Origin of the sequence: Leucobacter edaphi, assembly GCF_016522535.1 — a bacterium.
Classification (GTDB): Bacteria; Actinomycetota; Actinomycetes; order Actinomycetales; family Microbacteriaceae; genus Leucobacter; species Leucobacter edaphi.
Map to the genome: position 1 here is coordinate 173,015 of NZ_JAEHOI010000005.1, position 56,674 is coordinate 229,688.

At 68.4% G+C, this 56,674-nt stretch carries 50 protein-coding genes (1 of these 50 only partly in view); 22 read left to right on the forward strand and 28 right to left on the reverse strand.

What is annotated here, in order from left to right; translation table 11 throughout:
• Positions 1-20: 20 nt before the first annotated feature.
• Both JD292_RS06290 and JD292_RS06295 read right to left on the reverse strand, forming a co-directional pair.
• Positions 21-1,412 carry an aspartate aminotransferase family protein gene (locus tag JD292_RS06290; RefSeq protein ID WP_200131878.1) on the reverse strand — a complete coding sequence of 464 codons (1,392 nt, stop codon included), beginning with the start codon at positions 1,410-1,412 and terminating at the stop codon, positions 21-23.
• A gap of 126 nt (positions 1,413-1,538) precedes the next feature.
• On the reverse strand, positions 1,539-3,023 hold the full coding sequence (locus JD292_RS06295; protein ID WP_200131879.1) for a CoA-acylating methylmalonate-semialdehyde dehydrogenase: 1,485 nt from the start codon (positions 3,021-3,023) through the stop codon (positions 1,539-1,541).
• A gap of 181 nt (positions 3,024-3,204) precedes the next feature.
• Between JD292_RS06295 and JD292_RS06300 the strand changes: the two genes are divergently transcribed.
• The gene (locus tag JD292_RS06300) at positions 3,205-5,022 is read left to right on the forward strand and encodes a PucR family transcriptional regulator ligand-binding domain-containing protein (RefSeq protein WP_369411171.1); all 1,818 of its coding nucleotides are present in this window, start codon (positions 3,205-3,207) and stop codon (positions 5,020-5,022) included.
• Positions 5,023-5,042: 20 nt separating this feature from the next.
• On the opposite strand, the gene JD292_RS06305 is transcribed toward JD292_RS06300, so the two are convergent.
• Positions 5,043-5,687 carry a Maf family protein gene (locus tag JD292_RS06305; RefSeq protein ID WP_200131881.1) on the reverse strand — a complete coding sequence of 215 codons (645 nt, stop codon included), beginning with the start codon at positions 5,685-5,687 and terminating at the stop codon, positions 5,043-5,045.
• A gap of 106 nt (positions 5,688-5,793) precedes the next feature.
• Here JD292_RS06305 and JD292_RS06310 point away from each other — a divergent pair, with 106 nt between their 5' ends.
• The gene (locus JD292_RS06310; RefSeq protein WP_200131882.1) at positions 5,794-7,122 is read left to right on the forward strand and encodes a class I SAM-dependent RNA methyltransferase; all 1,329 of its coding nucleotides are present in this window, start codon (positions 5,794-5,796) and stop codon (positions 7,120-7,122) included.
• Between the two features lie 86 nt (positions 7,123-7,208).
• Entirely contained in the window at positions 7,209-7,925 is a 717-nt protein-coding gene (locus tag JD292_RS06315; protein WP_200131883.1) for a DUF4190 domain-containing protein, read from the forward strand.
• A gap of 77 nt (positions 7,926-8,002) precedes the next feature.
• Here the strand turns inward: JD292_RS06315 and JD292_RS06320 are convergent, their stop codons facing one another.
• The 4 genes from JD292_RS06320 to JD292_RS06335 form a co-directional block, all read right to left on the reverse strand.
• The gene (locus JD292_RS06320) at positions 8,003-8,347 is read right to left on the reverse strand and encodes a VOC family protein (RefSeq protein ID WP_200131884.1); all 345 of its coding nucleotides are present in this window, start codon (positions 8,345-8,347) and stop codon (positions 8,003-8,005) included.
• A gap of 58 nt (positions 8,348-8,405) precedes the next feature.
• On the reverse strand, positions 8,406-8,816 hold the full coding sequence (locus JD292_RS06325; protein ID WP_200131885.1) for a cupredoxin domain-containing protein: 411 nt from the start codon (positions 8,814-8,816) through the stop codon (positions 8,406-8,408).
• A gap of 75 nt (positions 8,817-8,891) precedes the next feature.
• Entirely contained in the window at positions 8,892-10,325 is a 1,434-nt protein-coding gene (locus JD292_RS06330) for an NAD(P)H-quinone dehydrogenase (RefSeq protein WP_200131886.1), read from the reverse strand.
• Positions 10,326-10,411: 86 nt separating this feature from the next.
• Complete coding sequence (locus JD292_RS06335; RefSeq protein WP_200131887.1) at positions 10,412-10,954, reverse strand: SIP domain-containing protein; 543 nt, start codon at positions 10,952-10,954, stop codon at positions 10,412-10,414.
• Positions 10,955-11,337: 383 nt separating this feature from the next.
• Between JD292_RS06335 and JD292_RS06340 the strand changes: the two genes are divergently transcribed.
• Genes JD292_RS06340 through JD292_RS06355 form a run of 4 tightly spaced genes read left to right on the forward strand, consistent with a single transcriptional unit; the run spans position 11,338 to position 16,457 of the window.
• The gene (locus JD292_RS06340) at positions 11,338-14,043 is read left to right on the forward strand and encodes an aminotransferase class I/II-fold pyridoxal phosphate-dependent enzyme (protein WP_233613736.1); all 2,706 of its coding nucleotides are present in this window, start codon (positions 11,338-11,340) and stop codon (positions 14,041-14,043) included.
• Entirely contained in the window at positions 14,040-14,867 is an 828-nt protein-coding gene (locus JD292_RS06345; protein ID WP_200131889.1) for a purine-nucleoside phosphorylase, read from the forward strand. Before JD292_RS06340 ends, JD292_RS06345 begins: the two co-directional genes overlap by 4 nt.
• A gap of 13 nt (positions 14,868-14,880) precedes the next feature.
• A complete protein-coding gene (locus JD292_RS06350) occupies positions 14,881-15,465 on the forward strand; it encodes a SixA phosphatase family protein (RefSeq protein WP_200131890.1) in 585 nt (194 codons plus the stop codon).
• Complete coding sequence (locus JD292_RS06355; protein ID WP_200131891.1) at positions 15,462-16,457, forward strand: DUF4031 domain-containing protein; 996 nt, start codon at positions 15,462-15,464, stop codon at positions 16,455-16,457. The genes JD292_RS06350 and JD292_RS06355 overlap by 4 nt, the downstream gene beginning before the upstream one ends.
• Positions 16,458-16,557: 100 nt before the next feature.
• On the opposite strand, the gene JD292_RS06360 is transcribed toward JD292_RS06355, so the two are convergent.
• The 4 genes from JD292_RS06360 to JD292_RS06375 all read right to left on the reverse strand — a co-directional run bounded on the left by JD292_RS06360 (position 16,558) and on the right by JD292_RS06375 (position 20,753).
• Positions 16,558-18,174 (reverse strand): amidohydrolase, encoded by a 1,617-nt coding sequence (locus JD292_RS06360; protein ID WP_200131892.1) that lies wholly within the window; start codon positions 18,172-18,174, stop codon positions 16,558-16,560.
• Positions 18,175-18,252: 78 nt separating this feature from the next.
• Positions 18,253-18,606, reverse strand: coding sequence for a cupin domain-containing protein (locus JD292_RS06365; RefSeq protein WP_200131893.1), 354 nt, complete (start codon positions 18,604-18,606; stop codon positions 18,253-18,255).
• 95 nt (positions 18,607-18,701) lie between these two features.
• On the reverse strand, positions 18,702-20,072 hold the full coding sequence (locus JD292_RS06370; RefSeq protein ID WP_200131894.1) for an NAD(P)/FAD-dependent oxidoreductase: 1,371 nt from the start codon (positions 20,070-20,072) through the stop codon (positions 18,702-18,704).
• A gap of 36 nt (positions 20,073-20,108) precedes the next feature.
• Positions 20,109-20,753 (reverse strand): helix-turn-helix domain-containing protein, encoded by a 645-nt coding sequence (locus JD292_RS06375; RefSeq protein ID WP_200131895.1) that lies wholly within the window; start codon positions 20,751-20,753, stop codon positions 20,109-20,111.
• Between the two features lie 248 nt (positions 20,754-21,001).
• Here JD292_RS06375 and JD292_RS06380 point away from each other — a divergent pair, with 248 nt between their 5' ends.
• A complete protein-coding gene (locus JD292_RS06380) occupies positions 21,002-22,363 on the forward strand; it encodes an MFS transporter (protein ID WP_200132024.1) in 1,362 nt (453 codons plus the stop codon).
• Between the two features lie 297 nt (positions 22,364-22,660).
• On the opposite strand, the gene JD292_RS06385 is transcribed toward JD292_RS06380, so the two are convergent.
• Genes JD292_RS06385 through JD292_RS06400 form a run of 4 tightly spaced genes read right to left on the reverse strand, consistent with a single transcriptional unit; the run spans position 22,661 to position 26,665 of the window.
• Entirely contained in the window at positions 22,661-23,851 is a 1,191-nt protein-coding gene (locus tag JD292_RS06385; protein WP_369411172.1) for an ABC transporter ATP-binding protein, read from the reverse strand.
• Complete coding sequence (locus JD292_RS06390) at positions 23,848-24,633, reverse strand: ABC transporter permease (RefSeq protein ID WP_200131896.1); 786 nt, start codon at positions 24,631-24,633, stop codon at positions 23,848-23,850. The genes JD292_RS06385 and JD292_RS06390 overlap by 4 nt, the downstream gene beginning before the upstream one ends.
• Positions 24,630-25,532: an ABC transporter permease gene (locus JD292_RS06395; protein WP_200131897.1), complete on the reverse strand. Its 903-nt coding sequence runs from the start codon at positions 25,530-25,532 to the stop codon at positions 24,630-24,632. The genes JD292_RS06390 and JD292_RS06395 overlap by 4 nt, the downstream gene beginning before the upstream one ends.
• Before the next feature lie 8 nt (positions 25,533-25,540).
• Positions 25,541-26,665 (reverse strand): extracellular solute-binding protein, encoded by a 1,125-nt coding sequence (locus tag JD292_RS06400; RefSeq protein ID WP_200131898.1) that lies wholly within the window; start codon positions 26,663-26,665, stop codon positions 25,541-25,543.
• Between the two features lie 311 nt (positions 26,666-26,976).
• Here JD292_RS06400 and JD292_RS06405 point away from each other — a divergent pair, with 311 nt between their 5' ends.
• From JD292_RS06405 to JD292_RS06425, 5 genes are all read left to right on the forward strand, one after another.
• Positions 26,977-28,212 carry a flavin monoamine oxidase family protein gene (locus tag JD292_RS06405; RefSeq protein WP_200131899.1) on the forward strand — a complete coding sequence of 412 codons (1,236 nt, stop codon included), beginning with the start codon at positions 26,977-26,979 and terminating at the stop codon, positions 28,210-28,212.
• A 5-nt stretch (positions 28,213-28,217) separates the two neighbouring features.
• Positions 28,218-29,735: a helix-turn-helix domain-containing protein gene (locus tag JD292_RS06410; protein ID WP_200131900.1), complete on the forward strand. Its 1,518-nt coding sequence runs from the start codon at positions 28,218-28,220 to the stop codon at positions 29,733-29,735.
• A gap of 109 nt (positions 29,736-29,844) precedes the next feature.
• The gene (locus tag JD292_RS06415; protein WP_200131901.1) at positions 29,845-31,299 is read left to right on the forward strand and encodes a flavin monoamine oxidase family protein; all 1,455 of its coding nucleotides are present in this window, start codon (positions 29,845-29,847) and stop codon (positions 31,297-31,299) included.
• Positions 31,300-31,565: 266 nt separating this feature from the next.
• Positions 31,566-33,359, forward strand: coding sequence for a phospho-sugar mutase (locus JD292_RS06420; protein ID WP_200131902.1), 1,794 nt, complete (start codon positions 31,566-31,568; stop codon positions 33,357-33,359).
• Between the two features lie 198 nt (positions 33,360-33,557).
• Positions 33,558-34,712 (forward strand): ADP-dependent NAD(P)H-hydrate dehydratase, encoded by a 1,155-nt coding sequence (locus JD292_RS06425; RefSeq protein ID WP_200131903.1) that lies wholly within the window; start codon positions 33,558-33,560, stop codon positions 34,710-34,712.
• Between the two features lie 320 nt (positions 34,713-35,032).
• Here the strand turns inward: JD292_RS06425 and JD292_RS06430 are convergent, their stop codons facing one another.
• From JD292_RS06430 to sdhC, 6 genes are all read right to left on the reverse strand, one after another.
• Positions 35,033-36,352, reverse strand: a complete 1,320-nt coding sequence (locus JD292_RS06430; RefSeq protein ID WP_200131904.1) for a thymidine phosphorylase — start codon at positions 36,350-36,352, stop codon at positions 35,033-35,035.
• 99 nt (positions 36,353-36,451) lie between these two features.
• Positions 36,452-37,429, reverse strand: coding sequence for a YihY/virulence factor BrkB family protein (locus JD292_RS06435; RefSeq protein ID WP_200131905.1), 978 nt, complete (start codon positions 37,427-37,429; stop codon positions 36,452-36,454).
• A 35-nt stretch (positions 37,430-37,464) separates the two neighbouring features.
• Positions 37,465-38,229 carry a succinate dehydrogenase iron-sulfur subunit gene (locus tag JD292_RS06440; RefSeq protein WP_200131906.1) on the reverse strand — a complete coding sequence of 255 codons (765 nt, stop codon included), beginning with the start codon at positions 38,227-38,229 and terminating at the stop codon, positions 37,465-37,467.
• A 3-nt stretch (positions 38,230-38,232) separates the two neighbouring features.
• Complete coding sequence (sdhA, locus tag JD292_RS06445) at positions 38,233-40,044, reverse strand: succinate dehydrogenase flavoprotein subunit (protein ID WP_200131907.1); 1,812 nt, start codon at positions 40,042-40,044, stop codon at positions 38,233-38,235.
• 46 nt (positions 40,045-40,090) lie between these two features.
• Entirely contained in the window at positions 40,091-40,522 is a 432-nt protein-coding gene (locus tag JD292_RS06450) for a succinate dehydrogenase hydrophobic membrane anchor subunit (RefSeq protein WP_233613756.1), read from the reverse strand.
• A 26-nt stretch (positions 40,523-40,548) separates the two neighbouring features.
• Entirely contained in the window at positions 40,549-40,965 is a 417-nt protein-coding gene (sdhC, locus tag JD292_RS06455) for a succinate dehydrogenase, cytochrome b556 subunit (RefSeq protein WP_200131909.1), read from the reverse strand.
• Between the two features lie 213 nt (positions 40,966-41,178).
• Here sdhC and JD292_RS06460 point away from each other — a divergent pair, with 213 nt between their 5' ends.
• A complete protein-coding gene (locus JD292_RS06460; protein ID WP_200131910.1) occupies positions 41,179-42,309 on the forward strand; it encodes a mannose-1-phosphate guanylyltransferase in 1,131 nt (376 codons plus the stop codon).
• Between the two features lie 41 nt (positions 42,310-42,350).
• Here JD292_RS06460 and JD292_RS06465 read toward each other — a convergent pair whose 3' ends face one another.
• On the reverse strand, positions 42,351-42,506 hold the full coding sequence (locus tag JD292_RS06465; protein ID WP_200131911.1) for a hypothetical protein: 156 nt from the start codon (positions 42,504-42,506) through the stop codon (positions 42,351-42,353).
• Between the two features lie 237 nt (positions 42,507-42,743).
• Between JD292_RS06465 and JD292_RS06470 the strand changes: the two genes are divergently transcribed.
• A complete protein-coding gene (locus tag JD292_RS06470; RefSeq protein WP_200131912.1) occupies positions 42,744-43,205 on the forward strand; it encodes a hypothetical protein in 462 nt (153 codons plus the stop codon).
• A gap of 349 nt (positions 43,206-43,554) precedes the next feature.
• Here the strand turns inward: JD292_RS06470 and JD292_RS06475 are convergent, their stop codons facing one another.
• Together JD292_RS06475 and JD292_RS12455 are read right to left on the reverse strand one after the other, a co-directional pair.
• Entirely contained in the window at positions 43,555-44,265 is a 711-nt protein-coding gene (locus JD292_RS06475) for a PDC sensor domain-containing protein (RefSeq protein ID WP_369411173.1), read from the reverse strand.
• Positions 44,216-45,097, reverse strand: a complete 882-nt coding sequence (locus JD292_RS12455) for a FadR/GntR family transcriptional regulator (protein ID WP_200131914.1) — start codon at positions 45,095-45,097, stop codon at positions 44,216-44,218. Before JD292_RS12455 ends, JD292_RS06475 begins: the two co-directional genes overlap by 50 nt.
• A 215-nt stretch (positions 45,098-45,312) precedes the next feature.
• Here JD292_RS12455 and JD292_RS06485 point away from each other — a divergent pair, with 215 nt between their 5' ends.
• The 4 genes from JD292_RS06485 to JD292_RS06500 all read left to right on the forward strand — a co-directional run bounded on the left by JD292_RS06485 (position 45,313) and on the right by JD292_RS06500 (position 49,563).
• Entirely contained in the window at positions 45,313-46,374 is a 1,062-nt protein-coding gene (locus JD292_RS06485) for an ABC transporter ATP-binding protein (protein WP_200131915.1), read from the forward strand.
• A gap of 64 nt (positions 46,375-46,438) precedes the next feature.
• Positions 46,439-47,623 carry an extracellular solute-binding protein gene (locus JD292_RS06490; protein ID WP_200131916.1) on the forward strand — a complete coding sequence of 395 codons (1,185 nt, stop codon included), beginning with the start codon at positions 46,439-46,441 and terminating at the stop codon, positions 47,621-47,623.
• Between the two features lie 180 nt (positions 47,624-47,803).
• Positions 47,804-48,748, forward strand: a complete 945-nt coding sequence (locus tag JD292_RS06495) for an ABC transporter permease (RefSeq protein WP_200131917.1) — start codon at positions 47,804-47,806, stop codon at positions 48,746-48,748.
• 8 nt (positions 48,749-48,756) lie between these two features.
• On the forward strand, positions 48,757-49,563 hold the full coding sequence (locus JD292_RS06500) for an ABC transporter permease (RefSeq protein WP_200131918.1): 807 nt from the start codon (positions 48,757-48,759) through the stop codon (positions 49,561-49,563).
• Positions 49,564-49,655: 92 nt separating this feature from the next.
• Here the strand turns inward: JD292_RS06500 and JD292_RS06505 are convergent, their stop codons facing one another.
• Genes JD292_RS06505 through JD292_RS06520 form a run of 4 tightly spaced genes read right to left on the reverse strand, consistent with a single transcriptional unit; the run spans position 49,656 to position 53,563 of the window.
• On the reverse strand, positions 49,656-50,861 hold the full coding sequence (locus tag JD292_RS06505; protein WP_200131919.1) for an alpha-hydroxy acid oxidase: 1,206 nt from the start codon (positions 50,859-50,861) through the stop codon (positions 49,656-49,658).
• Positions 50,862-50,917: 56 nt separating this feature from the next.
• Positions 50,918-51,685, reverse strand: coding sequence for an amino acid ABC transporter ATP-binding protein (locus JD292_RS06510; RefSeq protein WP_304599285.1), 768 nt, complete (start codon positions 51,683-51,685; stop codon positions 50,918-50,920).
• Positions 51,678-52,643, reverse strand: a complete 966-nt coding sequence (locus tag JD292_RS06515; RefSeq protein WP_200131921.1) for an amino acid ABC transporter permease — start codon at positions 52,641-52,643, stop codon at positions 51,678-51,680. The genes JD292_RS06510 and JD292_RS06515 overlap by 8 nt, the downstream gene beginning before the upstream one ends.
• Positions 52,644-52,651: 8 nt before the next feature.
• Positions 52,652-53,563, reverse strand: coding sequence for an ABC transporter substrate-binding protein (locus tag JD292_RS06520; protein WP_233613764.1), 912 nt, complete (start codon positions 53,561-53,563; stop codon positions 52,652-52,654).
• A 113-nt stretch (positions 53,564-53,676) separates the two neighbouring features.
• Here JD292_RS06520 and JD292_RS06525 point away from each other — a divergent pair, with 113 nt between their 5' ends.
• The 3 genes from JD292_RS06525 to JD292_RS06535 form a co-directional block, all read left to right on the forward strand.
• Positions 53,677-55,248, forward strand: coding sequence for a PucR family transcriptional regulator (locus JD292_RS06525; protein WP_200131923.1), 1,572 nt, complete (start codon positions 53,677-53,679; stop codon positions 55,246-55,248).
• A 450-nt stretch (positions 55,249-55,698) separates the two neighbouring features.
• Positions 55,699-56,250, forward strand: coding sequence for a hypothetical protein (locus JD292_RS06530; RefSeq protein WP_200131924.1), 552 nt, complete (start codon positions 55,699-55,701; stop codon positions 56,248-56,250).
• A gap of 177 nt (positions 56,251-56,427) precedes the next feature.
• Positions 56,428-56,674 carry the 5' end (the start) of a hypothetical protein gene (locus JD292_RS06535; protein ID WP_200131925.1) on the forward strand. Its footprint extends 452 nt past the window's final position, so only the first 247 of its 699 coding nucleotides appear in the window; its start codon is at positions 56,428-56,430; its stop codon lies beyond the right edge, outside the window.

Consider the following 56,674-nt stretch of genomic DNA (forward strand, 5'->3'; position numbering starts at 1 on the left):
GCCCGCCGACGGACGCGCCGCTACTTGCCCGTGTAATACGAGTCGGCGACCGTGAGCGCCTCGTCGATGATGTCGAGGCCCTTGATCAGGTCTTCCTCGCTGATGATCAGCGGCGGGGCGATCTGCAGGCGGTTGCCGGCCGCGAACGGCCACAGGCCGGCCTGCTTGCACGCGGCGACGACCGCGTTGAACGGGGCCGCGGCCTCGCCGCTCGCGTTGAACGGCACGAGCGGTTCGCGGGTCTCACGGTCGGTGACGAGCTCGAGCGCCCAGAAGAGACCCTTGCCGCGGTACTCACCAACGGAGGGGTGCTTCTCGAGGAACTCCTTCAGGCGGGGCTCGACGACGCGCGATCCGAGGTCGCGGACGCGCTCGATGATGCCCTCCTCCTCGAAGATGTCGAAGGTGGCGACACCGGCCGCGCAGGCGAGCGGGTGACCCGAGTAGGTGAGGCCGCCGGGGAACGAGCGATCCTCGAACGCGTTGTGGATCTTCTCGCTGATCACGACGCCGCCGAGCGGCACGTAGCCCGAGTTGACGCCCTTCGCGAAGGTCACGAGGTCGGGGGTGACGTCGAAGCCCTGGTAGGCGAACCACTCGCCGGTGCGGCCGAAGCCGACCATGACCTCGTCGCAGATCATGAGGATGCCGTGGCGGTCGCAGATGTCGCGGACGCCGGCGAGGTAGCCGGGCGGCGGGACGAGGACGCCGTTGGTGCCGGTGACGGACTCGAGCACGACGGCCGCGATCGTGGAGGCGCCCTCGAGGATGATCTGCTCCTCGAGGTGCTTGAGCGCGCGCTCGGTCTCCTGCTCGGGGGTCTCTGCCCAGAACGCGCTGCGGTAGGCGTAGGGGCCGAAGAAGTGGCAGACCTCGCCGTCGATGACGTCGTTGGCCCAGCGGCGGGGCTCACCCGTCATGGTGATCGCGGTGCCGGTGGAGCCGTGGTAGGAGCGGTAGCGGGTGAGGATCTTGCGCTTGCCGGTCGACTGGCGGGCGAGGCGCACAGCGTACTCGATCGCGTCGGCGCCACCGTTCGTGAAGAACACGGAACGGGCGCCCTCGAAGGAGTGCTCGACGATGCGCTTCGCGAGCTCGCCGCGGACGTCGTTCGCGAGTGCGGGCTGGATCGTGGCGAGGCGGCCGGCCTGCTCCTGGATCGCCTTCACGAGGCCCGGGTGCTGGTGCCCGAGGTTGAGGTTCACGAGCTGCGACGAGAAGTCGAGGTACTCGTTGCCGTCGTAGTCCCACATGCGCACGCCCTCGCCCTTGGCGATCGGCAGCGGGTTGATCTGGCCCTGCGCGGACCACGAGTGGAAGACGTACTGGCGGTCGTTCTCGCGCACCTCGCGCTGCGCCGCCGTGTCGCCGAACTCCTGCTCGGCGCCGTTGAGATCGATGTAATCGGCCATGATCTGCGATCCAATCCTTTTCTGAAGCGTTGAGTGTGAGATGCGAGGGGCCGCGCGACGGTGTGCGCCGCGCAGCCCCCTGCACCCGATCGCGACGGGAGCGTCCCCGCTCCCGCCGCTGCGTGATCAGCTGTTGCTGGGGAAGCCCAGGTCGACCTTCGACTGGTCCGGGTTCGGCCAGCGGGTGGTGACGACCTTCGAGCGCGTGTAGAAGTGCACCGACTCGGGGCCGTAGATGTGGGCGTCGCCGAACAGCGAGTCCTTCCAGCCGCCGAAGGAGAACGACCCGACCGGGACGGGGATCGGCACGTTGATGCCCACCATGCCCGCCTCGACCTCGAACTCGAACTGGCGGGCGAGGCCGCCGTCGCGGGTGAAGATCGCGGTGCCGTTGCCGAACTGGTGATCGTTGATGAGCTGCAGGCCCTCGTCGTAGGTGTCGACGCGGACGATCGCGAGCACCGGCCCGAAGATCTCCTCGCGGTAGACCTTGCTGTCGGTCTGGACGTTGTCGATGAGCGAGACCCCGGTGAAGAAGCCGTTGCCCTCGAACTCCGCCTCGCGGCCGTCGACGACGACCGTCGCACCCTCAGCCTCGGCGCCCGCGACGTAGGACTCGACGCGCTCCTTGGCCTCCTTGGTGATGAGCGGGCCCATCTCCGAGCTGGGGTCCGTGCCGTCGCCGATCTTGAGGTTCTTCATGCGATCGGCGATCTTCTGCACCAGCGCGTCGCCGACACCGCCGACGGCGACGACGACCGAGACGGCCATGCAGCGCTCGCCCGCCGAGCCGTAGGCCGCGGAGACGGCCGCGTCGGCCGACATGTCGAGATCGGCGTCGGGCATGACGATCATGTGATTCTTGGCGCCGCCGAGGGCCTGGACGCGCTTGCCGTTGGCCGCGGCGCGCTCGTAGATGTACTTCGCGATCGGGGTCGAGCCGACGAAGGAGATCGCCTTGACGTCCGGGCTGTCGAGCAGCGTGTCGACCGCGACCTTGTCGCCGTTGACGACGTTGAGGACGCCGTCGGGCAGGCCGGCCTCGCGGAAGAGGTCCGCGATGAAGAGGGAGGCGGAGGGATCGCGCTCGGAGGGCTTCAGCACGACCGTGTTGCCGCAGGCGATCGCGCTCGCGATCATCCACAGCGGCACCATGACCGGGAAGTTGAACGGGGTGATCGCCGCGACGACGCCGACGGGCTGCTTCACGGAGTGGACGTCGACGCCGGTCGAGACCTGCTCGTCGCGCTCACCCTTCAGGAGGTGCAGGAGCCCCGAGGCGAACTCGACGTTCTCGAGGCCGCGGGCGATCTCGCCTGCAGCGTCCGAGAGGACCTTGCCGTGCTCGCTCGTGACGATCGCAGAGAGCTCGGGCGTGCGCTGCTTGAGCAGCTGGCGCAGGTTGAAGAACACGTCGGCGCGCTTCGTGAGGCTCGTCTTCCGCCACTTGGGCAGGGCAGCCTTCGCCGCGGCGATGGCCTCCTCGACGGTCGCGGCCGAGGCGATCGCGACCTGGTGCTGCTCTTCGCCGGTGGCCGGGTTGAAGACCGGCTGGGTGCGCTCGGCGTCCGTGACGCGCTCGCCGCCGATGATGTGGGGGATGAGAGCCATGCGGTTCGTCCTCTTCTCCGTGGATTCGCTGTGTTTCGGTGGTCTCGCCCGCCGAAACGGGCAATGTGTTCGGGATCCGGAGATCCCGCTGTTTCCCAGTGTCTCATTCGGATCAGCGAGATCACACCGACAATCGATCCGATCTTCCGACATGTTCCACACAAACTGTACGATTGTGGTCGTGGACCTCTCGAGCACCCCCCTTCCCGCCGTCTCCGACGTGATCGCGTTCCCCGAGCTCATCGCGGCGGGGCCGGAGCTCGTCGCGGGCGGATCGGGCATGGATCGGCCGGTCCGGTGGGCGCACGTCGTCGCCGGCGGCGACGCCATCGGGCTGCTCGACGGCGGTGAGCTCGTGCTCACCACGGGCGCCGGCTGGCCGCGTGACGAGCGATCGCTCGGGCGGCTCGCCGAGGAGCTCGCGGCGAAGGACCCCGCCGCGGTGGTGTTCGAGGTCGGCACCCACTTCGACGCGGCGCCAGCCCCGCTCGTCGCGGCCTGCGAGCAGGGCGGGATCCCGCTGATCGCGCTCCACCGGGAGGTGCGCTTCGTGCAGCTCACGCAGCGCCTCCACCAGCGGGTGCTCGCGTCGCAGCACGAGGCGCTCGCGGCGCGGGCCGAGGTGCACGCGATGCTCACGGAGCTCGGCCTCAATCGCAGTCCCGTCGACTACGTGATCGAGCGGCTCGCCGACACGCTCGACGCTCCGGTCGTGCTCGCCGACTCGGCGGGGAACGTCGTGGCGTGGGCCGGGCGCGGGGCGGAACCGGAGGAGATCCTCGGGGCGTGGCAGGATCCGGCAGCGGGCGGGGTCGGCAGCGCGACCGGCAGCGGGAGCGGCAACGAGACCGTTCCGGTCGAGGCGCAGGGCAAGCGGTGGGGACACCTCACGGCGCTCCCTGGCCCGCAGCACGCCGCCGGGCGCCGCACGGTGCTCGAACTCGGGGCGTTCGCCCTGGCCCTCGGCCGGCTCGCGGACGCCGACGGCGAGCAGTGGCTCAGAGACAGCTCGAAGCGCATGTTCGATGCCCTGCTCACGGGCCGGTTTCGGCGGGACGCGGAGATCGCGGCGCAGCTCACGGCGACCGGGCTTCCCGTTGCCGGCCGAGTGCTCGCGGGCGCGACGCTCAGCAGTGTCGGGGCGTTCGGCGCGCACGGCGGACTCGAGCGCACCCTCCTCGAAACGGCGCTCCGGCGGGCCGTCGCGCCCGAGGGCAGGGTGCTCATCGCTCAGGATCCGCGCGCGGGCGGCGGATCCTCCGAGGTGTATCCCGCCGGCCGGCGGCCGGGCGACGACGACGACCGGGCCCCCGATCTCCTCGTGCTGCTCTCCTTTCCCGGAGGGGATCCGCGCCTCGATCCCGGCCGGGGCGCTGCGTCGGGCGGGGCCGATACCGCGGCGCCTGGCGGTCCTGGCTCCGATCCCGCTGCGGCGGTTCCGCCGCTCGCGGCGCGGTTGGCGCGGGAACTGGACATGCTCATCCCCACGACGACTCCCCCGGAGTGGCGCGCTCACCTGGGGCTCGGCGTCCCGGCGCGGAGTGTGCGCGGGCTCATCACCTCGCTCGAGCAGGTGCGCGCGGCCGGCCGCCTGTCGCCGACGGCGGCCGTGGGCCGCGTCACGGTCCAGGAAGCGGAGCGGCAGGCCCTCGCGTTCCTCGTGCGTGGCCTGTCCGCGAGCCCCGAGGTGAACGCGTTCGCGTCGGAGACCCTCGGGCCGCTGCTCGCGCACGACGCCGGGGCGGGCCCCGGTCACAGCGGCGATCTGGTGCGCGTGTTGCAGGCGTATCTGCGGCATCCGACGAACCGCTCGCTCGCCGCGCAGCGGGCCCGGCTGTCCCGGTCGGTGTTCTATCAGCGGCTCGCGCTGATCGAGGAGGTGCTGGGCGTGGATCTCGCCGACGGGCCGACGATCGCGACGCTCACGGTCGCGCTGCTCGCGCACGAGGCCGGCGGTCCGGCTCCGCGGCCCGATCAGGGACTTTCGCGCAGATCCTGATCAGCGCCGATTCGCCCCCCTTACAGCGCCTCCCGATTCCACAGCTTGGGGTACTCGTGCCCGAGCTCGACGACGAGGCGGCGGAGCGCCGGAAGCGAAAGCCCGATCACGCAGCTCGGCGCGCCCTCGATCCGCTCGATGAAGGCGCCGGCGAGCCCGTCGATTGCGAAACCGCCTGCGAGTTCGAGCGGCTCTCCCGTGGCGACGTACGCCTCGAGGTCCGCGTCGCTGAGGTCTGCGGCGAGCGTCACGAGCGCCGTGTCGACCGCGCCCGCCGCGCCGCGCACCTCCCCGCCCGTGCAGTCGATGAGCCAGTGGCCGGAGTGCAGCGATCCGGTGCGCCCCCGATGCTCCCGCGAGCGGGCGAGCGCCACCTCCGGAAGGTGCGGCTTGCCCAGGATCTCCCCGCCGAGCAGGAACATTGAGTCGCCGCCGAGCACGAGCCCGTCGATCTCGTGCCCGTGCCTGCGCACCACGTCCTCGGCTTTCAGACGACCGAGGTACTCCGTGAGCTCCGGCGCCGAGAGCGCGCGGCCCAGCTCGGCCTCGCGCGCCGCAACCGCCGCGTCCTCATCCACATCGGGGGAAAAGCAGACCGGCTCGATGCCGGCTCCGCGCAGCACGGAGAGACGGGCCGGGGAGGTAGAAGCGAGGTAGAGGCGCATGCGGCGAGTCTACGGCGCACCTCCGACACGGACGGACACGACGACCCGGATCCGGATCCCATCACCCTGCGCGCGCCACCTCTCCCCTGATGGGAGAATGGACGACATGTCAGTTTCGGATCATTCCGCCCGCACGCCGCTCGAGATCGGCGATGCCATTGAACTCGAGGTCACCGGGATCGCCCACGGCGGCGTCAGCGTCGCCCGCCACGACGGCCGCGTCGTGTTCGTGTCCGACGCGATCCCCGGCGAGCGCGTCCTCGCCCGCGTGACGGACGCGAAGAAGAAGTCGTTCGCGCGCGCCGCGACCGTCGAGGTGCTGTCCGCCTCGCCCGATCGCCGCGAGCACGTCTGGGCGGAGGCAGGCCTCGACCGGGATCCCGAGGATCGAGCGGGAGGCGCCGAGTTCGGGCACATCGATCTCGATCGCCAGCGCAGCCTCAAGGCCGAGGTGCTCACCGACGCGATGAGCCGTTTCGGCGGCGTGGAGCTGGCCGTCGAGGAGGGCGACGACCTCGCCGACGCCCTCGGTGACCTCGTCGAAGCCGCCCCCGGCGACGACGAGTCGAACGGCCTCGGGTACCGCACCCGCGTGCGCCTCCACGTCGACCCCGAAACGGGCGTCGTTGGCCCGTACGCCGCGCGCAGCCGGCGCGTGATCCCGGTCGAGTCGCTCCCCCTCGCGAACGACGGCATCAACATGATCGCGCCCCTCGGCGAGCCGATGCCGGGAGCAGCGACCGTTGACCTCGTTGCCCCCGCAGCCGACGATCCCCGAATGCTCGTTGGCATGCCGGGCGAGAAGACGCCCGCCGGGGCCGGTGACTCGGTCCAGGAACTCGTCGATGATCGGGGATTCCTCCTGCGCGCCGGGGGGTTCTGGCAGGTGCACCGCGAGGCGCCGGCCGTGCTGTTCGACGCGGTGCGGGACGCCGTTTCCGGGCTCATCGAGGACGGGCGTTTCGACCCCGCCGCCGGCAATCTCGATCTCTACGGCGGTGCGGGCCTCCTCGCGGCCGCGATGGCGGAGGCTGCGGGCCCCGGGCTGAAGGTGAGCACCGTCGAGGCGGACGCCGGCGCGACCGACGACGCCGCGGAGAACCTGTCCGAGCTCGTTGGGGCACTCGCCCTGACCGCGCGTGTCGATCGGCACCTGGCCGAACTCCTCAAGGCGTCCGCCCCGGTTCGGGATCGGCTGCGCCGCGGGACCGTCGTGCTCGATCCCCCGCGCTCCGGCGCCGGCGGCGGCGTCACCGCCCAGCTCGCCGAGCTCGCCCCCGCGAATATCGTCTACGTGGCCTGCGATCCCGTGGCGCTGGCGCGGGACACGAAGAGCCTCCGCGAGTCGGGATACGAGCTCACCGAGCTCCGCGCGTTCGACATCTTCCCGCACACGCACCACTTCGAGACGCTCGCGGTGTTCACGCGCGAGTAGGAGAGGGCGCCCGCGCTCCTCGCGCGGCGGCTCACCGGCGCGTCTTCGCCGCTCCGGATGTCAGTGGCTTCGGTTATCTTTAAGGCATGAGCGAGAACAGCGACCCGCGTCCCGAGCCGGCGGCGCCCCAGGCGCCCCGGCCGAGCGAGGCGGAGACCGTCCCGCTCGAACCCCTCGGGTCGCCGGGCGCTGGCGTGCAGCCTGAGCAGCAGGTGCAGGCCTACGCGCAGCCGGCGCAGCCCTACGCGCAGCCGGCCCAGGCCCAGCCGGCGCAGGCCCACGCCCAGCCGGCGCAGCCCTACGCGCAGCCGCTGCATCCCCCGGGCCAGCCGTTCGTCCAGCCGCAGCCCGCCGCGCAGCCGCAGCCCCACTCCCACGGCCAGCAGCCATTCCAGGCCCCGCAGGGCCAGCTTTTCCCGGCACCGCAGGGCCAGCCGTTCGCCCAGCAGCAGCCGCTCCCCCCGGCCTATACTCACGCGCCGGTCCAGCCCTACGCTCAGCCGTACCCGCAGTCCCCGTTCGGTCCGCCCGCCTACCTGCAGATGGCCGCGCAGCCGAAGAACAGCCCGGCAACCGCGGCCCTCACGCTCGGAATCATCGCGTCCGCGCTCCTCATCACGATCGTCGGCTTCATGTTCGTCCCGATCCTGAGCATCCTCTCCACCATTTTCGGCTGCATCGGCATCTCAACCGCCAACAAGATGAACGGGCTCGGAAAGGGAAAAGCAATCACCGGGCTCGTGCTCGGCGCCGTTCCGCTCGCGATCCTGGTGCTCGTGTTCTGGGGCAGCACGCTGCAGTAGGCGTCAGCGGCAGACCACCCCGCCACGAACGTGTGCCCCGGCCCAGAGCCGTTTCAGAGCCGTTCCGGGGCCGAGCCTCAGTGCGCCGCAGCGACCCACGCGGAGAGCTCGTTGCCCCCTGGCTCGCGGAACTGGAATCGGCGCCCGCCGGGGAAGTCGAACTGCTCGACCGTGATCGCCCCGCCAGCGGCGACCACAGCGGCCTGCGTCGCGTCGAGATCATCGACCTGGAAGATCGCGAGCGGCGGGCGGACCTCCTGATCCGCGACGGTTTCGAAGGCAACAGTGAAGCCGTCATTCGCGTGCACGTCGACGTAGGCGTCCCCGTAGAAAGTATTGCCGTAGTCGAACACCTCGGACATGAACGCTGCGGACGCTGCGGCGTCAGTGGATGAGAGCTCGACGGTCGTGAATGTGGCCATGCGCCCAGAGTAGACGCGCGGGGTGACCGCCGAAAGGGCAGCGAGGAAAGCGCGGGACCTAGTTCGGGATGACCCTGATCATGCCGACCATTTCCGGGTGGATCGAGCAGTCGTACGGGAAGTCGCCCTCGGTCTCGAAGCGGTGCGTATAGCTCCCCTTGACCATGAGTTCGCTCACGAAGCTGCCGTCCCCCGCGACGACGTCGTGCTCGGCCGGCCCTTCGAACACCCAGCGCACCGCCTGGCCGACGTTGATCGTCGCGTTCTTCGGCTCGTAGGCGTTGTCGAAGGCGCGGATCGTGAGCGCGGCCTTCGCGTCGTCCTGCGAGGGAACCAGGTCGGGCTTCTTCCCGGGAATGCCGCACCCGGCGAGGGCGACCGCCGCCCCCGTGCCGAGGAGGCCGAACAGTCCGCGGAAGACGCGGCGGCGGCTGAGGACGACGGGGCTCGATCCTGCGTGCTGGTGCATGGTTCCCTTTCCTCCGGAGAGCGCCGATCCGGCGCGGAATCTGCTGATCGGGGCCAGGAAGGCCCCGAGACCTTCTTAGTGCCGGTGCAGTGCGCGCGCGGCATCGGTGATCGCGCCCGTCATTGACGGGTACACGGTGAACGCGGCGGCGACCTGGTCGACCGTGAGCCGGTGCTCGACGGCGAGCGACAGCGAGAAGATCAGCTCGGACGCGCGGTGCGCGACAATGACGCCGCCGATCACGGTGCCGGAGGCCTCCCACGCGAACAGCTTGACGAAGCCGTCGGTGAAGCCGATCATCTTGGCCCGCGGGTTGAGGCTGAGGGGGACGGTGTGGCTGACGGCCTTGGCGACGTCGGTCGCGTCGGCGAGGCTGTGCTCGGTCCAGCCGACCGTCGCGATCTCGGGATACGTGAACACGTTCGCCGAGACATTGCGGAGGTCGATCGGGCGGACGAAATCCCCGAGAGCGTGCATGATCGCGGTGCGGCCCTGCATCGACGCCACGGAGGCGAGCGGGAAGAAATCGGTGCAGTCGCCGGCGGCGTAGATCGACGGCACGTTCGTGCGAGCGACCTTGTTCACCTTGATGTGGCCGCTGTCGGACACCTGCACGCCAGCCTCCTCGAGGCCGAGACCGTGCGTGTTCGGGATCGATCCGACGGCCATGAGGCAGTGAGACCCCTCAACCGTGCGCCCGTCCTCGAGGGTGACGAGCACGCCGTTCTCGGTGCGCTCGACCGTGCTGGCGCGCGACTTCGACATGACGTGCATGCCGAGGCGGGCGAATTCGCGCTCGATCACCGCTGCGGCGTCGGGATCCTCGCCCGGCAGGACCTGCTCGCGGCTGGACACGAGGGTGACCTCGGATCCGAGGGTGCGGTAGGCGTTCGCGAACTCGGCGCCCGTGACGCCGGAGCCGACGACGACGAGGTGCTCGGGGATCGCCGGGAGGTTGTAGAGCTGCTTCCAGGTGAGGATGCGCTCGCCGTCCGGCTTCGCCGTGTCGAGCTCGCGCGGGCTCGCGCCCACGGCGATAACGATCGTGTCGGCCTCGATGCGGTCGAAGTCGGTGCCCCCCGTCGCGGTGGAGACGAGTACGGCGCTGTGACCGTCGAGGCGGCCCTCGCCCTGCACCACGCGCACGCCGGCGTCCTCGAGGGAGCGCAGCATGTCGACGGACTGGGCGCCCGCCATCGCCAGGAGCCGCTTGTTGACGGCGGCGAGGTTGACGGCGATTTCGGGCCGGACCGGCTTCCCGTGCGCGCCTGGCACGAATGCCTGCACGCCGAGCTTGCCGGAGTCGCGGACCGCCTGCACGGCGCCGGCCGTTGCGATCAGGCTCTTCGAGGGCACCACGTCGGTGAGGACCGCGGCGCCGCCGACACCGGCGCGCTCCACGAGCGTGACGTCGGCTCCGAGCTGCGCCCCGGCGAGGGCCGCCTCGTAGCCGCCGGGCCCGCCTCCGAGGACCAGGATCCGGTGCTTCCGTTCATTCGACTTCGCCATGGCCCCAGTCTAGTTGGCGGGGAGGCCCGGCCGACACGGCGCCACGGTGGCGGGCCGCCGCCACGGCCCGCGGGTCTTGCGAGAGGTCAGCAGTCCCGGGTGCACCCCTCGGGGCAGCCCCCCGCGAAGCCGGGATCGCGGCGCGGCGGCCGCGCCTCACCGCCGGCGCACCCGGGCCAGCGCTTCTCGAGGCGTCGCTGCAGCTTGGCCCAGTAGCTCTGCATGACCGAACTCGTGCGCGCGCCCATCCAGAGTTCGATGTGGCGCACCGAGTCGGCGTCCGCCCACATCCATTCGTCGAACCAGGCCTCCACCGCGCCCGCCAGCGCCTCGCCGCGGCGGCGCCCGATGCCGGGACGGGGGCTCGCCTCGCGCTTCTCGCGGCACAGCCAGGTGACCGACACGTGCGCGGGAACCTCGAGCGGCTCGATCTGCATTTCCGCGAACACCTCGATGAACACCTGACCGTACGCCTCACGGGGAAGTGCAGCAAGCCAGTCGCGGAGCGCGGGAAGGTCGGTGACGTCCCCCGCGGCGATGGCGCACTCAAGCCCATCGGGGTCGACGACGGCGATCACCTCTGGGGTGCGGCCGAAGTCGGGGTGCTCTGGGGGATTGGTCTCGCTCACGTCCATCATCTTAGGGCATCCTAACTTTGATCGGGTGAACTCCCGGGAGATGGTCAGGCGGACATATTTCCCAGTTCATGACACTGGATTCCGCTGCGGTATCCGCCCCGACGTAGGATCGATCGGCAAGGGCCGCCACGAGCCCGCAACCATAGGCGTCCGCGCGCTCGGCGCGGATCGCCCTCGGCACGATGAAGTAGTTGAGAGGGACCGCTGCAATGACGAGGACCGACCCGGCCGTGACAGAGGAACTCGCGAGCGGGGGCAGCGCAGCGCGGATCACCCGGGCGTCGCTGCACGCCGGACCCTCGCACGGGACCCCGAGCGGCACCGCTGACCGACCGATCACGCGCGGCGCAGCGACGCTCGAGCGCGATCCCGGCATGCCGTCGAGCACCTGGCGGCTCCGCAGCGACGCCTGGGAGTATCTCCGCTACTCGGTCAAGCGCCTCGCCCTCGGCGGCGACTCCGGCGAGGAAGCAGAGGCGCTGCTCGCCGCCGACGGCGAGATCCAGCGCAGCCTGCGCGCCCTCGAGACGATCGAGATGTACTGGGCGGGCTACGGCCAGCGCTACGTGCGCACGGTGGGCGAACTGCTCGAGGCGGGCGACTACCGTGGCGCGCTCGACCGCATCGGGCGCGTGGTCAATCGCCTCCGCGGCACGACCGTCCCCGAGGAGCCGCGCGACGAGTTCACGGAGGAACAGGATCGGCTCGAGCTCGCCACGGAGGCGGATCCGCGCCCCCGCTTCGAGGTGCTCGTCGTCGACGAGACCGAGCTCGCCGATCGGGATGAGCTGCGCCAGGAAGTGCTGAAGATGCGCTCCCCCGCCGACTCCTTCATCTACGAGTACGTGGTGGTTCCGTCGGCCGACGACGCGGTCGCCGCCGTGCTCACGAACCCGAACATCCTCGCGGTCGTGGTGCGTCCCGGCTTCAGCGACCGCACGCGGCAGAAGCTGAGCCGCGACCTGCTCGAGACGATCGAGCTCGCGCGATCCGAGGTGGCGCCCGGCCGGGCGCCGGCGCGCTCCTCGCTCGCATCGGTGCAGCGGGTGCTCGGGCTCGCGGAGACGCTCGCCGCTGTGCGACCGGAACTCGATCTGTATCTCATGGCGGGCGCCCACATCGAGGATCTCGCCGGCGCACTGACCAGGCGATTCCGTCGGGTATTCCGGCGCGAGGATCAGCTCGAACTGCATCTCTCGCTGCTGCGCCGCGTCTCGCACCTGTACGACACGCCCTTCTTCTCCGCGATCCAGGATCACGCGCGGCGGCCCGTCGGCGTCTTCCACGCGCTGCCGGTCGCGCGCGGCGGCTCCGTGGTGACGTCGAAGTGGATCAAGGACCTCGCCGACTTCTACGGCCTCAACCTGCTGCTCGCGGAGACGAGCGCGACCTCCGGCGGCCTCGATTCGCTGCTCGCGCCGGTGCGCACGCTGAAGAAGGCGCAGGAGCTCGCGGCCCGCGCCTACGGGGCGAAGCACACGTTCTTCGTGACGAACGGCACGTCGACGGCGAACAAGATCGTGCACCAGGCGCTCATGGCGCCGAACGAGATCGTGCTCGTCGACCGCAACTGCCACAAGTCGCACCACCACGCGGTCATGCTGACGGGCGCCCGCCCCGCCTACCTCGAGGCCTACCCCCTCGACGAGTTCGCCTTCTACGGCGCGGTCCCGCTCAGCCGGATCAAGCAGCTCCTGCTCGACTACCGCGCCGCCGGACGCCTCGACGAGGTCCGCATGATCACCCTCACGAACTGCACGTTCGACGGGATCGTCTACGATCCCGAGCGGGTCATGGCCGAGTGCCTCGCGATCAAGCCCGATCTCGTCTTCCTCTGGGACGAGGCCTGGTTCGCCTTCGGGGCGTTCCACCCGGTGACCCGCCGTCGCACGGCCATGGCATCGGCGAAGCGCCTGGAGGAACGGCTCGCCACCGCCGCGCACGCCGCCGCCTACCGCGCCCAGCAGGAGCGCCTCTTCCCGGCCGATGGCGCACCGGCGCCCGACGAGGTCTGGCTCGAGGAACGCCTGCTCCCGGCACCGTCCGCACGGATCCGCGTGTACGCGACCCAGTCGACGCACAAGACCCTCACCGCGCTCCGACAGGGATCCATGATCCACGTCTACGACCAGGACTGGAAGCGCGAGGCCGAGGAACCGTTCCACGAGGCGTACATGACGCACACCTCGACGTCGCCGAACTACCAGATCCTGTCCTCGCTCGACATCGGCCGCCGCCAGGTGGAGCTCGAGGGCTACGACCTCGTGCAGCAGCAGCTCGATCTGGCGACGAGCCTCGCCCAGGCGATCTCGCGGCATCCCCTGCTCCGGCGCACATTCCGCGTGCTCAGCGCGCACGACCTCATCCCCGAGGAGCACCGCGGGACCGGCCGCCCGATGCCGCTGCGCGACGGCCTCGCCGAGATGTGGCGGGCCTGGGCCAGCGACGAGTTCGTGATCGATCCCTCGCGGATCACGATCGAGATCAGCCGGACGGGCGTCGACGGCGACACGTTCAAGCACGAGCATCTCATGGACCGCTACGGCATCCAGGTCAACAAGACGAGCCGCAACACGGTCCTGTTCATGACGAATATCGGCACCTCTCGAAGCGCGATCGCGTACCTCATCGAGGTGCTCGTGAAGCTCGCCGAGCGGTTCGAGGAGGAGCAGGCGCAGCGGGATCCCGACATCCCCCTGCCCGATCCCGCCGACATGCCGCCGCTTCCCGACTTCAGCGCGTTCTCACCGGAGTTCACGACCGACGGCGTCCGACCGGACGGCGACATGCGGGCGGCGTTCTTCCGCGGCCAGCGCCGAACGGCGGTCGAGCACGTGCGGCCCGAGGAACTGCGCGCGCGGGTCGACGCCGGCGAACTCCCCGTCTCCGCGGGCTTCGTGACGCCGTACCCGCCGGGCTTCCCCGTGCTCGTCCCCGGCCAGGTCATCACGGCAGAGGTGCTCGACTTCATGGCGGTGCTCGACACCCGGGAGATTCACGGTTACGACCCGCAGCGGGGGTACCGGATCCTGCGCTCCTCGGCGCGGGACGCCGCCGCGGATCGTACACTCGAGGCATGAGCAACGACTTCGACTCCGCCGTGCCGGACGCCTCCCCCGCCGAGCTCGCGACTGCTGCAGCGGCAGCGATCGCGCGCCTGACCGGGGTTGAATCCCACGACATCGGTCTCACCCTCGGGAGCGGCTGGGGCAAGGCCGCTGACGTGATCGGCGAGACCGTCGCCGTCGTCGACGCCGCCGAGGTTCCCGGGTTCCACGCCTCCGGCGTTCCCGGCCACTCGGGCACGCTCCGGTCCATCCGCCTCGCGAACGGCAAGCACGTGCTCGTGATCGGCGCACGCACCCACTTCTACGAGGGCCGCGGCGTCCGCGCGACCGTGCACGGCGTGCGCACCGCCGCGGCGGCGGGGGCGAAGATCATGGTCCTCACCAACGGGGCGGGCGGCGTCGATCCCGCGTTCGGCGCCGGCGAGGCGGTGCTGATCTCGGATCACCTGAACCTCACCGCGGCCTCGCCGATCGAGGGCGCGAACTTCGTCGACCTCACCGACCTCTATGCCTCGCGGCTGCGCGACATCGCCCGCGCCGAGGAGCCGGCCCTGCAGGAGGGCGTCTACGTGCAGCTCCCGGGACCGCACTACGAAACCCCCGCTGAGGTGCGGTATCTGCGCACGATCGGCGGTCAGATCGTGGGCATGTCGACCGCGCTCGAGGCGATCGCCGCGCGCCAGGCTGGCATGGAGATCCTGGGGCTCTCGCTCATCACGAACCCCGCAGCCGGTCTCGGCGAGGAGCCGCTCAGCCACGCCGAGGTCATCGAGGCCGGGCGCGAGGCCGAGCCGCGGCTCGCGGCGCTCCTCACCCGGATCGTCGGGAAGCTCTGAACGGGGCCGAGGCATGCACGAACTCATCCTGGTCCGCCACGCGAAGTCCGACTGGGGCGACCCCGGGATCGCGGACCACGACCGGCCGCTGAACGCGCGCGGGCTGCGCGACGCGCCCGCGATGGCCTCGCGGCTCGCAGCGGAGCTCGGCGCGGAGGTAGGCGAGATCCGGATCGTGGCGAGTACGGCGGAGCGCGCCCGCGCCACGGCCGAGGCGTTCGCCGCGGCACTCGGGACGCGCGTCGAGTTCGACCGCGGCCTATACCTCGCACCCCCTTCCGCGCTGCTCGCCCGAGCGGCCGAGGCGTGCTCCGACGGCGCGGACACCGTGTTGATCGTCGCCCACGATCCCGGGCTGAGCGAACTCGCGCACGTCCTCTCCGACGGCGGGATCGACCACCTGCCGACCTGCGCGGTGGCGCGATTCGAACTGGACGCCGAGGCCCTGGAACCGGAACCGGGCGCGGGGAGCGGCGGAGGCGCCGACCGGGCGCCGGGAGACGCGCGCTTCCGCCCGGCCTGCGCCGACCCGCTCGTCGACGCCTGGTCGCTCGACACCCCGCGCGGCCAGCGGGTTCCGCGCACGACGCTCCCGTGACGATCCTCATCGATCCGCCGACCTGGCCGGCCCACGGCACCGTCTGGAGCCACCTGGTCTCGGATCATGATTACGAGGAGCTCCACGCGTTCGCGCGCGTCCTCGGGCTCCCGCGACGCGGCTTCGACCTCGACCACTACGACGTGCCCGCCCGACTGCACGACCGGGCCGTCGAACTCGGGGCGCGCCCCGTCAGCGGGAAAGACGTGCTCGCGGCGCTGCAGGCCGCCGGCCTGCGCGTTCGGCAGGTGGACCGCGTGACGGTCACGGGGCCGCGGCGGCGCGAGTATCTGGCCGGCGAGTGGGAGGTCCTCGGAAGACGGCTCGGGATCGGCAGCGCGGCGGGCCCCGCCGGGGCGGGAGCCGCGGGACGGGGATCAGGATCAGGATCAGGATCCGACTCGCACCCGATGGACCGCTGGACCGGGTTCGGCGCGGGGCTCCTCGCGCGCTGGAACGAGCCCCACCGCGGGTATCACGACGAGCGCCACCTCGAGGACGTGCTGCTCTCGCTCGACCAGATCTCGGTCCGCGGAGAATTCGTCGCGGAAGACACCCTGCTCGCGGCCTGGTTCCACGATGCGGTCTACGCGGGTGCCGCGGGCGTCGACGAGGCCGATTCCGCCCGCCTCGCGGTGTCGTCGCTCGCCGAGCTCGGCGTCGCCCCCGGCCTCGCGCAGCGGGTCGGGGAGCACATTCTCGCGACCGAACCCGGGAGGGACGCCGCCGCAGCTTCGCCCGCACTAGCGCAGCTGCTCGACGCCGACCTCGCGATCTTCGCGGCCCCCGTCTCGCGCTACGAACAGTACGCGCACGACGTTCGCCGCGAATACTCGCACGTCCCCGATAGGGAATTCGCGCGCGGCCGCTCTGCGATCCTCGCCGCGTACCTCGATCGCGACACGATCTACCTGACCCCGACCGGCCGCAAGCTGTGGGAGGCGCGGGCGCGGGCGAACGTGACCGCGGAACTCGCCAGGCTGCGGGGTTGATCAGGCACTCGCCTCTTCGGATGTCCGCGAGCGGCCCCGGTCCCTCCGGGCCGGGGCCGCTCGCGCGCCAATGTACCGCGTTCGCGGCGCCGGCGAGGACCTACCCCTCGTGGATCACGCGCCCCTCGAGCACCGTGAGCACGATCGGTGTCTCGACGAGCTCGTCGGGGGTCGCCTCGACGGGGTCGGCTCCCCACACGGTGAGGTCCGCAACGGAACCGACCGCGAGGGTTCCGCGGTCCTCGTGACCGCGCGCCCGTGCGGGCCACAGCGTGTACGCGAGCAGGGCTTCTTCGCCGGTGAGGCGCTGCTCGGGCTCGAAGACGTGCGCGGACGGATCGCCCGGCGTGTGGCGGCCCCGCGCCCAGGCCATGCCGAGGCGCGGATCGTACTGGGCGACGGGCCAGTCGGAGCCGAGCACCACGCCGACGCCGGCGTCGAGCACGCTGCGCACACGGTAGCCGGTCGCGTCGCGGCCCGGGCCGAGGCGGACGGTCCAGTTGTCGCTGTGGTCGGCGGCGCGCCACTGCATGTGCAGCGGCTGCATCGAGGCGGTGATCCCGGATCCCTTAAGCTGCTCCACGTCCTCGTCGGCGAGCACTTCGAGATGCTCGATCGAGTGGAAGGGAACGCCGGGGCGCTCGGGGAGGGTGGCGTAGACGTCGAGCACGCGGCTGACGGCGTAGTCGCCGACGGCGTGCGTCGCGATCAGCATGCCGGCGTCGTGGTAGGCGCGCACGACCTCCGCATAGCGCTCCCATGACGGCCAGAAGGGGACGCGGCCGTCGCCGCACGCGTCGACCGTGTGCAGCCAGGCCGTGCCCGTGTCGATGACGCCGTCGCTGAACAGTTTGATCGCGCCCGTGTCCCACAGGCGCCCGGCGCGATCCTTCGCGGCGATCACGCGGGCGACGTCCTCGTCGGTGTCGCCGACGGCGTGCCAGTGGTGCACGGTCACGCGATGGTCGAGCTCGCCGCGCTCCTCGAGCTCCGCGAGCAGTTCGACCGTGCGGTCCTTCCCGTCCATGATCGCGCCGCCGGTGAGGCCCGCGGCGGCGAGGCGGCGGAACATGTCGCGCAGCCCGTCGCGCTCGACCTCATGGGACGGGGCGGGGGCCGCGTCGAACAGGATCTGGTAGGCGGTCGGTTCGCGGAGTTCTCCCGTGGGCGTGCCGTCAGCGTCGACGACGATCTCGCTCGCGTCGTCGAACTCGCGGGCGCCGTCGATGCCGGCCGCGGCGAGCGCGGGCGCGGTGCCGAGGCCAGTGTGCAGGTCGTAGCAGACGAGCGCGACGGGACGCCCTGGCGCGGCATCCGCGAGCACGTCGCCGCGCATCCCCGTCTCCTCGAAGGGTTCGTACTCGAGGTTCCAGCCGCGCAGCCAGGCCCCTTCGGGGAGGCGCGCGTGCTCTGCGGCGAGCGCCTCGCGGATCTCGGCGATCGTGCCGAGCCCGCCGAGATCGACGCCAGCGGTCACGTCGGCCGCCCAGTGCGGGTGCGTGTGCGAGTCGAAGAGGCCCGGGGTGACGGTGGCGCCCGCGAGGTCGCGGACCTCGATCCCCGCGGTCTCGGCCGCCGCACGGATCTCCGCGTCCCCGCCGAGCGCAGCGATCCTTCCGTCCCTGATCAGCAGGGCAGTCGCGGTTTCGTTCTCGCCCGTGAGCGTGCGCAGTCGCGCCCCCACGATGGCGAGGTCGCCTCCGGTGCTCGTCGTCATTGTCGCTCCTCCGCTTCCGCGGGTCTCCCCGCCTCGCAGCGAGATGCCCGGCGGGCTGTTCCCGCCGGGCATCGTCGCCTAGTCGTTGATCGTGGTGAAGTGCTTTCGGAGGGGTTCGTGAACGATCCACACGCCCTTCCAGCCGGACGGCATGACCATCACGTCGCCCGGACCGAACTCCTCGGGCGATTGTCCCTCCACCTCGATGGTGACACGGCCGGAGAGGATCGTGCAGATCTCCGTGTATCCGGCGCGTTCAGCGGTGAACGTTCCAGGGGTGCACTCCCACAGGCCCGTCGTGATGGGCCCCTCGGACCAGGTCGTGACGCTGGCCTCGGTGAGGCCGGCGGTCACGGCGGTCGGCTTCGGGGCGTGCTGGCCGAGGTCGGCTGCCGCGGTGTCGTGCGCGGCGAAGGTCAAGATCTCAGTCATTGAGGATCCTTTCTGGCGATTCGGTGATTCAGTGATGTGGGGGCTTCTTGACGCGGGGATCCCGTGCCTCCGCGATGCGGGGCGATCGGACCGCTTCAGCCGCGCCCGGTGATGACGTCGGCGACGTGCGCGATCGGCGACGTCTTCTCGCGACCGGCGAGCTCGGTGCGATCCGCGAAGCCGTAGGCCGCGTAGAGTCCCTTGGTCGCGATCCAACGCAGGGGTTCCGGCTCCCACTTGCGCACCCGATGATTCACCCACGGCAGCGAAGCGATCTCCGTGTCATTGCCCAGGATCAGGTCCGCGATCGTGCGTCCCGCCAGGTTCGTCGAGGTGACGCCGGTGCCGACATAGCCACCGCCCCACGCGATCCCGGTCTCGCGGTCCAGGCCGACGGTCGCGGCCCAGTCGCGGGGCACGCCGAGCACGCCGGACCACACGTGGTCGATCGCGGCACCCCTGGTCGCGGGGAAGAAACGGTGCAGGATCTCGCTCAGCGTGTCGACCGTGGCCGGCGAGGTCTGGCCGTCGGTGTCGGTCTTCGAGCCGAACTTGTAGGGCACGCCGCGGCCGCCGATCGCGATCCGGTCGTCCGCGGTGCGCTGCGCGTACATGTAGACGTGCGCGAAATCGCCGAGGACCTCGCCCTTGTTCCAGTGCAACTCGTCCCAGACGTCCTGCGAGAGCGGCTCGGTCGCGATGAGCGAGGAGTTCATGGGCAGCCACAGGCGGTGCAGGCCCTTGAGGTTCGCGGTGAAGCCCTCGGTGGCGCGCACGATGTACTCTGCGGAGACGGTTCCGTGCGTGGTGCGGACGCGGTGCGGTTCGATCTCGACGGCGCGCGTCCGCTCGTAGATCTCGACGCCGAGCCGCTCAACGGCGTCCGCCAGCCCCTTCGCGAGCTTCGCCGGCTGGATACGCGCCGCGTGCGGATGCCACACCGCGGCCCGCGTGTTCTCGACGTTGATCTTCGCCTTCGCCTCGGCGGCTTCAAAGAGTTCCAGATCCGAGCTCTGCCAGGTCTGCTCGGACGCGGCGAAGGCGCGGATCCTGGCCTCCTGAGCCGGCGTGTACGCGACGTTGAATTCTCCGCCCTTCTTGATGTCGGCGTCGATCCCCTCCGCCTCCGTGACGCGGATCACCTCGTCGACGGTCGCGTTCATCGCCCGCTGGAAGCGCTCGGCTGCGTCGCGGCCGTGCTGCTTCACGTACTGCTCGCGGCCGCCCGTGATGGCGTTCGTGAGCCAGCCGCCGTTGCGGCCGGAGGCGCCGTAACCGACGTGCCGCTGCTCGATCACGACCACGCGCAGCTCGGGACGCGCCTGCTTCAGGTAGTAGGCGGTCCAGAGGCCGGTGTATCCGGCCCCGACGATGGCGACGTCGGCGGTGAGGTCGCCGGGAAGCTCGGGGCGCTGCTTCGGCGCTCCCACCTGCTCCCACCAGTGCGACACGTTGCCGTTGATCATGAGTTCGCTCCTCTTCGTGCGTTTTCGGGGGTGGTACTACTGGTCCGCGTTCGCGGGGTGGTCGGCGGACCCCGCGCCGGCGTCCCGGTGCAGGGAGACGTGGGGGGACTCGTCGGGCGTTGGCGGGCTGTTGATCCACAGCACCGACGCTTCCGCGTCTGACTCGTTGAGCACACGGTGCGGGGTCGAGCTGAGGAACTCGATCGAGTCGTCGGTGCGCATAATGTAGCGCTCGGCGCCGAGCTCCAGCACGACCTCACCGGCGGTCACGAGGAACAGCTCCTGCGAATTTCCGTGCACATAGGGCTCTGGACCCGTGGTGCCGCCGGGCTGGAAGCGGCCGGCATAGACCTCGAGGTTCCGCAGCGGCGGGATCGAGACGATGAACTTCTCGGCGCCCTCGAGCGGGATGAGCGTCCGATCCGCGGCGCGCAGCACGCCGCGCGTGTGCGCCGAGGAGTCGTCGAGGAGCTGGGCGGGTGAGACGCCGAGGGCGACCGCGATCTTGCGAAGCGAGGCGATGCTCGCGTTCGTGCGCCCGTTCTCGAGCTGGCTGAGGAAGCTGGAGCTCACCCCCGCCGCCGCCGCGACCGCGCGGAGGCTCATGCCGCGGAGCTCGCGGAACGCGGCGATCCGTTCTCCGAGCTCGCGCTCGGCTGCCGCGAGATCCTCAGCGGTCATGCTGTCTCCTTTGAACCGCACTGTTCCCGGCCCAGGTGAACACTCACCGAGCCTTCACTGAACACATCGTTCAGTGGGACTAGTCTCACCGTACAGCCGGGCGTCCCGCGCGGCAAGGGGGTTTCAAGAAATTCGCGCGGGCGTATCATTGCAGGGTCCCGCCACAAGCGGACACGCCCGATGTCGCGCACCCCTGCCAGACGCCGGCACGGCTGCGCCTTTCCGAATCGCACTTCGAAAGCTTCCCAATAGTGTCAGCCACCACCACCAACGAACGCACCACCCAGCCCCGGAACTCCCCGGCACGCGTCGTGCTCGCGAGCCTCATCGGCACGACGATCGAGTTCTACGACTTCTACGTCTACGCCACCGCGGCCGTGCTCGTCTTCCCGCACCTCTTCTTCCCGTCCGACAACGAGACGACCGCGCTGCTCGCCTCGTTCGCCACCTTCGGCGCCGCGATGCTCGCCCGCCCGATCGGCGCGATCTTCTTCGGCCACCTCGGCGATCGCCTCGGCCGAAAGACCACCCTCGTGGCGTCCCTGCTCACGATGGGAATCGCGACGTTCCTGATCGGCCTGCTGCCGACGCACGCCATGGTCGGAGCGTGGGCGGCCGTCCTGCTGCTGCTCATGCGCCTCACGCAGGGCTTCGCGATCGGCGGCGAATGGTCGGGCGCGGCGCTGGTCGCGACCGAGAACGCCCCCGCCGGCAAGCGCGCCTGGTACGGCACCTTCCCGCAGCTCGGTGCACCGCTCGGCTTCATCATCGCGAACATGTTGTTCTACGTGATCAACGTGGTGCTCGCCGAGCCCGGCGCCCCCTCGGGGCAGCCGTCGGCGGCGTTCCTCGACTGGGGCTGGCGGATCCCGTTCCTGTTCTCCGCGGTCATGGTGATCGTGGGCCTCTGGGTGCGCCTCAAGCTCGTCGAGTCGAGCGCGTTCGAGCAGACGAAGCAGTCGGGCGGCGTCAAGCGCATGCCCCTCGCCGAGGCGTTCCGTCACCACTGGCGCGGCCTGATCCTCGGGACCTTCGCGATGCTCGCGACGTACGTGCTGTTCTACCTGATGACCTCGTACACGCTGACCTACGGCACCCGGCCGACCGACGCCCCCGTGCCCGGGGCTGGCTACAGCTACAACAACTTCATCCTGATGCTCGTGTTCGGCGTCGTGTTCTTCGGCATCTTCACGCTGGTCTCTGGCCCGCTCGCGGATCGCTTCGGACGCCGCCGCACCCTGCTCATCGTGACCGCGGCGATCGCCGTGTTCGGATTCCTGTTCGTGCCGCTCCTCGGCGGTGGCAGCACGCCGCTCGTGATGTTCTTCCTCGCGCTCGGTTTCACCCTGATGGGCCTCACCTTCGGCCCCATGGGCGCGTTCCTCCCCGAGATGTTCCCCACGAACGTCCGGTACACGGGATCGGCTGTCGCCTACAACGTGTCGTCGATCCTCGGTGCCGCGCTCGCCCCGATCATCGCGGTCTGGCTGTGGGGCCTCGCGGATGGCAGCCCGGTGTTTGTGGGGCTCTATCTGACCGGCGCGGCGCTCCTCACCTTCGTGTCGCTGCTCCTCACCCAGGAGACCAAGAACGTCGATATCGAGGCCTGATCGGGGCTTCGCCGGGCCGCGGGCCGCGCGGCCGCCCGCGGCCCGCGGCCCGCGCCGGCGGGCCCGCCCGCACCAGGTGAGCACTTCAATAAGCGTAGGGCGTTATGTTAGTCCCATTTCGCGAATTAGGGAGTATATAACGCACATCGCTTAGTTATTGCACCGGGCCCGGCGACCTCGGCCGCACGGCCGCGGGGCGGCAGGGCCGCAGGGCGGCACGGCCACAGGGCGGCACGGCGGCACGGCCGCACGGCGGCACGGCCGCAAGCCCGCACCGCCGCGACCCCGCGCGGCGCGCTACGTCGCCGACTCGCCCGCCTCGCCCGTGTCGATCAGCAGCACGCCGGACCGGATGTTCCAGATCATGGTCGCGTCGTCGCCGATGTCGAAGGCGTGCGCCTCGTTATTGAGGCGCACGGTTCCCTCGTTGCCGTCGGGCAGCGTCACCGTGTACCGGCGGGTCGCCCCGAGGTACGTGACGTCCGTCACCTTCACAGGGATCGCGTTATCGCCCGGGCCGCCCTCCGCTCCCAGCGGCTGGAGCCGCAGGTTCTCGGGCCGGATCAGGATCGCGAGGTCCTCGTGCACCGACTGCCCGTCGGCGAGCACGCGATGGCCTGCGACGTCGATCGCGGTCCGGGTGTCCCCGTCCGCCACGCCCTTCCCGAGCAGCACCGTCGACTCCCCGAGGAAGCGGCCGACGAACAGGGTCTCCGGCGCCTCGTAGAGGTCCTCGGCGGTGCCGACCTGCTCGATCTTGCCGTTGTTGAAGACCGCGATGCGGTCCGACATCGACAGCGCTTCCTCCTGGTCGTGCGTCACGTAGACGAACGTCGAGCCGACCTCGCGGTGGATCCGCTTGATCTCCGACTGCAGCCACTCGCGCAGCTTCTTGTCGAGGGCGCCAAGCGGCTCGTCCATGAGGAGCACGCGCGGGTTGTAAACGAGCGCGCGGGCGAGCGCGACGCGCTGCTGCTGGCCGCCCGAGAGTTCCGACGGGTAGCGATCCCCGAACTCGCCCATGCGAACCATGCCGAGCGCGTCGGCGACCATCTTCTGCTGCTCCGCCTTACCGATCTTGCGGCGCTGCAGCGGGTAGGCGATGTTCTCGGCCACGGTCTTGTGCGGGAACAGGGCGTAGTTCTGGAACACCATGCCGATGTCGCGCTTGTGCGGCGGGAGCTTCGCGACCGGCTTGCCGTAGATGTGGAGCAGCCCCTCCGTGACGGAGGTGAAGCCCGCGATCATGTTCAGCGTGGTGGTCTTGCCCGAGCCGGACGGCCCGAGGAAGGTCATGAACTCGCCGGGCTCGATCACCAGGTCGATCTCGTCGACCACGGCCTTCGGTCCGTAGCGCTTCGTCACCGAGACCAGGCTGATGCCGGCCTCGTTGATCTCGGAGATCGCGGTGGTGTTGAGTCCTTCCCCGCGCAGTTCCTGCTCGTGCCCCTCGGGCACCGGGATGTCGTTGTGAGAAATCGCGTTCACGCTGCGACTCGCTTCCTTTTTCTCGAGGCGAACTGTGCCGTGAGCATGACGACCACGGAGGTTACCATCGTGATGACCGCGACCGCGGCTACGGTCGGGTCGTTGGTCTGGGTGACGCTGTTGAAGATCTTCACCGGCAGCGTTTGCAGCGATGGCGATTGGATGAACAGCGACAGGATGACCTCGTCGAACGAGGTCACGAACGCGAACAGTGCGCCCGCCGTCACGCCTGGGGCGATGAGCGGGAGCGTGATCGAGAAGAACGTCCGCAGCTTACCGGCTCCGAGCGAGGCCGAGGCCTGCTCGAGTCGCGGATCGAGGCCCTGCAGCGACGCCATCACGTTCGTGATCACGAGCGGCAGCGACACGATCGTGTGCGCGAGGACGAATCCGGGCAGCGTGCCGAGCAGGTTCATCCGCAGGAACAGCGAGTAGAGGCCGACCGCGAGGACGATCCCCGGAACGATGAGCGGAAGCAGGAAGTACCCCTCCAGCAGCCCTTTGCCACGGAACTTCACCTTCGACAGTCCGAGCGCCGCCAGCACGCCGACGGCGGTGGCGACGATCATGGTCACGACGGCCACCTGCAGCGAGTTGAACAGCGCCTTCAGCCACGTCGCGTCGGTGAAGAAGTTCTCGTACCAGCGCGTCGAGAATCCCTTGGGCGGGAAGTTGAACGACGACGCCTCGTTGAACGACATCGGCACGATCACGAGCGTGGGCAGCACGAGCCAGATGACGATGATCACGGCGAAGACGCCGAGCAGTCTTTTGAGCGTCATTTCTCCACCCCCGGGAACAGGCTGCCGCCCTTATTGATGCGCGACACGAGGACGAGGATCAATATGGTGCAGACGAGCAGGAACACTCCGAGCGCGGTGCCGTGCCCCCACATCAGGAAGACGCTGATCTGCTGTTGGATCAGGGCGGAGACCATGATCTCCTTCGACGATCCCAGCAGCGCGGGGATGATGTAGAAGCCCAGACCCAGGATGAACACCGTCACACCGCCGGAGAAGATCCCGGGCTTCGACAGCGGCAGGTACACCGTGAAGAATGCCGTGACGGGGTTCGCGCCCAGGTTCGACGCCGCGGGAAGCAGCCGCTTGTCGATCTTCGCCATCGCCGAGTACAGCGGCAGCACCATGAACGGCAGCAGCACCTGGCTCATGCCGAGCGCCACGCCGAAGGTGGTGCGGATGAGCGGCACGGGGCCGATCCCGAACCACGCCTCGAGCAGGCCGTTGATGGGGCCGGTGTCCTGCAGCAGCACCATCCAGGCGAGCGTGCGCACGAGGATCGAGGTCCACAGCGGCAGCATGACGAACAGCTGCATGATGTTCCGCGTGCGATCCGACACGATCGTCATGAGGTAGGCGTAGGGGTACGCGAGCAGGAGGCACACGATGGTCACGATCAGGGCCGTGCCGAAGGTGCGCAGCACGACCGCGAGGTTCGCCTCGGTCGTGAACAGCCAGACGTAGTTCTGCGTGCCGGGCTGCGGGTCCGTCACCGAGCGGATGAAGACGTCGATGAGTGGCGCAAGGAAGAACAGCGAGATGATAACGAACGCCGGAACCAACAGCAGAAGCGGGCGCCAATTCTTCGGCCCCCGCTTCGGCTGGGTTCCGCCGTCCGCACCGGGGGCCACGAGGCCCCCGGTGACGGTCGACTCGGTCATGGCGATCCTTAGTTACCGGTCGCCCAGCCGGCCCATGCGGCGGCGAGCGCGTCGTAGTTCTTGACCCAGAAGTCGACGTTGGGGGCGATGCCCGTGTCGAGGTGCTCGGTGGTCATGAACTCCTTGAGCGTGTCGTCCAGCTTGGGCTTCGAATCGGTGTTGACCCCGCCGTAGGAGGTGAGCTCCGTCATCTTGGCCTGCTGATCGGCGCCGATGGAGTAGTTGATCGCGGCCATCGCGGCCTGCTTGTCCTTCACTCCCTTTGGAACGCCGTTGGAGTCGACCATGATCATCCACTGGTCCCACATGGGGGCGACGGGAGCGCCCGCGGCCGCTGCGCCGTAGCCGCGGCCCGACCACACGAGACCCATGACGGCCTCGCCCGATTCGAGCTGCTGCTGGGCCTGCGCGCCGGTGGTCCAGCCGATGACGTTGTTGCCGAGCTTCTTGTACATGTCGAAGGCGCCGGGAATGTCCTCGGGCTTCAGGTCCTTCACGTCCTTGCCCTGCGCGGTGAGCGCGAACTCGACGGTCTGCGGGTCGACGTAGGTGGACTGGCTGACCGTGCGCTTGCCGGGGAACTTCTTCGTGTCGAAGAAGTCGGCGGCGCTCTTCGGAGGGTTGTCGCCGAACTTGTCCGTGTTGTAGACCACGACGAGGCCGTACATGATCTGCGGCACCATGCACTTGTCGGTGATGGTGCCCTCGGGGACCTTCGACGTGTCGATCTGCGACATGTCGATCTCCTCGTAGAGGGTGCCGCAGCCGCGGGCGGTGTCGAACTGGGTCGTGTTGACGATGTCCCAGCTGACGTTGCCGCTGTCGACCATGGCCTTGAGCTTGCCGGCGTCGAAGGCGTCCTGGTTGAAGGTCGCGCCGGACTCCTTGGCGAACGGGTCCCAGAGCGCCTTCTGCTGGCCCTCCTGGAAGATGCCGCCGGATCCGGCGAAGGTGAGGGTGACGCCCTTGAGCGCGTCCTTCTTCACTTCGCCGGCGACGGGCTTGCCCAGATCGCGCTCGGGGGCTGGCTCGCTCGAACCGCCGCCGCCGCTGCAACCGATCAGGGTCAGGGCGAGCGCCGCGGTTCCCGCGACTACCGCCAGGCCTCTGCGGGCCTTGGAGTTCTTCATCATCGGTGGATACTCCCTCACATCAGCGTGATTTCATGCCCGCGATCCTCCGGTGCGTCTCCCTGCGGAGGCGTCCCGTGCGGCATCGTTGCCTCGTGCCGCGGGTCGATCCTGAAGCTACCAGCGCTGATCAGGCAATCTGGGGCCGCGTTATGGAGTCGTTACCGCACGGATCGAAGCTTCGTATGTTCCGTCGAGCGGGAGTGTCTACGCTGTACAAACGTATGAACGCGTGGCGAAGGTCCTGATCACAACCCTACGATAAGTGCTTGGGCGGTCCAGTATGACCGACGCGGAGCAGCAAAGGAGCACTCGTGAGGATCATCGTAGTCGGGGCAGGTCTTTCCGGTTTGACCGCGGCGTGGGAGTTCACCAAGGCGGGCCACGATGCGACCGTGCTGGAGGCCCGCAACCGCGTGGGCGGGCGCACCTGGTCGCAGCGGCTCGACAACGGCGTGTGGACCGAACGCGGCGGCGAATACGTGTTCCCGACGGAGTTTCCGATTCGCAAGCTCGCCGCGGAGGTCGGCGTTCCGCTCATGTCGCACAACGTGCGTTACGGGCGCCGCACCGTCAACGGCCGCGTGATCTCCTTCGCCGAGCTCGGCGAGACGAGCCGGAAGGTCACGGGGACGCTCGCCCAGATGATCGCCGACGGTGAGACCGGCGTCTCCCTCGAGCGGGCCTTCGAGGCGGCGCTCGGCGAGGGCTATCGCCTCGATCCCGTCTACCGTCGCACCACCACCTCAGCGGCGGCGGATCCGAGCCGCGTGAGCGCGGAGGCGGTGCTGCTGCACGAGTCCTCGACGGCCGGGGGCTACGTCGAGGACGGCGCCCGTTTCGTGGAGGGCAACCAGTCGCTCTCGCTGCGGCTCGCGGAGCTGCTCGGCGACCGGATCCGGCTCGAGCACCCCGTGAAGCGCGTCGAGCAGTCCGACTCCGGCGTGGTCGTCGAGCTGCAGGACGGCACCCGGATCGACGGCGACTTCGCTGTGGTATCGGTGCCGCTCCCGATCCTCCACGAGATCGAGCTCGGCTTCGCGCTCCCCGAACGACAGCAGCGCGCGCTCGACAACCGCTTCATGGGGGTCGCGGCGAAGCTCGGCGTCCCGTTCTCCCGCGTCGACGCCGACACCGCGCTGCAGAATCCCGATCACACCTGGTGGTCGTGGCGATCCCTGTCGATCGATGGCGAGAACCGGATCGACGCGCTCTCGAGCTTCGCTGGCGGACCGTTCGCCCTGGACGCGCTCGGCGTGGCGAACGGCCCGGACGGTTGGGTGTCCGCGCTCAAGGAGATGCGCCCCGAACTGGAAATCGCGGGAGACGTGCTGCTCACGACCTGGGAGGACGATCCGTGGGCTCGCGGCTCGTACAGCGCGCCCGGTCTCGGCTGGACCGCCGATGACGCCGACGCGTTCACCGAGCCGGCGGGCCGCGTCGCGATCGCCGGCGAGCACACGGGCCTCGCCCAGTCGCTGTCCGGCGCCGTTGACTCCGGTTATCGCGCTGTGCTGGCGCTGTCCCGGCGGTTCGGGGACACGCTCTGACTCGGGTGTCCGGCACGACCGGGGGGACGAGCGGGACCGGGCAGCCGGGAGGTTCCGGCGCGGCCGGGGCGACCGGCCTGACTGTCCGGAGTTTTCTCGCGATCCCCGAGGTGACCACGCGTTCGCTCACCCCTGGGGTGGGCGAGGAACGGCCGATCACGTGGGCTCACGTCTCCGAGCTCGAGGATCCCGGCCGGTGGCTCGGCCACGGGGCACTCGTCATGACAACGGGGTTGCCGATCCCCGCGGACGCCGCGGGGCAGATCGCCTACTTCGATGGCATGTATCGGGCCGGGATCGCGGCCGTCGCGATCGGGGCGCGCATGTCCGCGCCCCCGCTCACCGCTGAGGCCCTCGCGCACGCGACGGAGCTCGGGTTCCCCGTGCTCGAGACCGCCTACGAGACCCCGTTCATCCTGCTCGCGACCGCCGTGGCCGAGGCGTCCGAGCGCGCGCGGGCGCATCGAATCCGGCTCACGGAGCAGATGTACGCCGTACTGCGCGAGCACGCCGACACGAAAACGGCCGCGCCCCTGCTCGCGGCGATCGGCGAGCTCCTGGGCGCGGAGCTCGACCTGCGACCCCACGGGGATCGGCCAGGGGCTGAGCCCGGCCGGATCGACGCGCTCGGCGGGCTCGCCTACGAGACCCCGCTGCTCACGCTCGGTTCTCCCACGCTGCGCTTCACCTTCGCGGATCCGAACGCCCCCGATCCCTCGCTCATGCAGCATGCGGCGGGGATTCTGGCGAGCGCGCTCTCCGTCCGCTCCGCGGCCCGCCGCAACGAGTGGCTGTACGGGTCGATCCTGCTCGGCAACATCCTTGACGCCTCGGTGCCGTGGGAGTTCGCGACCCGGTACCTGCAGGCGAGGGGGTTCGAGGAGCCCCTGCTCATGAGCGTCGCACCGCCAGGAGAGACCGCGGGGCATCTCGAGACCGCGCAGCTCGCGTTTGCCGACGCCGGGGTTCCGGCGCTCGCGACCGTCCGCGACGAGGAGCTCATTCTCCTCACCCCGTCGCATGACTCGGCGTCCCGCGTGCTCGATCAGCTCGCCCCGGCACTCGGCCAGATCGGGGTGAGCGCCCCGTTCGCCGGCCTCGGCAGCGCGTCGGGGGCTCACCGCCAGGCCGTGATTGCCCGCTCGCAGGCCGGGAATCGCGAGGGAGCGATCAGTCGTTTCGGCTCCTCCGCGGAGGCGTCGCTGTTTCTGCCGCGCGATCCCGAGCAGCTGCGGGCGATCGCCGATCAGGTGCTCGGCCCGCTCCGCGCCTACGAGCGGAGGCGCGGGACTCCGCTCGTGCAGACCCTGCGCGTGTTTCTCGAGGAGAACCGCAGTTGGGTGCGCGCTTCTGAGCGGCTCTTCATTCACCGGCAGACCCTCGTCGCGCGGATCGCCCGCGTCGAGACCGTGCTCTCGCGCGATCTCAACAGCATGGAGGACGCCGCCGAGTGCTGGCTCGCGGTGCGGGCCGCGATCCAGACGGGTGAGATCGACGACGAGGGACCGCGTACGAACGTATGACGCGGGCGCCCGACGCGCGCATTCCCGCGGCTTGCAGCGCGGGCCGCGGGCTGTTTAGCCTGGTCAGACTGAGGCCTCGCAGTGGCGCGTGGCCCGCGAGAGGAGCATCATGGCGGATATCCAGACGGCTGCTGGCGGCGCGAGCGAGGGGTCGGGCGCATTCGCGGGGGCCGGCGCGGGTGCCGGCGCGAGCGACGGGTCCGGATCGGACGTCGACGTCGACGTCGTCGTGATCGGGGCGGGGTTCGCGGGCCTCGTGGCCGCGCGCGAACTCGGCCGCGCGGGGAAGCGCGTGCTCGTTCTCGAGGCGCGTGACCGCGTCGGCGGGCGCACCTGGACCGACCATCGCCTCGGGCACGATCTCGAGCTCGGCGGCACCTGGGTGCACTGGGTGCAGCCGCACACCTGGGCGGAGATGACCCGCTACGGGCGCGACATCGTGCGCAGCCCGATGGCCGAGGAGGCGTACTGGCTCGGTGCCGGCGGCGAGCGCCGCACGGGGTCTCTCGACGACTTCATGGCCGTGATCGACGAGGGCCAGGCGCGCCTGCTCGAGCGGGTGAACGAGGCGATGCCGCGCGGCGTGGATCCGCTGACGGGGGCGATCCAGGAGCTCGACGGGCAGTCGATCCAGGATCGCTTCGAGGAGCTCGGGCTCGACGATGAGGCGCGCGCCGCGAACGAGTCGGTCTGGGTGGGCCACGTGAACGCGCCGCTCGATAAGGTGGGCATGTCGAGCGCGTACCGCTGGGCGGCCGCGACGGGCGGGCACTGGGAGCTCATGCACGAGGCGTCGGCGACGTATCGCGTGGTGGGCGGCATGTCGGACTGGACTGCCGCGATCGCCCGCGATGTCCCCGGCGAGATCCGCTTCGGCACGACGGTCGCGGCGGTCACGGACGATGGCGACTCAGTCACCGTCGAAACCGCCGATGGCGAACGCATCCGCGCCGGCCGGGTGGTCTCGACGTTGCCGATCAACGCGATCACCGGCGTGCGTTTCTCACCGGAGCTGCCCGAGGTGTGGCGGCGCGCTGCGGCGGAGACGGTCGCCTCGCAGGGGACGAAAGTGTGGATCAAGGTTCGGGGCGAGATCCCCCGCTTCTTCGCCTACGGCACCCAGGATCATCCGCTGTCCGTCCTCAAGAGCGAGTATCCGGGTGTCGACGACGACGGCTCGGCGCACACGATCCTCGTCGGCTTCGGTCCGGATCATACGCGGATCGACGTCACCGATGTCGGCGCTGTGCAGGCGGCCGTCGATGCCGTTCGCCCGGGCCTCGAGGTCGTCGAGGTCACGGCGCACGACTGGATGACGGACCCGCTGTCGCGCAACACGTGGATGACCCATCGGCCCGGCCAGCTCACCAGGGATCTGCGCGAGCTGCAGCAGACCTCGGGCCGCGTCCACTTCGCGACGACCGATAACGCCGATCTCTGGGGCGGCTTCATCGACGGCGCGATCGAGAGCGGACTGCGCGAGGCGCGACGGATCATCGACGCGGACGCGGGGGTCGGGGCACCGGCGCAGGCGCAGCAGCGAAGCGGTGTCGCCGCGGAATAGCGGGTTCCGGGGCGTCGGGGCCGCGCCCTGCGCCCCGCTCCCCCGCGGCGCGCGCCCGCTCCGCTCTCCCGTCTCGCTCTCCCGCCGCGCTCCCCGGCGCGTGATCGCCCGAGACACGGGGCATTTGACCCAACCTCGAATTTACTCGTGAACACGCGCCCGACCAGGCGGAAACCCCCGCGGCTCCACGGCAACCACGCCGGTTCAGGGGTCGCGCGAGTGGTAACTTGAAGCCACGCGCTCTCCGCAGGAAGGGGTACCCCGCAATGGTCGGACCGGATAGCAAGGCGGCCGCGGCCGCCGTGGCGGCCCGCGTGGCCGAGGCCGAGGCCTGGGCGGACGCCGATCCCGATCCGATCACGCGCGCCGAGGCCCGCAACCTGGTCGCCCGCGCACGGTCCGGCACCGCCGAAGCGATCGCCGAGCTGGAGGACGCGTTCGGATCCCGACTCGCGTTCGGAACCGCCGGCCTGCGCGGCGAACTCGGGGCCGGCCCGCGCCGCATGAACCGCGTCGTGGTCTCGCAGACGAGCGCCGGGTTCGCCGCGTTCCTCCTGGAGCGGGCCGCGCGCGGCGAGACCTCGAACCCGCCGAGCATCGTCATCGGCTACGACGGGCGCGTCAACTCCGACGTCTTCGCTCGCGACGCGGCCGAGATCATGGCGGGCGCTGGCGTGCAGGTGCACCTCCTGCCCGAGCCGGGTCCGACCCCGCTCACGGCCTTCGCGGTGCGCCACCTCGGCGTCTCAGCCGGGGTCATGGTGACGGCCAGCCACAATCCGCCCCGGGACAACGGGTACAAGGTCTATCTCGGCGATGCCGATGCGGGATCCCAGATCATCCCGCCGATCGATGGAATGATCGCCGAGCGGATCGAGGCCGCAGCCCGAGGCCCCGTTGGCGAGCTCCCGCGCTCGACGCACTATGTCGTGCTCGGGAATGCCGTTGCGGACGCCTACGTCGCGGAGACCGCTGCGGCCGTCGTGGCCGGACTCCCCGTCGATGCCGAGCGCCCCGACGTGGTGCTCGGCAGGGACACCGAGCTCAAGATCGCCTACACGGCCATGCACGGCGTCGGCGCCGATATCGCCCGCCGCGTCTTCGCCTCATGCGGGCTGCCGTCGGTCACCGCGGTCGCCGCGCAGGATCGACCGGACGGGGCGTTCCCCACGGTCGATTTCCCGAACCCGGAGGAGCCAGGAGCGCTCGATCTCGCCGAGCGCACCGCCGCCGAGATCGGCGCCGACCTCATCGTCGCTCACGATCCCGACGCGGATCGCCTCGCGATCGCGATCCCGCGGACCGATGGCGGTGGCGGCTACCGTCGGCTCACGGGGAACGAGCTCGGCCTGCTCCTCGGCTGGCGCGCCGCCGAGCGTGCGCGCGTGCGGGCCTCCTGCTCGGGTGAGCGGCTCACGGGAGCGCTGGCCTGCACCATCGTGTCCTCCCCCGCGCTGCGCGCCGTCGCCGACGACTACGGCCTCGACTACTCCGAGACCCTGTCGGGCTTCAAGTGGGTGTCTCGGGTCCCCGGTCTGCTGTTCGGCTTCGAGGAGGCGCTCGGCTATCTCACCCACCCGGAGATCGTGCGCGACAAGGACGGCATCTCCGCCTCCGCTGACGCCATTGCGATGGTCCGTGAGCTCCGGGCCGCGGGCCGCAGTGTGCAGGATCTCCTCGACGACGCGAGCGAGCGCTTCGGTCACTTCTCGAGCAGCCAGGTGACCGTTCGGCTCGACTCGATGCCGGCAGCCTCCGCCCTCGCCGCGGCGATTCGTGCCGATCCGCCCGCCGATTTCGGTGGAGTCGCCGTCGCGTCAGCGCGTGACCTGCTCGATCCGGGCGCCGCGGCCGTCGCCGCCGACGTGCTCCGCTACGACCTCGCGGACGGCTCACGCGTGATGATCCGCCCGAGCGGCACCGAGCCCAAGCTGAAGGTGTACCTCGACACGTTCTCCGCCGAAGGCACCGCCGCCGAGCGCCGCGCCGCCGCAGAGTCGGCTCTCGGTGCGCTCGAGGCGGCCGTGCGCGCGCGGCTCGACGCGTACCAGGGCGCGTAGGGCAGCGGGCCCGGGCGGAACGGAGTCTGGCGCGTGGAACCCCAACGTGACGAAGGGCTGGAGGATTCGGGTCGGGATCCGGACCTCGGATCCAGATCGGTATCCGGCTCGGCATCGGGATCGAGATCCGGATCGGGCTCGGGATCGAGATCCGGATCGGGCTCGGGATCCGGACGCGGTCCGGAGCTCCCGTCGGGCGTGATCTCGTGGACGCCGGAGCTCGCCGCCGCGCAATTGCGGGCGCCCGGCCCCTCCGACGACAAGTACCGGCGGGGCGTACTCTCGCTGCGCACCGGTTCCTCCGCGTACCCCGGCGCCGCGGTGCTCGGCGTCGAGGCCGCCTGGCGCACGGGCGTCGGACTGCTTCGGTACGAGCCGCCGATCGACGACCTCCCACCCCGCTTCGAGCTGCTCTCCCCCGCGGCCGCCGTGCTCGCCGCACGGCCCGAGACGGTGTTCGGCGTGGATCCCGCGGGACGCACCGACGCCTGGCTCATCGGTTCTGGCACGGATCCCGCGCGCTCCTCCGCGGCCGAGGCGGCCGCGCTGCGCGAGGTGCTCACGGGCGCCGCGCCGGTTGTGGTTGACGCGGGCGCGCTGCGGCTCGCGGTCGAGATTCGCGGCTTCGCGATCGGGCGGGCGGCATCGGCGGCGGACCGCTCGCTGTTCCGGCGAGGTGATGCGCGTCGCGGATCGGCCACCACGGCCGGCGCCGGACCGTTCGGCCCACCCCTGATACTGACCCCCCACGCAGGCGAGTTCGCGACGCTGTGGTCAGACCTCGACTTGGGTCCACTGCCCGGAGATGCGACGGCCCCCGTCCCTGCGACGCATGCCGATCGCCCCGCCGCACCGCGTGCCGATCGCCCCACCGCACCGCGCCTCACGGAACGCCTCTCCGCGCGCGCCGACGCCGCCGCGGCGCTCGCCGCCCGCGTTAGGGCGACCGTGCTGCTGAAGGGTTCCGTTACGCTCGTCGCGACCCCGGACGGCCAGGTGCTGGCCTCCGGCCCGGCGACGCCGTGGCTCGCAACGGCGGGTACCGGCGACGTGCTCGCGGGAATCCTCGGGGCGCTCGTCGCCTCACGCGCAGCCGAGATCCGCGAGGACCCCGAACTCCTCGGCCCGCTCGGCGCGACGGCGGCCCTTCTGCACGACGTAGCGGCGCGGACCGCGGCGGGTGACGACTCGGTGGTTGCTGGGCACACGCCCTCCTCCCACGCCCTGGCCGAATCCCCAGATCCGGGGGTTGCCGCCCCGTCCGGCCGGCCGATCACCGCGCTCGACGTGGCGCACGCCCTGCCACAGGCGGTCGCTTCGCTCCTCGCGCTTGCGCCGCCGTCGCAGCCCTGATCCCCGCTGGCCTGCGATCGGAAGGTTCCCTCCCACGACCGCGCGCCTGAACGCCGGCACCCCGAGCATCGGCGCGCGTCCATCGGCGCGCATTCACCCGCGCGCGTTCACCCGCGCATTCACCGGCGCGCGTTCACCCGCGCATTCACCGGCGCGCGTCCATCCGCGCATTCACCAGCGCGCCTTCACCCAGCCCCATCGCGGCGTTCAGAAACAGAGCAATGTGCGATTCCGAAGCCCGAATTCGCGATTTTCGACTCTATATTCTGCACATCGCTCTGTTTGTGCACGCCCTGCTCGAGCGTCCCAGCTCGCAGCCCCTACGCCGTCACGCGACCCGCGACGAGGGGACGTTCCGGCGCGGCGCCCCACTCGATCGCGGTGCCGAGCGCCTCGAGCCCGCGGGCGAGCCTTCCCGCGTTGTCGCAGGACACCTCGAACAGTGCATCGCCTTCCCGCACGCGGTCTCCAGGTCGCACCAGCACCTCGACGCCGGCCGCGTGATCCACCGGGTCCCCGGGCCGGACGCGACCGGCCCCGAGACGCCAGGCACCGACTCCAACGGCTCGTGCGTCGACGCGAGCGATTTCACCGTCGCGGTCCGCGCGCACGATCTCGGTTTCACGTGCAACGGGGAGCGGGGCATCGGGATCGCCACCCTGGGCGCTGATCATGCGCCGCCAGGCGTCCATCGCCCGGCCGTCGGAAAGCGCGGGCGCCGGATCCACGTCCCCGAGTCCGGCGAGGTCGAGCATTTCGCGGGCGAGCGCGAGGGTCAGCGCGACCGTGTCGGCCGGTCCGCCGCCGGCGAGCACCTCGACCGATTCGCGCACCTCGTTGGCGTTGCCGACGGCACGGCCGAGGGGCGCATCCATGTCGGTGAGCAGCGCGACGGTCGGCAGGCCCGAGTCGGTGCCGAGGTCCACCATCGTGCGGGCGAGCTCCTGCGCGTCCGCGACCGACGGCAGGAAAGCGCCCGATCCGAACTTCACGTCGAGCACGAGCCCCCCGGCGCCCTCCGCGATCTTCTTGCTCATGATCGAGGACGCGATGAGCGGGACCGCCGCGACCGTCCCGGTGACGTCGCGCAGCGCGTACAGCTTCTTGTCGGCGGGCGCGAGCCCGGATCCAGCGGCGCAGATCACCCCGCCGATCTCGCGAAGCATTGCGGTCATCTCGTCGTTCGTGAGCTCCGCACGCCAGCCCGGGATCGACTCGAGCTTGTCGAGCGTGCCGCCGGTGTGCCCGAGCCCGCGGCCCGAGAGCTGCGGCACGGCGACGCCGAGCGACGCGAGGAGCGGCACGAGTGGCAGCGTGGTCTTGTCGCCCACTCCGCCGGTCGAGTGCTTGTCGATCGCGGGACGGCCGAGCCCGGAAAAGTCCATGCGCTCGCCGCTCGCGATGATCGCGTCGGTGAGGGCGCGGATCTCGCCCCGCTCCATTCCCTGGATCACAATCGCCATCAGGAGGGAGCTCATCTGTTCCGGGGCGACGACACCGCGGGTGAAGGCGTCGACGAGCCAGGCAATCTCGGGGTCGCTGAGCTGCCCGGCGAAGCGCTTTCGCCCGATCAGGTCGACGACATCGAAGGGTTCGACGGACCGGGCGGGTCCGCCCGTTGGCGCGGATTCAAGGGTCATGATCCCAGCGTAGGCGGTCGAACCGTGGCGCCGCAGGGAGTCGAGATGCCTCCGCGCCGCGCGGTCCGGGCGGTCTCGAGGACGCGCGGTCCAGGCGAGCTAGAAGATCTCGGTCCCGGCCGCCGGCAGACCGAGTTCGCGATCCATTCCGGTCGCGATCCAGCACGCCGTGAGCAAGAGGGTGCGGCACACGAAGTTAAACCAGAGCAGCAGGCCGACGAGGACCGCGAAGGTGGCGAGCAGCGGGTTGCTCGTGGCGCCGACCAGGAGTTCTGCTCCGAGGATCTTCAGGCCGAGCAGCACGAGCCCGCCGAGGGAGCACCCCGTGATGAGGGGCCACTTCGGCACGTTCACCTCGGCGAGGATGCGGTGCATCGCGATCAGCACGAGCACGTCGAAGACGTACATCGCCCCGTATCGGGCGAAGGTGCCGAGTCCGCCGAGGAACCAGCTGGAGGGGTCCACCCCCATCCAGTCGGCCACGCCCTGCGTGAAGTTGGAGCTCAGGACCGTGAGCGCGGCGGAGACCACGATCGCGATGCCGAATCCGAGTGCGAGGATGAGGTCGCGCAGTTTGAGGAGCAGGAAGTTGCGGTACTGCTTCACCTCGAGACCGAAGATGATCCTGATGGAGCGGCGTGTTCCGGTGAACCAGTTGAGCGCGACGCCGAGCAGCGCGATACCCGCCGCGACGCTCGTCCAGGTGAGGGCCTGGTTTCTGAGCAGCAGGCTGAGGCTGACGGCGCCCTGTTGGCCGTTGACGGCGAGGAGTCCCGGCACGGAGACGTTGATGAGGTTGACGAGCGAGTCGAGGAGTTCGGGGCGGCTGCGCAGCACGATCCCGAACAGGCCGAAGCCGACCCACAGCGCCGCGAATACCGCGAAGAGTGCCTGGTAGCTCATGCCGCCGGACAGGACGTTGCCGCCGGAGTTCACGAAGTGGGAGAAGGTGCGCCACGGGTGGGTGCGCTGCACGCGATCCCAGAATCGGGTTCCTCGCCGAACCGCGGCGGAGACGACGGACGCCCCGGACTCCTTGCCCGGGTCTGGGCTGGAGTTTCGGGGCGTCGTCGTCACTGAGCGGGTGCGCTGCTTCGGTGAAGCTGCGCGCCTCAGGAGGCCTTGCCGGTGCGGATGGCCGCCTTCACCTCGGCGATCGCCTTCGTCACCTGGATGCCACGGGGGCACGCGTCGGTGCAGTTGAAGGTGGTGCGGCAGCGCCACACGCCCTCGGTGTCGTTGAGGATGTCGAGGCGGACCTGCGCCTGGTCGTCACGCGAGTCGAAGATGAAGCGGTGCGCGTTGACGATCGCGGCGGGCCCGAAGTACTGGCCGTCGGTCCAGAACACGGGGCACGAGGTGGTGCAGGCCGCGCACAGGATGCACTTGGTGGTGTCGTCGAAGCGCTCGCGATCCTCGATGGACTGGATGCGCTCGTGGCCGGGCTCGGGTGCGCTGCTCGACTGCAGGAAGGGCTGCACCTCACGGTAGGCCGCGAAGAACGGCTCCATGTCGACGATCAGGTCCTTTTCGAGCGGGAGGCCCTTGATCGCCTCGACGTAGATCGGCTTCGAGATGTCGAGGTCCTTGATCAGCGTCTTGCAGGCGAGACGGTTGCGGCCGTTGATGCGCATCGCATCGGAGCCGCAAATGCCGTGTGCGCAGGAGCGGCGGAACGACAGGCTGCCGTCCTGGTCCCACTTGATGCGGTGGAGGGCGTCGAGGATGCGATCCGTCGGGTACATCTCGACGTCGAAGTCCTCCCAGTAGGCCTCGCGGCCCGACTCGGGCAGGTAGCGCCGGATCAGAAGGGTGACGGTGAACGGCTTGGGCGCGTCTTCGACCTGTGCCGGAGCCTCAGCGGTAACGGTGCTCATGACCTAGTACTTCCTCTCCATCGGCTGGTAGTTCGTGACGACCACAGGCTTCCAGTCCAGGCGGATGTGGTCCTCGGGGTTCGGCGAGTGCGGGTCGCCGGTGAGGTAGGCCATGGTGTGCTTCATGTAGTTTTCGTCGTCGCGCTTCGGGTAGTCGTCGCGCATGTGCCCGCCGCGGCTCTCCTTGCGGTTGCGCGCGGTGTAGGTGAGCACCTCTGCGAGGTCGAGCAGGAAGCCCAGCTCGATCGCCTCGAGGAGGTCCGTGTTGTAGCGCATTCCGCGGTCCTGGACGCCCACGTTCATGTAGCGCACGCGGAGGTCGTGGATGACGCCGAGCACCTCGGTGAGGGACTCTTCGGTGCGGAACACCTGGGCGCCGCGGTCCATGGCCTCCTGCAGTTCGCGGCGGAGGTCCGCGACGCGCTCGGTGCCGTTGCCGTTGCGGAAGCCGGCGACCATCTCGCGGACGGCGGCTGCCGGATCGGCGGGGAGGGGAACGAACTCGGCGGTGTTCGCGTAGTCGGCCGCGTTGTTGCCGGAGCGCTTGCCGAACACGTTGATGTCGAGCAGCGAGTTCGTGCCGAGGCGGTTCGAGCCGTGTACGGAGACGCAGGCGCACTCGCCGGCCGCGTAGAGGCCGGGAACGACGGTCGTGTTGTCGCTCAGCACCTCGGCGTCGTTGTTCGTCGGGATGCCGCCCATCGCGTAGTGCGCGGTCGGAAAGACGGGGACGGGCTCGGTGACCGGGTCGACACCGAGGTAGGTGCGCGCGAACTCGGTGATGTCGGGGAGCTTCGTCTCGAGGACCTCGGCGCCGAGGTGGGTGCAGTCGAGGTAGACGTAGTCCTTGTGGGGACCGGCACCGCGGCCGTCGAGGACCTCCTGGACCATCGAGCGGGCGACGATGTCGCGGGGCGCGAGGTCCTTAATCGTGGGGGCGTAGCGCTCCATGAAGCGCTCGCCCGATGCGTTGCGGAGGATCGCTCCCTCGCCTCGGGCGCCCTCGGTCAGGAGGATGCCGAGGCCGGCGAGGCCGGTCGGGTGGAACTGGTAGAACTCCATGTCCTCGAGCGGGAGGCCCTTGCGCCAGACGATGCCGACGCCGTCGCCCGTGAGGGTGTGCGCGTTCGAGGTGGTCTTGAAGATCTTGCCGAAACCGCCGGTCGCGAAAACGATCGACTTGGCCTGGAAGACGTGGAGGTCGCCGGTGGCGAGCTCGTATGCGACGACGCCGGAGGGCTTCTTCACGCCGTCGACCTCGGTCATGACGAGGTCGAGCACGTAGTACTCGTTGAAGAAGTTGACGCCCAGCTTGACGCAGTTCTGGAACAGCGTCTGCAGGATCATGTGGCCGGTGCGGTCTGCCGCGTAGCAGGCGCGGCGCACCGCGGCCTTGCCGTGATCGCGCGTGTGTCCGCCGAAGCGGCGCTGGTCGATCTTGCCCTCGGGCGTGCGGTTGAAGGGGAGGCCCATGTTCTCGAGGTCGATGACCGCGTCGATGGCCTCCTTGGCGAGGATCTCAGCCGCGTCCTGGTCGACGAGGTAGTCGCCGCCCTTGACGGTGTCGAAGGTGTGCCACTCCCAATTGTCCTCCTCGACGTTCGCGAGCGCAGCGGCCATGCCGCCCTGCGCCGCGCCCGTGTGGGAGCGGGTGGGGTAGAGCTTCGTGATGACGGCGGTCTTCGCCTTGGGCGCCGCCTCGATCGCGGCGCGCATGCCGGCGCCGCCGGCGCCGATGATGACAACGTCGAACTGGTGGTAGGTGACGCCGTCCTTGACGGTCACGTCCTCGCCCTGATGGGTGTTGGTGGTCACGTGGTTCCTCTATCTTCGATGCGAAAAGTGTGAGCTGCTGGCCCGATCAGGCGTTGCAGAACGAGGCGACGAGAGCCGGATCCGCGCCGGCGGGGCACGGGTCGAGCGTGTAAATGACGAAGGTGCCGAGCAGGATCAGCAGCGCGGCCGACAGGAACAGCAGCACCTTGAAGGTCTTCGCGAGGCCAGGACGCTCGACGTAGTCGTTGACGATCGTGCGCATGCCGTTCGCGCCGTGGATCAGGGCGAGCCACAGGAGCAGCGTGTCCCAGATCTTCCAGAACGGCTGCGACAGCTTGCCGCCGACGAAGCCGAAGTCGATGGCGTGGACGCCGTCGCCGATCATGAGATTGGAGAAGAGGTGCCCGAAGACGAGGACGAGGAGCAGCACGCCGGAGACGCGCATGTAGATCCAGCCCCACTTTTCCCAGTTCGTGCCCTTGCGGGCCGGCCGGGTGCCCGGGTTTTCGATTGCCATAGCCACGTTCAATATCCCCTTTTCGCCTAGTGCCCGAAGACGTTCATGAGGTGACGCGGCAGGAAGCCCGCCATGGTCACGGCCCAGAGGACGATCACGATCCAGAACATGGCGCGCTGGTAGTGGGCGCCCTTGCTCCAGTAGTCAACGAGGATGATCCGGATGCCGTTGAAGGCGTGGAACACGATCGCTGCGACCAGGACCGCCTCGCCGAGGCCCATGACCGGTGTCTTGTAGGTGCTCATGACCGCGTTGTACGCCTCGGGGCTGACCCGGACGAGCGCGGTGTCGAGTACGTGCACGAGGAGGAAGAAGAAGATTGCGACGCCCGTGATGCGGTGAAGCACCCACGACCACATTCCCTCATTGCCGCGGTAGAGGGTGCCGCCCTGGCGTACCTTCTTCTTCACCGCGGGCGCTGCTGCTGCCGTTTGGGCTGACACGGGCTTCCTCCTTGGTCCTGCTTCGCCGAGTGTCGCTCGGCAGCTGACGTTCGCGGATTTGCCAGGCATGGGCGCACGCTGAGCAGGCCCATACTGTGAATCCGCTGCGTCCCCCATTATGACACCATTCGGGGGCCGCTCTCGTCACCCGGTTCCGCCGTGTGGAAAGACCGTCGCGGTTTTCCACAGGGCTCCCCCATTAGGGTTGGAGGCATGTCAGCGGACACCGCCCTCTCGCCTGCGCTCGAGCGCTTCACCTGCGTCATCCCCGCCGGCGGCGTCGGATCGAGGCTGTGGCCGCTCTCCCGAGCGAACGCCCCGAAGTTCCTGCTCGACCTCACAGGCTCGGGAGACTCCCTGCTCAGAACCACCTGGGATCGTCTGGCGCCGATCGCGGATCCGAAGCATCTCATGGTGGTCACGGGCATTTCGCACCGCGATTCCGTGGCGGATCAGCTCCCCGAGCTGCTCCCGGAGAACCTGATCACCGAGAGCTCCCCGAAGGATTCCTCGGCGGCGATCGGCCTCGCAGCCGCCCTGCTCGAGCTGCGCGACCCCGACGCGATCCTCGGATCCTTCGCCGCCGACCACGTGATCCGCGGCGACGTCCTGTTCCAGCGCGCCGTCACCACGGCGGTGCAGGCTGCTGATCAGGGGTACATCGCAACGATCGGGATCCACCCTTCGCACCCGGCCACAGGCTTCGGATACATCTCCTGCGGCGATGCCCGCGGCGACCTCGCGCCGTTCGACGTCTACGACGTGACCGAGTTCGTCGAGAAACCCGATGCCGAGCAGGCGCAGGCGTACCTCAACGAGGGCGGCTACCTGTGGAACGCGGGCATGTTCATCGCGCGCGCCTCGGTGCTGCTCGACCAGATGGCGCTCGCCGAACCGGCGCTCGTCCGCTCGCTGCGCGAGATCGCCGCGGCATGGGGCACGAAGCGCGGCGCCGAGGTGCGTGAGCGCCTGTGGTCGACGCTGCCGAAGATCGCGATCGACTACACGGTCGCCGAGCCAGCAGCGAAGGCCGGAAAGATGGTCTGCGTCGCCGCCCACTTCGACTGGGACGACGTGGGCGACTTCGCCTCCGTGGCAAACCTCCTCACCCGCGGCCGCGGCACCGACCTCGCCGTGCTCGGCGACGGCGCCCAGGTACTGTCGGACGCCTCGAGCGGGATCGTCGTCTCCGAGAGCGACCGACTCGTCGCGCTCGTCGGCGTCGAGGACGTCGTAGTTGTCGACACCGCCGACGTGCTCCTCGTTACGACGAAGAGCCGCGCGCAGGACGTGAAGAACCTGGTCAACCGCATGAAGGTGCAGGGCGGCGGGCACCTGCTGTAGGGTTCCTCAGCGATTCAACTCATCGCGACCTGCACACCGATCTACTTCCCGCCGCGCACGAGGAATCCGCGTCCCGCCGGGAAGTCCTCGCGTTTGGCGTGGGTGAACGGCACGGTGAACACGGTCGGCGCGTCGTTGGCGTCGGGCTGCAGCGCGAGCGCCCAGCGGGCGCCGCGGGCCGAACAAGGTCGCTGCACGTAAAAGCGAACGCGCGTTAAGTCAAGCAGGCCCGACACAACGATGGCCTTGCCAGGAAGCCTGATGGAACGCGTGTAAGGCATCGAAGTGCAAAGCGGCGGGGCATCACGCGACGCAAAGCAACGCCAGTTCGATAACGCAGTGAGCGAGAAGAATCCGGCAGAAGCAATACTGAATGGTATAGAGAATTAAGATCACATCCGTAGTTGAACAAAGAGTTAAGTGAGGTAACTCCCGTGATTATTACTGAAATCAATTCCTCGATAAGCTCGCGACTGAGTGATACTTTTCGATCTTTCCGAGATCAAATCCGCAGGAGCCTCGGTCGGCTCGACGGCGAGGAGACATTCGCCTATTCGATCTATTTCGTGCCTGATGATGCGGGTTGGCCTGATGCTCCTGGGTACGATGACGATCTCTACAATGACTTCTACTTGCAGAGCGCTGGTACTGCCGAGGCCATGGTCATTGAATTGAAGCGGAAAGACATCGACGGCGAGACCCGCCAGTACGCGGTCGGCCGCCCCGCGCCTGCTGACCAGTCCGACATGGTCGAAGTCCACTATGCGGACTCCACGCTCACCGTTCCACCGTCCGAGGTGTTCACAGCCGACGAAGCCACAGATATCTACTACCAGTACTTCCAAAACCAGACCATCCCGGAGGACCTCACTCTTCGCGAGCTGGACCTCTCCTAGGGAAGGATCAATGACTGTCGTAAACCCTTGGAGTGAGTTCCCCGATCAGATTCGCGCCAGCTGGGGAGGCCGGTGGGCCATGGCCTGATCAGGCCAAGATCACTTTCGAAACGGATCAGACCGCAGTCACCGCGTTCGTCGCAGACCTCCGTCGCGCGCAGGCGATCGTAGGTTTTCAGTAGATCAGCGCTGCCCCGCTGCAGCGATATCACTGACGAGGGGTGTCCTTCGATGCAGAAACCAGATATCCCGGGGGCCTTTGTCTCTCTCGGGGCAAGAACAAGAAGCGCTCTTCCGAACCCCGGAAACGTCCTCGCCGAGCAGGCGCACGAGCAATCTCGGCGCCCCGTCACTCCCCCGCGGGAAACGCGATCGCGAACGGGAACTCCGTCGAGCGCGCGAGGCGCCGCCCGTCGCTCGCGAGCGCATCGAGGTCGGCGATCCGGTCGCCGGTCGCGAGATCCGGATCGGAGGACACGACGACGCGTCCGTTGACGTTCACGAGCACCGCCCCGGCCCACTCTTCGGTCTGCGGGAGCAGGCGTTCTTCGAGGTCGGCGACGAGCACGTCGGCGCAGACAACGCCCGCGAATTCGCCGCGGACGAAGATTGGCAAGGTCGACGTGATCGTGATCTCGTTGGAACACAGGTAGTCGACGAAGGGGCCGGCGACATGTCGCTCGCCCGTCGTCTCGGGCACGCGGTACCACTCGAGGCGGAAGAGGTCGATCGCGGCCTGACCTGGTCCGAAGGTGGAGGAGGCGAGGAGGGATCGCTCAGGGCCCTGCCACCAGGCGAGCGGGTTGCCCTCGGAGACGATCCCGCTGCTCGCACAGTAGCCGGCGCCGTACAGGGGACGCTCGGTCGTGTCGAGAATGCGATGCGAACCGGCGCTCACAAGTTCGACGAGTCGCTGCCCGGTGATCGGTCCGCTGGCCGTTTCCGCTTCGAGCTGCGCTTCGAGCACCGGGCGCCACTCGGTGAGCGGCGCGAACACCCCCGCGAAGAAGTCATCGACGTTGCGGATCGCCCGCTCGGCTGCCAGCAGCGTCGTTGCCACCGTGTCCCCCATCGTCCGGGGCGGGGGCGTCGGTGCTCCCGCGTGCGTTCAGTCTGCCACGAAGATCGCCGTCAGCGGCGGCCGCGAGCAGCTCGGCGCGGAACCCCGTGAGCCAGCGGACCGCGCCGCGCACGCCCGCGGACACCTGTGCGCGGGCCTCGACAGGGTCGCCCGCACGCGTGGCTGCGATCTGCCGCATGAGGGTCTCGTGGGTGACGGCGCGGCGATCCGGATCCGCGTCCTGCAATGCCAGATAGGGCGTGAATTCGGTCTGCACGCGCACGTGTTCGGAGGTGAGGCGCACCGACTGGCTGAGCGCCGCGAGTTCGAGCTGCACGTCGGTGACGCGGCGGCGCCACGCGTCGCGCGCCAGGGTGCCGGCGCTCGCGAGGATCCGTTCGACGACCTCGAGTTCCTCCGGCGCGGCGCGGCGGCACGCATACTCAGCGCAGGCTGCCGAGATGGCTTCGTAGTGCACGGCCATGTCGGCGAGTTCGACCCGCGGGAGTTCCATCAGTGAGCGCGCGTTGACCTCCTCGACAGCGCCCTGACTCGTGCGCACGAAGCTGCCGCCGCCGCGGCCGCGGCGCGTCTCGATCAGGCCACGGTCGCGCAGGGTGCCGAGGGCCTCGCGCACCGTGACGAGTGCGACGCCGAGCAGCGCGGAGAGTTCGTTCTCGCTGGGCAGCCGCTCGCCCTCGACGAATGCGCCGTTGGAAATCGCCTGGGTGAGGCGGGTGACGACGAGCGCGGCGCGCCCCTCATCGCCGAGCGGCGCGAACGCTGCGGTGCGAAGTCGGCTCGGGGTCGAGTGAGCGAGCGAGTGAGGCACGACGCCCTCCGATCCCTGTCGTTCACCGGCAGTTCGATTCTGGCAGGAGCTTCCTCCGGATCCGATGAACTCCCTGTTCCGGGACGCCGTCGGGACCACCCACCGCTTTCTCGTGACCGAATCGTGACCAGATCGATCCTCGCGAAGCCTTTAACATCTCAAACCATATGTTAAGTTCGGTGCATTCAACAGAGCAGTTGAGGAGCAGATTCACCATGGTCGAAGACGACACGAACCGCGGCGACGCCGCGTCCGGTGCCCCAGCGGTGTCCGTCCAATCCGTCACCAAGCAGTTCGGAGACTTCACCGCCGTCGACGGGCTGAGCCTCGACATCAGGCCGGGCGAATTCTTCTCGATGCTGGGCCCGTCAGGATCCGGGAAGACGACCGTCCTCCGCCTCATCGCCGGCTTCGAACAGCCCACCGAGGGCACGATCTCCCTGTTCGGCGACGACGTCACGAAAAAAGCGCCGTTCGACCGCAACGTCAACACCGTCTTCCAGGACTACGCGCTGTTCCCGCACATGAGCGTCCTCGACAACGTCGGGTACGGCCTACGCGTCCGTGGCGTCGGTAGGGCCGACCGGAAGAAGCGCGCAATGCGGGCCCTCGAGAGCGTTCGCCTCGATCACGTCGCCGATCGTATGCCCTCGCAGCTCTCCGGAGGCCAGCGGCAGCGCGTCGCGCTCGCCCGCGCCACCGTCGTCGAACCCAGCGTGCTCCTCCTCGACGAACCACTCGGCGCCCTCGACCTGAAACTCCGCGAGCAGATGCAGGTCGAGCTCAAGCAATTGCAGCGCGACCTCGGGATCACCTTCATCTTCGTCACCCACGACCAGGAGGAGGCGCTCACCCTCTCAGACCGGATCGCCGTCTTCAACGCGGGCAAGATCGAACAGCTCGGCACCCCGCGAGACCTCTACGAAAACCCGGCGTCACGCTTCGTTGCTGACTTCATCGGCAACACGAACCTGCTCGACGCCGAGGTGTCGCACACCGTCCTCGGGGTCGCGGGCGACCACTCGATCCGGCCGGAGAAGATGATCGTTTCTCGCTCCGAGGACGCGGCTCTCGGCGTGCGCAGCGCGGCTGGATCCGTCGTCGAGTCGATCTACCTGGGCAACTCCACCCGCGTCGTCGTCGATCTGGACGCGGGAGTCCGGGTCACCGTCCTCGAGCAGAACGTGCGCAAGCACACGCCCGAGGACGCCCGCGGCGAGCGCGTCTTCGTCCAGTGGCACGACGAGGACGTCGTGCCACTCCAGCCCGCGGCCTGATCCGCACCGTCCAACACCAGGCCTGATCGCGGCGCGATTCGGCCCCAAACGAAAGAAGAGTCACATGACACGCACACCGACGCAGCGCCGCGTCGCTGCCGCGCTCGCCGCCGCAGCGGCACTCGGCCTCACCCTCGTAGGCTGTGGAACGAGCGGCGGCGGGGGCAGCGCGAGCGGCCCCACGGAGGCGAAGGAACTCGGCAAGACGGAGGGCGCGATCTCGATCCTCGCCTGGCCCGGCTACACCGAGGACGGCTCCAACGATCCGAAGGTCGACTGGGTCACGCCGTTCGAGAAGGAGACTGGTTGCAAGGTCACCACGAAGACGTTCGGCACCTCGGACGAGGCGCTCAACCTGATGAAGACGGGCGACTACGATGTCGTCTCCGCGTCGGGTGATGCCTCGCTCCGCCTCGTCGCTTCGAAGGACGTGCAGCCCGTGAATACGAAGTTGCTCAAGAACTACGACGGCATCTACGACTTCCTGAAGAACCGTGCCTGGAACACCGTGGACGGCAAGTCCTACGGCGTACCCCACGGCTACGGCGCGAACCTCCTGATGACCGACAAGAAGACCTTCCCGAAGCAGCCCGATTCCTGGGATGTCGTATTCGATAAGGCGGGCGAACATGCTGGCAAGGTCACCGCCTACGATTCGCCGATCTACATCGCCGATGCGGCCATGTACCTCATGACGCACAAGCCCGAGCTCGGGATCAAGAACCCGTACGCGCTGGACCAAAAGCAGTTCGACGCGTCCGTTGAGCTCCTCAAGGAGCAGCGCAAGTCGGTCGGCGAATACTGGAACGATTATCTGAAGGAAGTCCAGTCGTTCAAGTCGGGCGATAGCGTCGTCGGCACGAGCTGGCAGGTGATCCAGAACGTGCTCGAGGGCGAGGGCGGAACCACCCAGGTCACGCTCCCGAAGGAGGGCGCGACCGGCTGGAGCGACACCTGGATGATCGCCTCCAAGTCCAAGCACCCGAACTGCTCGTACGCCTGGCTCGACTACATCGCGAGCCCCAAGGCGAACGCGATGGCCACCGGCTACTTCGGCGAGGCCCCCTCTAGCGAAGAGGCCTGCAAGTACCGCGACGACTGTGAGGCATACCACGCCGGCGACGCCGACTACGCGTCGAAGATCTGGTATTGGACAACTCCGATTGAGGAGTGCCTCGACGGCCGCAAGGACGTCAAGTGTGTCGATTACGCCGCCTGGACGAAGGCCTGGCAGGAGATCAGGGGCTAACCCATCTGCGCCGGGTCCACGGCCGACCTATCGGGGAGCTGTGGATCCGGCGCATCACCCTCACCCTGACGAGGTTTCTCGTCCTCAGCTTTCTCCCTCACCCCACTGCTTCACGCAGCCCCACTGCTCCACGCGGCCCTGGAACTCCACGCGGCCCCAGCGGATCGAGAGGATCCCCACATGACCGGAACTGCTCAGGCGCAGGCATCGTCGCCCGCGCCTCAGGCCCCGCCGCAGCCTCCGCGCGCAAGCTCACCGTCGCTCGGACGAAGGGTCTCCTCCTTCCTGTACGCGCATCCCCGTGCACGGCTCACCCTGCTCCTCACGGCGCCCATGTTCTGGCTCGGCGTCGTCTACATCGTCGCCCTCGCCCTCCTCCTCGTCACGGCGTTCTGGGGCGTCGACAGTTTCACCGGCCAGATCAAGACGGAATTCACGCTCGATAACGTGATCGAGGTCATCACCGGGTCGCTGTACCGGACCGTCACACTCCGCACCGTCGGCATCGCGCTCGCGGTGACAGTAATCGATGTGGCGCTCGCCCTGCCGATCGCGTTCTACATGGCGAAGGTCGCCTCACCCCGGGTGAAACGCATCCTCCTCGTACTCGTCCTCACCCCGCTGTGGGCGTCGTACCTCGTCAAGGCCTATGCCTGGCGCTCGGTCCTCTCGGACGACGGCCTGCTCAGCTGGCTCCTCACCCCTGTGGGCGCGCATAGCCCGGGCTACGGCGTCACGGCAACGATCATCACTCTCTCTTACTTGTGGCTGCCGTACGTGATCCTGCCGATCCAGGCCGGCCTCGAGCGCGTACCAAATTCCCTGCTCGAAGCGTCCGCGGATCTGGGCGGCAAGAGCTGGCGCACACTGGGATCTGTGGTCCTGCCGCTCGCGTTGCCCGCGATCATCGCCGGCACGATCTTCAGCTTCTCGCTCTCACTCGGCGACTACATCACCGTCAACATCGTGGGCGGGACCAGCCAGATGCTCGGCAACCTCGTCTACACCAACGTGGGCGCGGCGAACAATCTCCCGCTCGCGGCGGCGATCGCGCTCGTTCCCCTGCTCATCATCTTCGCCTACCTGTTCCTCGTGCGACGCACGGGCGCACTGAACAACCTGTAGGAGCCGAAATGCGACTCTCCAAGACCGCGCGCGTCACCCTCGGCGGGATCACGGCTGTGATCCTCGCGGCCGTCTACCTGCCGCTCCTCGTCGTCGTGCTGAATTCGTTCTCGACGTCGAAGTCCCTCACCTGGCCGCCGCCCGGTTTCACGCTCGAGTGGTGGGGGAAGGCTTTCCAGAGCGCTGGCGCGCTGGACGCGGTCGGTACGAGCGTCCTCGTCGCCTGCATCTCCACCGCGATCGCGCTCGTGCTCGGCACCCTGGTGTCTTTCGCTTTGCAGCGTTTCGCGTTCTTCGGCCGCGAAACCGTCAACCTCCTGGTCATCCTGCCGATCGCACTCCCCGGCATCATCACCGGTATCGCGCTCAACAACTTCTTCACGACGATCATGGGGGTCCCGCTGTCGCTGTGGACGCTCGCAATCGCGCACGCCACCTTCTGCATCGTGACCGTGTTCAACAACGTGGTTGCGCGCCTGCGTCGCACCGGCACCTCGCTCGAAGAAGCCTCCGCGGACCTCGGAGCAGGGATGTGGACCACTTTCCGGCTCGTCACATTCCCGCAGCTCCGCTCCGCGCTCCTCGCGGGCGGCCTCCTCGCCTTCGCCCTCTCCTTCGACGAGATCATCGTGACCACCTTCACGGCGGGCTCGAGTGTCACCACGCTCCCCATCTTCATCATGAACAACATGTTCCGCCCCTCGCAGGCCCCGATCGTCGCCGTGATCGCGGTCGTCATGATCATCGTCTCGATCATTCCGATCGCTATTGCGCAGAAGCTCGGCGGAGACGAGGACTCGCGGGCGACGCGGTAGGCAACACAGACTGAGGTAGGCAACACAACAGCATCGCGCGCACGCACCGGCTGGGCAGTCCGGTGCGTGCGCGCGAGTTCCTGTTCGCCGAGCTAACGAGCGTGCGAGAAGAGTTGCGGCGGCGCTTCTGACGGAGTCCCCACCGGCAGAGCCGGACCCGCACCATCCGCGAACACGTGAGGTCCGAGTTCGGAGACGGAGCGCACCCCGGCGTATGCGAGTGCGATTCGGAGTTCGTCCGAGAGCACGGCGAACGCGCGATCCGCACCAGCCTCACCCGCGGCAGCGAGCCCGTAGGCGAAGGCCCTGCCACCGGCAGCGAGGTTTGCCCCGCGGCCGAGGGCCGCGACGATGTCGGAGCCGCGGCGCACGCCGCCGTCGACAATGATCTCGGCCCGATCCCCCACCGCGTCAGCAATTCGCGGCAGCACGTCCACCGTGCCCGGCTGGTTGTCGAACTGGCGTCCGCCGTGGTTCGAAATGAAGATCGCATCGGCGCCAGCGTTCACTGCCTCCTCGGCATCCTCAACGCACATGACGCCCTTGACCGCGATTCGCCCATCCCAGGATCGCCTGATCGCGGCAACATCTTCCCAGGTTGCGTCCTTGGTGTTGTGACGGGACATCCAGCCGTCCATTTCACGCATGCGGATCCTGCGGTCGTCGATTCGATAGCTTCCCCAGGTCATCGGGCGGCCGGTCAGCCAACCGGCCATCCAACCGGGATGCAGCGCGACGTCAAAAACGTCCCGGATCGGCGGTTTGGGCGGCATCCCCGTGCCGTGCACGATATCCCGCTCTCGCTTGCTGGAGAACGCAACGTCCCCGGCGACGACGAGCGTCGAAACCCCGAGATTTCGGGCCCGCGCGATATGTTCCTCGGTCACCTTTCGATCGCGCCAGAACGCGATCTGGGCGAGGACTCGCCCCCCGGCGGCATCGTGGGTCTCCTCCAGCGAGCAACCGGACCACGGGGAATGCACCATGAGGCTTCTCGCACGAGCAACCGCGCGCGCTATTCCCAGATCAGAATCGGGATGCAGAATCGTTAGCAGTCCCATCGGGGAGACGATCATGGGAATACCGAGGTCCTCACCGAGTGCGCTCGTGCTCACGTTGATCTCGCTCAGATCACGAAGAATGCGCTGCTTGAACCGCAGCGATTCGAAGGCCTCGCGATTTGCACGAAGCGTGCGCTCATCGAGCGCACCCCCGTCGAGGAAATCAGAAACCATTTTCGGCAGGCGGCGATGCGCGCGGCGCCTGAGCGCCTCGATGCTGTACAGCTTTTCAGTCATGTTCTTCGTGTGCTCCAGAACTCTTGGAATTGACTCAATCGGTGGAGAACGCGGGGCTACCCGAGCACTCTCGACAGGAACGTGCGCGTCCGATCGTGCTTCGGAGTGACCAGGACCTCCTCCGGGGGGCCTGACTCGACGACCACACCGCCGTCCATAAACACGATCTGATCGGCTACCTCGCGGGCGAAGCCGAGTTCATGGGTCACAACGAGCATCGTCATGCCGTCGTTCGCGAGGTCTTTCATCACCTGCAAGACCTCCCCGACGAGCTCGGGATCGAGCGCTGATGTCGGCTCATCGAACAAGATCAGTTTCGGCTTCATTGCGAGCGCCCGCGCAATAGCGATGCGCTGCTGCTGCCCGCCTGACAGCTCCTGCGGATAGGCGTCGCCACGATCCGCGAGCCCGACCCGCTCGAGCAGCACCCGCGCCTCGGCGACGGCCTCAGCGACGGGCCGCTTGAGGACCTTCGTCGGCCCCTCGATGATGTTCTCCAGAACGGTCCGGTGCGGGAACAGGTTGAACCGTTGGAACACCATGCCCGTCGCCCTTCGGGATCGGGCGATCGCCTTGGGACTCGCCGCGACAAGGTGCCTGCCCTTCCGCTCCGCTCCGACGAGTTCGCCGTCGAGCAGGATCATCCCGGCATCGATCGTCTCGAGCCGATTCACGCATCGCAACAGCGTTGTCTTCCCGGAACCTGACGGGCCGATCAGGCAGGTCACCGAGCCCGGTTCAACCGTGAGCGAGATATCGGAGAGTACGGTCTTGCCGTGGAAGGACTTCTTCAGCCCGCGAATGTCCACCATGCTTCTATGCATTGTTCGGCTCCTGATCGGTGATGTGCTGCCGAGACCCGCGGCGTCGCTCCGCGCGGGGCGAGAACCCACGCGCGTAGTGCGCCTCGAGTCGGGACTGGATAGCGCTCAGCAGGGTCGTCAGCGCGAGATACCAAATGCAGGCGACGAGCAGCAGCGGGATCGTCTGGTAGTTCATCGCATAGATGATCTGAGCGGAGTACAGCAGGTCGGAGATGGCCAGCACACTCACAAGCGACGTGCCCTTCAGCATCGAAATGATCTGATTCCCTGTCGGCGGGATCACCACGCGCATCGCCTGCGGGAGGACCACACGGCGCAGGGTCAGGCCGTTCGTCATACCGATGGCCCGGCTCGCATCGCGCTGCCCCTCGTCTACGGACTGGATCCCACCGCGGATGATCTCCGCCATGTACGCCGCCTCGTTCAGCGAGAGACCCAGGAGCGCAGCGGTCAGCGGCGTGATCAGCACGTTCGCCGACCCGATCTCAATACTGGGGCCGCCGAACGGGAGTCCCAGAGCGATCATCGGGTAGAGCGCCGCAATGTTGTACCAGAAGATGAGCTGCACCAGCAGCGGCGTCCCCCGGAAGAACCAGATGTAGCCGCGTGCGACCAGCGAGAACGTCGGGTTGGCGGACAGCCTCATCACCGCGAGCAGTACGCCGAGCGCGATTCCCACCGTCATCGAGACGACCGTGAGGAGCAGCGTGAGACCGACACCCGAGATGATCCTCGAGTCGAAAAGGAAGCTCAGCACCGTGCCCCAGCGGAAGCGCTCGTTGGTCGCAACATCCCAGGCGGCGGCGACGAGCACGAATATCACGAAGAGACCGCCGATAATCGACCACCACTGACGGCGAGGGCGGACCTCCAGCGAGGTGAGGGTCGATTGCACCTGGGTCGGCGTCTCGCGATCCGAGGAGCGACGCTCTTCCTGCGGAATTGTCTCTGCAGACATGTCGCGGCTCACTGGGGAACGTTGACGTTCACGGTCTTGATTGCCATCGACTCGACGCCATAGCTTTCCAGGACCTTGGTGTACTCCGGTGTCGTGATGATGTGCTCCATCGCAACTTTCACGGCATCGGTGAGACCGGCATCCTTGGACAGGCCGATGCTCACCGGAGAGGCCGTGTTGTTGTCGGGCACCTCGATATCCGGGTTCTGCTTCGCAGCGAAACTCAGGATCGGCCCGTCAGCATAGACCGCGTCGCTCCGATCGCTCACCAGCGAGCTGATCGCCTGTCGAGTGTCCTGGAACTGCTGAATTTCGAGTTCGCCTTTGCCCGCTTTCTTGCAGGCCGCGTTGAGATCCGGGACATACACCTTGAGCTGGTACGAACCGGTCAGTACCGCGACCTTCTTGCCGCAGAGGGAATCAAAGTCGAGCTTCTGCGGGTTTCCGTTCCGGACGGCGAGCCCGCTCCCCATGTTCAGGTAGTCCACGAAATCGAGGGCCTTGATCCTCTCCTCGGTGGGGGTCATGGAAGAAACCGTCGCCTGGTATCGCCCCGCCTCGATACCGGGAATGATCGAGTCGAAGTTTGTTACCTCGATCTGGAGTTTGAGGCCGAGCGTGCCGGCGACCAAGCGTGCGACATCCGGGTTGATACCGGTCATCGTCTTGGTGCCTTCGCGGTAGAACTGCGTCGGCGGTTCGTTCGTCGGAATTGCAACGGTCAGCACTCCCTCCTTGGCGATCTTTTCGGGCACGAGGGCCTGTGCCTTGTCGTAGACGGCAATCGTGGGTTCGGCGCCCTCACCGCCCTGAGGAGTGGCACCGCCTCCATCGCCGCTCTGGCTACATGCGGCCAGCGCCAGGGTGCACAGCAGGGCGAGAGCACCGGTTGCGGTGCGAGCTTTCCGATTGAGCAGCATCTTTGCCACCTTTCTCCGGGTTGACGGGTGAGACCAGTATTTTGAAACCTGACAAAAAGCTGAATGGATAATCCTCTAGTGAAACCGATAAATCGCTGGACTAATCTCTAAGCATGGTTCCCCACGAGAAGCCCACATTGGCCCTTGCGCTTCGCCTCCTCGACCAGGAACTTCGCCCCGTGATCGGAGGCGCAGGGGAGCGCTGGGAGAGCCGGACTTTCGAGGGCGCGGAGTTCTGGAGCCCGGGGGTTGCACCATCCGCCTACCGTGGCCGCATTCTGCTCGTGCCTGGTGCGCTCAGCCCCGAAGTGATCTCGAGCCTGCTCGACGCGCTCTCGGCCGGTGCCGTGGCGATCCTGCTCACCGAGGGGGCCGCGGAAAACCTCTCGCGAAGTCCCGAACTCGCCGCTTTGGCGCTCGCGCTTGCAGAGGGGTCTGATTGGAGCGACACCGCAACCATTCTCCGGGGACTGTGCCCTCCGGGGGTTGCGAACGAGACCGCTGGGCTCCGTCGCGGGGACCTCTTTTCTCTCGCGCAATCACTCGCGACCCTTGCGGGAGGGGCCGTCAGCATCGTCGACACCGCCGGACGCATCGTCGGCTATTCCACGCTGCCGGATCAGCCGATCGATGAGGTCCGGAGGAAGTCAACGCTCGCACTCAAGGAGGCAGAGCCTCCCTCCGAGGACATCGACCACATCGCACTGTTCCGTTCAACACGAGCGATGTGGGTGGCTCCCGGCCCGGGAAGGCTTGGACGAGTCGCACTCCCCGTACGCGCCCAGGGGGAACTGCTCGGCAGCGTCTGGTTGATCGTCGGCGAAGAGGAGAACGCCGACGCCGCGATCATGTTCCTGAACTCTGTCGCCGGGCTCACCGCCCACCACATGCTCGAAGCCCGGGACCTCGAGGCGGCGGAGGGCGCGCGCAGCTCCGACCTGCTGCGCACCATCATGGAGGACAGCACCTACCGCGTGCACGCCGCCGCAGAGCTCGGTCTTCGCACCGGTGAACACTATCGGGCCCTCGCCTTCGGTGCGAGCGCTCCGGATGGCATGAACCCCGTGCTGGCTTCGCGCAGGCAACTCCACCAGATCTGGTTGATCGCTCGAAGCCTCTTCACGTGGTGCCGGGTCGCGGTGCTCGGTGACGAGATCGTCGTCCTCGTGGCCTCAGCGAGTGATGAACGCGCGAACGCATTCGCGGAGCGCGTGCTCACGAGTAACGAGATGCCCCATGTTGCGGGCATCGGGAGCGAGGCGATCGGGGTCGAAAACCTCGCCGCTTCAATGCGCGAGGCGATCTCGATCGCGCAGCTTCTCGGGCGCAGCGTTCATCAGGACACCTCGGGAAAGCGAATCGCGAGACTCGACGACGTGCGGGAACAGCTCGGACTCGAGCGCCTCCTCCGTCACCTTGATTCCACCGGCGTGCTCGAAGGAGATCCACTGGACCGTATGGACCAGTTCGACGCGTCGACGGGAAGCGATCTCGCGCACACCGTCACCGTATTCCTCGAGTCACTGGGGAGCGTCAGCGAGTGCGCGAGCGCGCTCCACGTACACCCGAATACGGTTCGCTACCGCCTGGAACAGGTCCGCTCACTGGGCATCAATCTTGATCTTCCCAGCACCCGGCTCTGGGTGTGGGCCCGGATTTCGGCGCGTTCAATGTTCGGGAGCTAAGGGCCCTCGCCCGACCAGCCGCTGCCACAATTCCTGGCACCTGCGTCTGGCTGTTCTCGCCTTGGGTGCTTCGCTGCTTCAACGCACGTGGGTGCGCGTCGGCTCACGCCAAAGCGTGAGCCAGCGCTTTACGTTACGCAGAGTTACACTTGGGAAGAGTAGCCGCCCGCGAGAGGCGCGCTCCTCGACCGCTATTCGAGGTGGCCTCACACGGGAGGAGGCTACAACCGCGCCACCGAATGCGAAGCTCAAGCGAAGAGTCTGGGGAGGCAGGAATCCTGTTTCGAGCCTGGACTTCCAGCAGTTCCAATTTGCCCCTGACAAGGACCTTGGAAACTACATCAACTCGAAGGAGGAGTTCGACTACCTGATGGACAACCACAATCGCATCACGCGCGACAGCGCGGACAACAGAGCAGCTCTCGAAATCTTGAAGAGGAAGCTCTACTGATGGAGATTCTCGCAAAATGGGTACTGCCATTGGCACTTGTCGGAACCTTATTCACCACCGGATGCACAATCCAAGGGAAGCCAGAAATGCACTCGTCCCAAGATTCCGACAAGCCGGGACAACAGGTCAACCCCGGTCTCACCTGGCAGAAAGCAAAATCAGACACCCAGGAAACAGAGCAGCAGATCGCCGACCTCATTCCGAAGGAACTCGTCGAGTCTGTTAAGCAGCAGTCCGTTGGCATGCTCTTCCAATGCAGCAACGGCCAGCACCAGTGGGGCGGAGGGACCATCGTAAATCTCCGCCAAGACAGCGATTTCCCGGCCGCCATCAGAACACTCGAAAAGCACTACCAAACCGCAGGTGGCGGTTATTCAGTGAAGGTCGGCGATGACGCGTTCGGTTACCTCCAACTCACACTCACGACATCTCGAGATGATGGCGAGGCCTATCTCGTGAGCACTGGTCTCGAGAAAAACCAGCTCAACATCGATTCCCGTTCCCCCTGCTTCACGCTCCCCGAGGGCGTCTACCCTGGCGGCGACTTCTAGACCGTTCCCCGCACTCCCTCGGCCGCCACTCGTTTGAGGTGGGGATGCGCAGCGATCCGGCCCTTAAGGACACCAATCAACTCGGCATTGGGCACAAGTTGGGGCCTCGCGAACCTCACTTCGTCAGAAGTCGCGGGCGCGCACTATGACGTCATCGTTTCACTCGCGGGTGCCGGGATGCCCGAGAACTGGTCACCGGCCGAGGGCACGAAGTACATCAATATCAACTACTACGACATCCTCATCCACGCACAGTCAAAGGGCGTGATCTGGGGAAGCAGACAACCAGAAGGCTCTTTTCGTCTTGGAGGGTGCGCTCACGCAATGAGAGTTCGTTCGAAACAATTCATACTCGCGGCAACGATCGGAATGCTGTTCGCCACAGGATGCACAATGCAGGGGAAGGCCGAAATGGCCTCATCCA

What these genes read in the sequence shown, in the direction of transcription:
- JD292_RS06290 (WP_200131878.1), bottom strand. Translation starts at nt 1,412, where the DNA reads ATGGCCGATTACATCGATCTCAACGGCGCCGAGCAGGAGTTCGGCGAC.
- JD292_RS06295 (WP_200131879.1), bottom strand. Translation starts at nt 3,023, where the DNA reads ATGGCTCTCATCCCCCACATCATCGGCGGCGAGCGCGTCACGGACGCC.
- JD292_RS06305 (WP_200131881.1), bottom strand. Translation starts at nt 5,687, where the DNA reads ATGCGCCTCTACCTCGCTTCTACCTCCCCGGCCCGTCTCTCCGTGCTG.
- JD292_RS06310 (WP_200131882.1), top strand. Translation starts at nt 5,794, where the DNA reads ATGTCAGTTTCGGATCATTCCGCCCGCACGCCGCTCGAGATCGGCGAT.
- JD292_RS06315 (WP_200131883.1), top strand. Translation starts at nt 7,209, where the DNA reads ATGAGCGAGAACAGCGACCCGCGTCCCGAGCCGGCGGCGCCCCAGGCG.
- JD292_RS06320 (WP_200131884.1), bottom strand. Translation starts at nt 8,347, where the DNA reads ATGGCCACATTCACGACCGTCGAGCTCTCATCCACTGACGCCGCAGCG.
- JD292_RS06325 (WP_200131885.1), bottom strand. Translation starts at nt 8,816, where the DNA reads ATGCACCAGCACGCAGGATCGAGCCCCGTCGTCCTCAGCCGCCGCCGC.
- JD292_RS06330 (WP_200131886.1), bottom strand. Translation starts at nt 10,325, where the DNA reads ATGGCGAAGTCGAATGAACGGAAGCACCGGATCCTGGTCCTCGGAGGC.
- JD292_RS06340 (WP_233613736.1), top strand. Translation starts at nt 11,338, where the DNA reads ATGCCGTCGAGCACCTGGCGGCTCCGCAGCGACGCCTGGGAGTATCTC.
- JD292_RS06345 (WP_200131889.1), top strand. Translation starts at nt 14,040, where the DNA reads ATGAGCAACGACTTCGACTCCGCCGTGCCGGACGCCTCCCCCGCCGAG.
- JD292_RS06350 (WP_200131890.1), top strand. Translation starts at nt 14,881, where the DNA reads ATGCACGAACTCATCCTGGTCCGCCACGCGAAGTCCGACTGGGGCGAC.
- JD292_RS06360 (WP_200131892.1), bottom strand. Translation starts at nt 18,174, where the DNA reads ATGACGACGAGCACCGGAGGCGACCTCGCCATCGTGGGGGCGCGACTG.
- JD292_RS06365 (WP_200131893.1), bottom strand. Translation starts at nt 18,606, where the DNA reads ATGACTGAGATCTTGACCTTCGCCGCGCACGACACCGCGGCAGCCGAC.
- JD292_RS06370 (WP_200131894.1), bottom strand. Translation starts at nt 20,072, where the DNA reads ATGATCAACGGCAACGTGTCGCACTGGTGGGAGCAGGTGGGAGCGCCG.
- JD292_RS06375 (WP_200131895.1), bottom strand. Translation starts at nt 20,753, where the DNA reads ATGACCGCTGAGGATCTCGCGGCAGCCGAGCGCGAGCTCGGAGAACGG.
- JD292_RS06390 (WP_200131896.1), bottom strand. Translation starts at nt 24,633, where the DNA reads ATGACGCTCAAAAGACTGCTCGGCGTCTTCGCCGTGATCATCGTCATC.
- JD292_RS06395 (WP_200131897.1), bottom strand. Translation starts at nt 25,532, where the DNA reads ATGACCGAGTCGACCGTCACCGGGGGCCTCGTGGCCCCCGGTGCGGAC.
- JD292_RS06400 (WP_200131898.1), bottom strand. Translation starts at nt 26,665, where the DNA reads ATGATGAAGAACTCCAAGGCCCGCAGAGGCCTGGCGGTAGTCGCGGGA.
- JD292_RS06415 (WP_200131901.1), top strand. Translation starts at nt 29,845, where the DNA reads ATGGCGGATATCCAGACGGCTGCTGGCGGCGCGAGCGAGGGGTCGGGC.
- JD292_RS06420 (WP_200131902.1), top strand. Translation starts at nt 31,566, where the DNA reads ATGGTCGGACCGGATAGCAAGGCGGCCGCGGCCGCCGTGGCGGCCCGC.
- JD292_RS06430 (WP_200131904.1), bottom strand. Translation starts at nt 36,352, where the DNA reads ATGACCCTTGAATCCGCGCCAACGGGCGGACCCGCCCGGTCCGTCGAA.
- JD292_RS06440 (WP_200131906.1), bottom strand. Translation starts at nt 38,229, where the DNA reads ATGAGCACCGTTACCGCTGAGGCTCCGGCACAGGTCGAAGACGCGCCC.
- JD292_RS06450 (WP_233613756.1), bottom strand. Translation starts at nt 40,522, where the DNA reads ATGGCAATCGAAAACCCGGGCACCCGGCCGGCCCGCAAGGGCACGAAC.
- JD292_RS06460 (WP_200131910.1), top strand. Translation starts at nt 41,179, where the DNA reads ATGTCAGCGGACACCGCCCTCTCGCCTGCGCTCGAGCGCTTCACCTGC.
- JD292_RS06485 (WP_200131915.1), top strand. Translation starts at nt 45,313, where the DNA reads ATGGTCGAAGACGACACGAACCGCGGCGACGCCGCGTCCGGTGCCCCA.
- JD292_RS06490 (WP_200131916.1), top strand. Translation starts at nt 46,439, where the DNA reads ATGACACGCACACCGACGCAGCGCCGCGTCGCTGCCGCGCTCGCCGCC.
- JD292_RS06495 (WP_200131917.1), top strand. Translation starts at nt 47,804, where the DNA reads ATGACCGGAACTGCTCAGGCGCAGGCATCGTCGCCCGCGCCTCAGGCC.
- JD292_RS06500 (WP_200131918.1), top strand. Translation starts at nt 48,757, where the DNA reads ATGCGACTCTCCAAGACCGCGCGCGTCACCCTCGGCGGGATCACGGCT.
- JD292_RS06505 (WP_200131919.1), bottom strand. Translation starts at nt 50,861, where the DNA reads ATGACTGAAAAGCTGTACAGCATCGAGGCGCTCAGGCGCCGCGCGCAT.
- JD292_RS06510 (WP_304599285.1), bottom strand. Translation starts at nt 51,685, where the DNA reads ATGCATAGAAGCATGGTGGACATTCGCGGGCTGAAGAAGTCCTTCCAC.
- JD292_RS06515 (WP_200131921.1), bottom strand. Translation starts at nt 52,643, where the DNA reads ATGTCTGCAGAGACAATTCCGCAGGAAGAGCGTCGCTCCTCGGATCGC.
- JD292_RS06520 (WP_233613764.1), bottom strand. Translation starts at nt 53,563, where the DNA reads ATGCTGCTCAATCGGAAAGCTCGCACCGCAACCGGTGCTCTCGCCCTG.
- JD292_RS06525 (WP_200131923.1), top strand. Translation starts at nt 53,677, where the DNA reads ATGGTTCCCCACGAGAAGCCCACATTGGCCCTTGCGCTTCGCCTCCTC.
- JD292_RS06530 (WP_200131924.1), top strand. Translation starts at nt 55,699, where the DNA reads ATGGAGATTCTCGCAAAATGGGTACTGCCATTGGCACTTGTCGGAACC.